Source organism: Ruegeria sp. AF1 (assembly GCF_056542125.1).
This window is the reverse complement of record NZ_JBQFZG010000017.1, coordinates 1-55,782: the sequence shown is the minus strand read 5'-3', so window position 1 is coordinate 55,782 and position 55,782 is coordinate 1. Positions and strand designations below refer to the sequence as shown.

The window sequence follows — 55,782 nt, the reverse complement described above, 5'->3', positions numbered from 1 at the left end:
AACGCCAGTGGTCCTGCAATCAACAAAGACATGAGAACTGCATAGATCGTCAGAAAAGCCGTGGTCGGCAGGCGGTTGATGATGACTTCGGTAACCGGTGCGCGCATCAGGATTGACCGGCCCAGATCGCCTTGCAGCGTATTTGTCAGAAACAGCCAGAACTGCACCAAAAGCGGCTCGTTCAGTCCCAACCGTTCGCGGATAGCAGCAAGATCTGCATCCGAAGCCCGGTCTCCTGCGATGGCGATGGCCGGGTCCCCCGGTAGGAGACGAACCAGAACAAAGATGATGATCATCACGAGGATGAATGTCGGGATCATCAACAACAAGCGTTTGAATGTGTATTGAAGGGTTGCCATCAAGGCCTCCGTCAAATGAACCGCCGGCAGTACCTGCCGGCGGCATTTAAGCGATCAGCGGCTGACGGTCGCCTGATCGAAGACGTTATTTCCCAGTGGTGTCTGAACGTATCCGTCCACGCTGGTCGATACTGCCACGGCAAAGGGCGTCTCATACATGAAAAGCAAAGGGGCTGCATCTGCATATATTTCCTGCATTTCAGCATACTGGGCCGCTCTTTTTTCAGCGTCTATTTCTGTTGCCGAAGCCTCAAACAGAGCATTGAATTTCGCGTTTTCCCAACCAGTGCCGACCGCATTGGCTGTAGGGGTATAACCTAACCAGCCGACGACCTGGCTGGGGTCGTTTACGTCGTTCACCCAGCCATAGGTGTGGATGTCAAATTCGCCCGAGCGGTTCTTGGCGCCACGTGTCGGCCCATCCACCTGTTCGACTGACAGATTGATCCCCAACGGAGCCCACATCTGCTGAAGGGCCGCAAATATGGTGCTGTCATCCGCAGAGCCAGCCAAAGTCGTAAAGGTGATTTCGGTTCCCGGCGCTACGCCTGCCTCGGCGATCAGAGCTTTGGCCTTGTCAAGGTCGTAGGCATACAACGGACCAAGATTTGCGGAAAGCTGGGTCGCCGCTGCCATCAGAGGTGAGGTCATTGGCTTGCCGGCGCCTTGCAGCACAAGCCCGATCAGTGCCTCTTTGTTGGTGGCATAGTTGAGTGCCTGCCGAACCCGAGCGTCTGACAACGGGTTAGGCGATCCGTCAGCACGGGTTTCACGCGTGTTGATCGGCGAATATATGATCCGTGTTGACGGATAGAGGTTCATGTTGATCGCTTGGTCTGCTTCAAGCTCCGGCACACGTGAAAACGGAATGAATTCAGCGGCATCCACTTCACCAGCCTGAAGCTTCAGAATCCGGGTTGCGTCATCAGGTATGATCTCAAAATGCACGCCGTCCAGGTAAGGCAGCGCTTTGCCGTCGGACCCTTTGCGCCAGTAGTTCTTATTGGCACAGAACTCCATGGAGGTTCCCTGCTCAAATCCACACAGATAGAAGGGGCCGGACCCGACACCGGGGCCTTTGGCTGCAAAGATTGCGGCGGACTTTTCCTGATCAGTGGAACCTTCGGCCGCCTCAAAGACGGCTTTGGAGACAATACCGGTTGTGAAAGTGGCAAGCATTGAGAGGATTGTCGGGTCAGCCGCTTTCAGACTGATCGAGACGACATTTCCTTCCGCGCTTACATTGTCGATGGATCCCAGAAGTCCGGCCCAGGGGCTTAGATCGGGATTGCGGGCGCGATCCAGCGAAAAGACAACGTCTTCTCCGGTCAAAGGCGTTCCATCCGAAAAGGAGACGCCGCTGCGTAAGGTAAGCGATACAGACTGTCCATCATCGGAGATACTGTATTCTTCGGCCAGTCCTGGGATGACAGAGTTTCCATCTTCACTGGGGCGCAATAGCGTGTCGAAAAGGCTGCCAACCATCCAGATGTCAGGGTTTCGATCGGCATAAATCGGGTCAATCAGGTTTGATCCGTCATATCTGGCGAAATTCAGAATGCCACCACTCTCTTGTGCGAACAAAGGTAGGGCCATTGCGGTAGCCACGACGGCAGTCGCTGCCATCAAATTACGTTTCATTGATGAGTTCCTCCCAAAGCGATTCTCGATCGCATGAAGGCGGTATACATTAATTTCAATACTGCTAAAACAATTTTTAGTTAGACGTAAATTGCATATTGCGATCACAGGAGCATTGATTGGAAACCCAGGATGCGCCACGACATTCTGGGCAGCACTTTCAAGTGCGACCCCACGATAGAACTCGGAGAACTGTCGATGAACGGTTCGGCCGACCTGATTAGTTGGAGGAATTATTGATCGGCGTTGTATTTACCCACAATTCAACTGCTTCAGTGTCTCCTAGGACAATCGAATAATGCGGCTTGGAGGTGTCGTGATGTATCGTGTCACCGCTCGACAAGATGTGGACTTCGTCACCCAGATGGTATTCCAACTGACCCGAAATCAGATAGCAAAAGCTCTCGCCTTCGTGGCACATCTTCTCGGACATGTGCCCCGCAGGACGATGAACGATGCACGGATATAAAAGCGCGCCCGAAAACCCCGGACCCAACTTTTCATAGAACCGCCCGTTGACTCCCAATGCATAGGTTTGACGTCGATCTTTGCGAACGTATTCGGTGTATTCCTCGGGAACGCTGACAAGCTGTTCAATGCTGGTCTTTAAAGATGCAGCAATTGCCATAAGCGAAGACAAGGACGGGGCACTGATGCCGCGCTCGACCTGTGATATGAACCCTGTGGTCAAACCAGCTTCATCCGCAACCTCGACAAGTGTTTTGCCAAGCGCTTTCCGGCGGCGTCGAATTGCTTTCCCCAGTTGAGACGGGTGATTTTTCTGATCCATCATTTCTTCTCTAGTGGTCGAGCTCGACGGCTCTCAGGGGCCTTGTTTCAGCAAATCCTGTACCTGCGACCGACGGGAACAGCGATTCGCTTACCTAGGCGAACTTCATAACCGGTACGGTTATCATTGGCTAAGTTTCTACTAAAAGCGTTTTTAACCCGGAAAAGCAAATTAGGTTCGTTCCTTCGTGTCGCTGCAAACTTCTGAATGAGAGGCTTAGTCTCGGCGATCACGTGGGAGGAGGGTAGCCAAAATCAGCTCTCCGCTATGACTGGCTCGGATCTGACGAAGGACCTTGTTGCTGCCGACTTACTTCACCGCGCGCACAGAAGAAAATCAGTGAATTTGACGCCTTCATCCCAGAATGGAAGAAGAAACAGCCGCGTGCCCGTTACGTTGAAGTATCTTAGGGCCAAGTGCCAGGAATTCTGCACTGAGCGTACCTTCGAATGCGCCCGTGCAAAGACCAACGGTGAAAAAACGCAACTCGATTGTTGAGGGTCGCCTGATCAACTCTCGGACTGCGTTCGGCCATGATCTCTGCTCGATTGCGACAGGAAACTGTGTGCCTCAAGTGGAATTGCGCAGTATATTGAGCCGTCGTTATTGGGATGTTGCGGCCCCTCAAAGAGCTCATTGTGAAACCTGTTCGAAACCCATTTGTCCGAACCAATCTTTCATTTCCACATGCCAGTCATTCACCAAAAGATTGCAACTTATCCATCTGCTTTATTCGGTCGCAACTGCCTGAACATGCGCTGCGAAAGTAGGATCAAACATCAGTGCCTTGCACCTGTCGAACCGACCCGTGGCATAGGCCCAGAAATCATCGGCCGGGTTATCATCGGCATGTTGGATCAAGCCCCAAAGTGTCCACAGAAGATCGCACATCGCCTTGTAGATCACCATTCGCCCGAATTGAGCCGCTGTTGGTGCCGCGCCGAAATAGGACGTCAGCATCTCGATTTCTTGCGCCTCGGTCAGCCCGGCTTCGACCGACAAATCGCCGAGGTCCCAAAGGGTATCATTCATGCCGGAATATTCGAAATCCACGATCCACATACGGTCACCGTTGTCGAGAAAGTTCTCGCAAAGCGGATCGCAATGGCTGGGAACCAGCATGCCCGGCCTGTCTTGCAGCAGCTGTTTGATCGGCGCAGCTTCCGCGACAATTTCTGTATAGCCTTCGGGCAGGGAAATATCCTTTGTTGACAGGACTTTCAGATATTCATCGATCATCGAAAAAAGTTCGAACCGAAATTCGAAAGGGCGGGGTGACTCGTGTAGTTGCCGCAGGGCATGCCCGGCACGTGCGGCCGCTCCGGAGCGCGTTGCGAAAAGCTCGGGTGTCATGGTGACGATACCGTCAATGCAGTCACTGATCATCACACCGGTATCTGCATCCGCCCAAAGCACAGCAGGACCGATACCAGCTTCGGCTGCGACCTTGGCATTGTGAATCTCAACGCCGCGATCGATATAATCCGCGGTGCCATCTCCGGGGATACGAACGATCATGGTGTGCCCGCCGGTTTCCACTCTGTAGACCAGATTGGTCAACCCACCCAGCCGTTTGATTTTGCTGTCTTGTGCTGAGATTTCCTCAAAACCTTTCAGGTTGCGAAGTTCACTCAGGACACGATCAGTGTTTCCGTCAGTCATTTTCTGCCCTCCCCCTCAGGCTTTTAGCCGCTCATTGGTCGGATCGTACAGAGGCCCATCCACCCGGTGGATCTGTTCGCGGTCTCCGAACAATTCGAGTTCGAATTCCGTCTGGTCCATCAGCGCCACCGGAAGATAGCCGTAGATGATCGTTTTCCCGACATGGTGCCCATAGCCACCGCTGCTGGCGCGCGAAACGGTTACGCCATTGTGCAGGATGGTTTCCCCCCCGGTCATCGGCAGTTTTTCCTCGGTCACGAAGGTACAGAGTTTCTGTGCTGCGCCATTGGATTTCTGGCCCTCCAGAACATCGCGCCCGAAAAAACTTCCCTTGGATTTCAGGTGGACGCGAGAGCTCAGGCCCGCTTCTACAGGTGTATAGTCCGGGGTGATATCGGTGCTCCAGTAAAGATACCCCTTTTCCAGGCGCAGCGAGTCTATGGTCCGGTAGCCAATGTCGCGGATGCCATAGGCCTGTCCTGCCTTCCAAAGTTGATCATAGACATGAAGTGCAAATTCGGTTGGGATGTGCAGTTCCCAGCCCAATTCGCCGGTATAGCCGATGCGCACCGCACGCACTTTTGCTGCTCCGACCGTAATGTCGCGCGCTGTTGCAAAGGGAAACGCAGCGTTTGAGATATCCTCTTCGGTTACCGCCTGCAGGACGTCGCGCGCTTTTGGTCCGCAGATATTGATCACCGCCCGGGATGAGGTAACCTCGATCAGATGTGCCGATCCGTCTTGCGGCAGATGGCGTCGGATCCAGTCAGAATCGTGCGCCCCGAATCCGGCGCCGGTCACGATATAGAAATGGTCGCGCCTCAGGCGGGTGATGGTGACATCCGCCTCGACTCCTCCTTTGTCGTTACAAAGCTGGGTATAGATTACGCTGCCATCCGGCTTGTCCATGTTTGAGACCGCTAGGTGTTGCAACACACCCAACGCGCCAGAGCCGATCAGTTCGAACTTGGAAAAGCTCGACTGGTCGATCAGAACGACACCTTCGCGCGCAGCGCGGTGTTCTTCGGCCGCGAAGACATGCCAACCGGGATTGAGAAAATCGAGTTGATCCACTGGGGTGACCCCAGCTGGGGCGAACCACAAGGGCCGCTCCCACCCGTTCTTTGACCCATAGACCGCCCCGTGTTCTTTCAATCGGTTGTATAGCGGAGACAGTCGCAAATTGCGTGCGGTCTCGGCCTCCTGGCCCGGATAGCGCATCTTGTAGTGATGCGCATAATGCTCGACAGCTCGGGGATACATAAAGGCCTTGGTCGCATGATGTGGGCTGAACCGCCGCACGTCCAATGGCCAAAGATCCAGGCTTGGACGCCCGTTCAGAATCCATTCCGCGATCATTTCCCCCGCGCCCCCGCCAGCCGCAATACCATAGAGGAACCCGGTCGAGAGCATCAGGTTTTTAACCTCAGGGGCCCAGCCCATGACAAAATCACCATCGGCGGAGTAGGGGATTGGTCCATTGATGATTTGCCGGATGCCGACCTGGTTCACGACAGGCGTGACGACACCGGCAAGTTCAGCCAGCGGCGCGAAACGGTCAAGATTGTCCGGTAGCAACTGGCGCACGAACTCTCCGGGAATGCCCCGTTCTCCAAATGGCAATGTGTCGTCTTCGTAACCTCCGATGACCAGACGCCCGCCAGCATCGGGCTTGTAATAGACCAGACGCTCAGGGTCGCGCAGCGTGGGCAGGCCCTTGACCAATTCCGGCTCTGGCAACGGTTCTGTTACGACATATTGGTGCTCGACAGCGCAGGCTGGCACCACGACGCCCAGTTTTGCGGCCAGTTCACGGCTCCACATGCCCGAGGCCAGCACAACGGTTTCCGCCTCATAGTCGCCGTTGGTTGTCATCACTTTGGTTATGCGGCCATTGCGGATTTCGAAATCCTTGACCTTCACCCCCTGCCTGATCTGTGCGCCGTGGCTCCGCGCACCGGCTGCAATCGCCAGACACAGGCCAGCGGGGTCAACGTGGCCATCCGATGGAATAAAGGCAGCCCCCTCTAACCCGTCGGCATCAATATAGGGAAACAGGGCTTTCGCTTCGGCTGGTGAGATGATTTCCATCTCCAGGTCAAAACTGCGTGCCATTGTCGCCAGACGTTTTGCCTCCAGCAGCCGTTCCTTGGTTGCCGCCAGCCGCAAGCTGCCGACTTTCTTCCAGTCGAACTCCATACCGGTCTCGTCGGCCAGCCGGTCATAGAGCGCGACCGATCGTTTCAGCATCCGGGTCGTATTGCGGGAAGACCGCAGTTGCCCAACCAGCCCGGCAGCGTGCCATGTTGCCCCCTCTGTCAGAGATGCCTTTTCCAGAAGGACGACATCCGTCTCACCTGCCCGGGCCAGATGATAGGCGATTGAGCATCCGATGATGCCGCCGCCAATAATAAGGTGTTTTGCAGAATGGGTTGTCATGGCCTCGCCCCTGTCGACAAATTTGATGCCAGATCATCGTATCGACCAACATAAATCAACAAAAATTAAAAAAGATTGTTGAAATATGTTGATTTAAGGAGGTATCAACAATTCATCCTGTTAGAATCCAACATCCGAGTGGCTGAATGTCGAAATACGAAAAGGACATCCTGAGCGCGGTTAACATTCATGGCCGAATCTCGGTCATGGACCTGGCGCAGAGGCTTAACGTTTCCGATCAGACAATCCGTCGAATTGTGAAGCCGTTAGTGGATGCGGGGCACATCGACAAGGTTCACGGCGCGTTGGTCAGCACCCAAAAGGTTCTGGATCCCCCTTTCATCGCGCGTATGACAACCAACCGCGCGGCGAAAGTCGCCATTGCAAAGTCCATTTTGAACCTTGTGCCTGATAACGCGTCCATTGCTATTGATACAGGATCTACGTCGGGTTTTGTGGCTCAGGCTCTCAAGGCGCGCAGAGATCTTACCGTGGTGACGAATTCAGCGTTCATTGCAACAACTCTGGCGATGGGGAACGGCAACCGGGTATTTATGGCGGGCACACAGCTTAGAAATCATGACGGCGCAGCGTTCGACCGCGCGGCCTTTGACGTTATTGCAAATATGTCGGTGGAATACTCGATCCTGTCGGCGTCGCGTGTGCATCCGAAACAGGGTTTTTTGGTGTTCGAACAATGCGAAGTCGATATTGCGGTCGCAATGAAGGCGATCAGCGAACGATGTTTCATGGCAGTGGACTCGACCAAGTTCCAGGCATCCGAACTCAAACCGGCCTTGCATCTTCCAGCTCTTTCGGCAAGTGACTTCCTGATAACCGAGCGGAAGCCTACGTCAAAATTTGAAGGCGTTATAGGTCGGGCAAAGACAGTAATCGCCGCAGATTAGTTTCAAGCTTTTGACGAATGAGCGGCTAAGAAAGGACGCGGCCCACCTGCACGCCGCGTTCAGTCATGTTCTGGACAGAGTGTACCGGGGTTATAAGTTAACAGCGTGCAAGACTGTATCCTTGGGGAAGTGACAGGGCTTCAATGTGATCAAGTTGCGAACTGTTAACGAACTGTTTTATGGGAACAAACGTCAGATCACCTATGCTCCCCAACTGTATTTCAAAGTTGGCAACATAGTCTTCGTCCGCAAATGCGCGGCGTACGTCGCTCCGCCGCGCGTGTTTTCGGGCATCTAGGTCCGGATTAGAAGATAAATTGGCCAGCTGTAGACATCCGGATCTGCTTCAGTGGCTGAGAATCTTGGAAAGGAAATCCTGAGCACGCGGGCTTCGCGGGGAACCAAAAAACTCCGCCGAGGGCGCGTCTTCGACGATTTCGCCATGGTCCATAAAGACCACGCGGTCGGCCACCTTCTTGGCAAACCCCATCTCATGCGTGACGACCATCATCGTCATTCCTTCCTTGGCCAGTTCCACCATGACGTCCAGAACCTCGTTGATCATCTCTGGGTCGAGCGCCGATGTTGGTTCGTCAAAGAGCATTGCCATCGGCTCCATCGCAAGGCCGCGGGCAATCGCCACCCGCTGCTGCTGGCCGCCGGACAACTGAGAGGGGTATTTCTGCGCATGTTCCGTCAGGCCCACGCGCTCAAGAAGTGCGAGCGCCTTTTCCTCCGCCTCTTTCGGATCGCGCCCCAGCACCTTGATCTGGCCGATCTTGATGTTCTCGGTCACGTTCATATGGGGAAACAGCTCAAAATTCTGAAAGACCATACCGATCTTGGAGCGCATCTTGTCGAGATTTGTCGATTTCGCGGTGATCGAGGTGCCCGCGACGGTGATCTCGCCATCATTGATCGGCTCAAGCCCGTTCACCGTTTTGATCAGCGTGGACTTGCCCGAACCAGAAGGGCCGCAGACCACGATCACCTCACCTTTGGCGACGCTGAGGGTACAGTTCTTCAGAACCTGAAAGGTCTTGCCGTACCATTTGTTGACATTCTTCATCTCGATCATGTGGCAAGCCTTTTTTGCAGATACCGGACGCCCATGGAGGCGAGGAAACAGAGGGTGAAGTAGACCGCAGCGACGAAGAGGAACATTTCCACCAGCTTCTGGTCACGGTTTGCAACGATCTCGGCACTGACAAGGAAATCGCGTAGGCCGACGACATAGACGAGCGATGTGTCCTGAAAGAGGATGATCGCCTGTCTCAGCAGGATCGGAGTCATCGCCCGGAAGGCCCGAGGCAGCACGATATAGCGCATCGACTGGCTGTAAGTGAGGCCGATGGCGCGCGCGGCGGCCAGTTGTCCGGGGCGGACAAAGTTGATGCCGGCCCGGATGATCTCGGAATAATAGGCGGCCTCAAACAGGATAAATGCCACGAGAACCGAGGAGAAGGCGCCGACAGGTCGCCCGACGATAAGCGGCATAAGGAAGAAGAGCCAGAAGATCACGAGGATCAGCGGCAGCGAGCGGAAGAAGTTGACATAGGCCGCAGCAAACTGCCCCAGAACCGGTACCTTTGCGATGCGCAGAAGGGCAAGGACCGTGCCAAGGACGATACCCCCTGCCACTGCGAGGCCCGTCAGTAGAAAGGTCATTTTAATGCCGTCCCACAACAGTTCGCCATTGACGGGAATGACGGAGAAATCGAGTGTCATTACGCAGCCCCTTTTGCGAAGGTGCCGGGCAGGGCGGTCATCCTGTCGACCCGCCGCATAACCGCCATCACCGTGAAGGTGACAAGGCTGTAGACCACAGTTGCTGCGGTGAAGGCTTCAAACCCCTGGAACGTATATTCCTCGATCTGTCGTGTCATCGCCGTCAGTTCGACGACACCGATGGTCAGCGCTAGCGAGGAATTCTTGAAGATCGTCAAAAACTCGCTTGTCAGCGGCGGGATGATGATGCGGTAGGCATTGGGCAGAAGAATATATCGATGAACCTGCACCTCGGTCATGCCGATGGCGCGGCCTGCCTGGCGCTGGCCACGGCCCACGGCCTCGATTCCCGAACGGACCTGTTCGTAGACACGCGAGGCGGTATAAAGGCCGATAGCGACAATGGCGGTGGTCAGTGCCTGGAAGGGCATGTCGCGCTTGACCTAACGCGACCAGTCATCCGGCAGGACTTCGGGGAAAACGAAGTACCACAGGAACAGCTGTACCAGCAGCGGAAAATTGCGGAAGATCTCTACATAGGTGGTGCCAACGGCCCTGAGGACCGGGCTGGATGAGGTGCGGAAGACACCGAGCGCTGAGCCCACCGAAAAAGCGATTGTCCTGGCCAGAAGCGAGATAACTATGGTCCAGCCGAAATAGGGCTCGCGGAACAGAATGCCCCAGTCCCAATTATAGTTCATGTCATCCCCCTGCCGCAGCTGGGGAGGGGCGGATGTACCCGCCCCTTCTTTTGTTGCTTATTCTGGCAGTGCCTGAATTTCGAACGCGGTCGCCAGTGTATCGGAAAGCGGCATGTCGATGTTTGTCGGGCCCGGCTCGAACCAATTGGCGTAAATCTCCTTGATCTCACCAGAGCGCATCAGACCGGCCATGACCGTACGTCCAAGACGTTCGAATGTGGAGTCGTTGCGCTGCACCATAAGGGCATAGGGATCGAAGGACAGGTACCGCCCGGTGACCTGATAGCCAGTCGGATCGGACGCCTTTGAGATCAGGCCATAGAGCGGAACATCGTCCGAGCCATAGGCGTCGATGCGGCCCGTTTCCAGCGCCAGCCAGCCCTGGCCGCGATCTTTGACCGGTACGATCTCGACGTTCAGGCCCTTTTCTTCGATGATGGCCTTGATCGCCTTTTCGTTGGTCGTGCCCGCAGACAGGCCAATGACCTTTCCTTCCTGATCCTCGATCTCGGTGATGCCCGACCCGGTTTTAGAGGCAATCTTGGTGCCGGTGAGGAAGGTCGTGGGCGGATATTCCACCTGCAACTGGCGGGTCAGGTTGTTGTTGGTGGTATCGCATTCAATGTCGATCGTGCCATTGGCATCAGTGAGATGCAGGTCTGGCCGGTGACCGGCACATAGTGGACCTCCAGATTGTCTACGCCAAGCTCCGCCTTGATCGCATCGACAATCTTCAGGCACAGGTCGATCGAATAACCGATCGGCTTGTTAACAGGGCCGATACAGGAGAAAGGGATCTAGGTTTCCCTTTGGCCGATACTGACCACGCCGCGTTCTTGAATGCGCTGCAATACCGGGCTCTCGCCGGCATCGGCAAAGGCCGGACCCGCAAGGGGAAGAATCGCCGTGACGGTCACTTGTGCAAGCATGTGCTTCATTTTCGTCTCCTCCCAAAAGTCTGTCTCTATTAGGCTATAGCTTTCATATGGTGCAGTTTCCGCGACCATCTTTGATCCGCCGGGGCTGCACCCTAGCCCCATTCATCACGCCGAATACCGCGCACCACCCCGACGGACTTGCATTATAATTACTCAATACATGCGCTATCTGAAATTTATATCGCTAATTGGGCAAGTTTATATGCAGAAGCTGCATGCTAATGTGTCGCCAAGGACAAAGACTCAATACTCGATCTGCTCGCGCTGATCCGCGCCGAAAGCGTTTCGCTTGCCGCGCATAGCCGCAATTCTTCGCAATCCGCCTATTCCAGGCGACTTCAGGCCCTTGAGCATCTGTTTGACACTGAACTGGTGGACCGGTCGCGACGACCTTCTGGCCCGACCTATCAGCTCAGGTCCCTACAGGTGGAGCTTGAAGCAGCACTCGTCGGCCTCAACCGGCTTTCCGACGCTTTTGCGATCACGTCCGCTGAACCATTGCCGATCGCTGCATTGCATTCGATCTCGGCCAATATCCTGCCTCGGGCGCTTGCTGCGTTCGGTGACGCGCTGGCATCTCACGACTTGCGGCTGCGGTCGGCCAATCAGGAAACCTGCTTTCAGATGCTGATGACCGAAGAGGTCATGGTCGCCTTCTCCTACGAGGCTGAAACCCGCAGGCTAAACCCGCCAAAGGATCTCGTGCATCGCGCACTTGTCGGCAAGGACGGGTTCGTTCCCGTGGCAGCCGCGGGGAAGTTGCAGGAGTTTCAGGCGCGTAGCGAGCGGGACGAGGCGTTGCCGATCATCTGCTATCCATCCAACGTCTTTATGGGTGATCTCACCCGCTCGGTGCTGTTGCCGCAAATTCCGCAAAGGGTCTCGTTAAAGATCGTTTCGGGCCTGACCCAGACGATCGCCAAGTGCATTGAGCACGGGCTGGGTGTCGGATGGCTGCCACGAAGTTCCATCGAAGACCAGTTGGCGAATGGAACGCTGGTCGAGCTTTCCGATCTCGGCTTTCCGACCGCCTTGATCGACCTGAGCATGATGCGGCTCAAGACGCGCAGCTTTTCCCAGCACGAAAAAGTGGTTGAGGCGATCTCTGCCGAAATATCGGCAATCTTGTCGCGGCAGGCCTGACGCCTGTTCGTTGCCGTCGGCGGTTTCGGCGGCCTTGTCGAAATCCGTCCGTTTCAGCAGTTCGCCCAACTGTCAGTGTAGTCAAGACGCCAGCTCCACTGATGCTGACATATATAAGTTACTGCGGCAAAACCGGTGACGCCAAGTCGACGCACCGCCTGAGTAACGTCGGGCTCAGAGGCCAGTGCAGTCACTCCACGATGCCTATCCGTTCGATCTGTTGCACTAACGTACCACAGCTGATCAGGGCCTGCCCCGTTGCCAGGATCATATGGGGCAGGATCATCCATTCTAGCGTCCAGGCAACGCCAGAACGTTCCTGCTCGTGCACCAGCGCCTGATGCATGCCCGACAGTTGGGTTGCGTTGAAACGAGCCAGTGCGACCAGCAGTTCCGCACGGACCGGGTTGCGCTTGTGAGGCATCGCCGAAGATCCGCCGCCACCTGTCAGCGAAACCTCGTCCACCCCTTGCTGGGCCATGAGCGACACGTCCTGACCAATCTTCCCCAGCGATCCGGTTATCAATGAAAGCCATGAGGCAAGTTCTGCAAGATTGTCCCGGCGGGTATGCCAGTTTGCATTGCAGCTGGCCAGGCCAAGCCTGTCGGCCATATGATCTGCGATTGCCTGTCCGGATCCGAGCATCCCAACGCGGTCGCCAACGGCGCCGCCAAGTTGCAGCACAAGCAATCTGGGCTGCAATTCGGTCAGGCGTTTCTGGTGATCGGCCAATGGCAACCGCCAGTTTCGCAGGCGCGTGGCAACCGAAATCTGCAATGCCGCCTGCATTCGGGTTCGCCCCATCATCACGTGTTCGCCATATGCCTGCTCCAGCGCCACAAGCGCATCTATCAGGTCTGAAAGACGGGCCGAAAACACCTCCAGAATGTCTTTGATTGACAGAACCAGAGCGTTGTCGACAACATCCTGCGACGTCATCCCCTTATGCAGCGCGACGTGGCAATGATCAGGCAATGCCGCTTTGAGTGACCGCACCAGCGAGGGCACCACCACGCCATCCAATGACGTCCCGTCGCGCAGCGCCTGCATGTCGGGACGGTGTTGTCGGATAAGTTTAGCCGCGGTATCCGCCACCTCTGGTGGTACCTTGCCGACCGCCGCCAAAGCCTCAGAATATGCGGCCTCGACGGACAGCATGTGTCTTAGCTGAGTCTCTGCGCCCAGCATCTCTGAGGTCTGCGGGTCCTCAAACAGTCCGCTGAGCCAGGGATGAGTGGAAAGATGTTCCATCCTATATGTGGCCTTTGAATTGAAGCGGGCGGATATCAATCGTCATGGCGCCATTCCTCCCTGTGCTCAAAGAGCCAAAATCTCGCGGGCCTGTTGCCAGGTGGCGACCGGACGTTCGTGCTTTGCGCATAACTCGGTCACGCGATTGACCAGCGCAGCATTCGAAGGCGCAAGCGTGTTGCGGTCCAGCCGGACATTGTCTTCCAAACCTGTCCGCGTGTGCCCGCCCGCAGCAACGGCCCATTCATTTACCACAATCTGGTTTGGACCGATCCCGGCGGCACACCATTCGGCACCCGGTGCGCGATCCTGCATGGATTTCACGTAAAAGTCGAACACGGCCCTGTCGACCGGCATCGCGTTTTTGACACCCATGACAAATTGAACATACAGCTTGCCATACAGCTTGCCTTCCTTGTGCAATCTGATCGCTTGCAGGATGTGGGACAGGTCAAACGCCTCGATCTCGGGCGTGACTTTGTATTTTTGCATTTCGGCTGACAGCCAGTTCACCAGGTCGGGTGGATTTTCATAAACCCGGGTGGGAAAGTTGTTCGATCCAACCGACAGCGACGCCATGTCAGGGGCAAGGGGCAGCATTCCGCCCCTTGCCTGACCTGCGCCTGACCGCCCACCGGTGGAAAACTGGATGATCATTCCGGGACAGTATTTTTGCAAACCCTCTTTCAGAAGAGCGAATTTTTCGGGGTCGCTGCTGGGCGTCTGATCATCGTTGCGAACATGGGCGTGGACGATGCTGGCCCCGGCCTCGAACGCCTCTTGCGTGCTTTCGACCTGTTCCGCAACCGAGATCGGCACCGCGGGGTTGTTGTTTTTGGTAGGCAGGGAACCGGTGATGGCCACGCAGATGATGCAAGGTTTGGTCATGGTGACTTCCTGAAATGAGTGCCGCCTTGGGAAGGCAGCACCAAGTAGTCAGATATCAAAAAAGACGGTCTCATCTTCGCCTTGTATCTTGATATCGAAGCGATAGACAACTTGACCGTCCCGATTGGTGCGTCTGGCCAGCAGCGTTGCGCGGCGGCGTTCCCATTCGATGAGATTAAGGACCGGGTCCTTGCTGTTGGCCTCTTCCTCGTCCTCGAAATAGATACGCGTATTCAGACCGACATTGATGCCCCGGGCTACAACCCAAAGGTTTATGTGAGGCGCTTGCTGGCCCACGTTTCGTCCCGGTGTCGGGCCGGGTTTGACAGTGTCGAACGCCCATTCGCCGGTTTCAAAATTGGTGATGACGCGTCCCCAGCCGCGAAAGCCGTCTTCGACATCGCCGCCGCCCTCAGGATGGGCATAGACGCCCCTGGCATTTGCCTGCCAGGCCTCGAGCAAAACATCCTTGATGGGCGATCCTGCCCCGTCCACGACCAGTCCTTCGACCCGAATACGCTCACCTTCGGCATTTGGTCCGGCTATATCCCAGCCCAGTTCCTGCCTGTAGATCTCAAATCCGGCAGCCCCAGGCGCCAGACCGATATGGACGTAAGGCCCGGCTGTTTGCGAGGGGGTTTCCTTCAGATAATTCAGCTGTTGCATCTTCAGTTCCCCTCCAGACGGTTTTCAAACAGGGTCGAGCGCCGACCGCGCAAGACCACGTCAAATTTATAGGCGATGGTATCCAGAGGGATCGTTGAATTCATATCGAGCCGCGAAATCAGGCGGCTGATCGCATCGGCATCAGGAATAGTTTTCACGATCGGACACCTGTTGATCAGCGGGTCACCTTCGAAATAGCATTGTGTGATCAGGCGCTGTGCAAAACCTGTTCCGAATATCGACATGTGGATATGGGCGGGACGCCAGCTGTTCACCCAATTGCGCCAGGGGTAGGCACCGGGTTTTACGGTGCGGAAGAAATAATACCCGTTTTCATCTGTCAGGGTGCGGCCACAACCACCGAAATTGGGATCGATCGGTGCCAGGTAGGTATCCTTCTTGTGGCGATAGCGCCCACCCGCATTCGCCTGCCAGATTTCCACCAACGTGTTTGGCACCGGACGTCCGTTTTCATCCTGCACCCTGCCGTGCAGAATAATTCGCTCGCCAATCGGGCTTTCACCGGGCTGCGCATAGTTCGAGATCAGGTCCTTATCCAGAGGATCAACATCGTTGTGGCCAAAAACCGGGCCGGTGACCTCACTGATCGAGTTTTGCAGCGAGATCAGCGAATATTGCGGTGAACGGGTCACGCTGGTCTTGTAGTCGGGCGTCAGTGCAGGTGGGTGCCACTCGCGGTCACGCTGGTAGAATTCACCTTGTTTCAACATTGTCGGATCACACTTCCTTTTTGTCTAACTGGGGTTTCTGCGCGTTTCCCATTCAGTCCTGTTCCATTTCGTCATACGTTTGTTTTGCCAGCCTGAGGGCCTGATTGGCGCGTGGTACGCCCGCGTAAATCGCGACGTGCTGAAACGCTTCAAGTACATCCTGCTTGCTGGCGCCGGTACGGGCTGTGGCGCGGATATGCATCGGGATTTCTTCGAAATTGCCCAACGCAGCCAGCAAAGCCAGCGTCAGCATGGATCTCTCACGGTCGCTGATCCCGTCCGAAGCCCAGACAGTGCCCCACGCGCCTTCGGTGATAAGCGTCTGAAATGGACCGTCCAGATCAGATTTGGCGGCTTCGGCACGATCCACATGGGCATCGCCCAGAATTCTGCGCCGCACTCGCATACCGGACGCGTATTTGTCACTCATTGCGGTTCTCCATCAGGAATGCGGACAAGTGTTCAGCATAGGTGGCGGGGGCTTCCACGCATGGCAGGTGCCCGGTGTTGGGTATTTCGGCATAGCGCGCCCCGGGGATCATAGCACAGGTCTGCCGGACCAGTTCGGGCGGGCAGGCGCGGTCATCTGATCCGGCGATGGCCAGAACTGGCAATCGCAGCGCCCAGGTCATGGATTCAAGATCAACATTTGAAATCGCGTTGCAGCATCCCAGGTACCCAGAAACAGGGGTACGCACCAGCATGTTGCGCCAAAGCAGCACGTTATCGGTTGCCCTGAAACCCGCTGCAAACCAACGGTCCAGAATTGCGTCAGCCACAGACTCGATGCCGGACGATCGGATTGCGCCCATCCGGTCACGCCACATCTGGGCCGTCCCCATTTTTGCGGCGGTGTTGGAAAGAACAAGGGCGCGGATCAGGTCTGGTCGGCGCGAAGCCAGCGCCTGACCGATCATGCCGCCAATCGACAGGCCGACAAACACCGTGTCGCGAACCCCGATATGGTCAAGCAACGCCTCGGCGTCATCTGTCAGCTCAGCCAAGCTGTAAAGCGCCTGAGGGCATTCCGACAGGCCGTGACCACGCAGATCGAACCGGATCAGGCGCAGCCCCTTGGGCAGTAAGGGCAAAACTTTGTCCCAAAGGCGCAGGTCAGTTCCCAGCGAGTTGGCAAACACCACAGGCGTGCCATCTGGATCGCCATCCTCACGCCAATGCAGGTGAATGTTATCCAGCGCCGCAATCTGCATCAGTAGGGCAGCCCGACGTAGTTTTGTGCAAACACCGATTGGGCCTCTTTGTTTTCGCGCAGGAAATCAATGTCAGCCTTCTGCATTTTCAGGTCAAAGCCGTTCTGTTCCGGAAAACGGTGCAACAGGTTGGTCGTGGACCAACTGAACCGCTCGGCTTTCCAAATTCGGGCCAACGCTTTTTCGGAATAGCGGTCGATGCCTTCGCTGTCGTGGTCTTTATAGAATTGCAGCAGGGCGTTGTGCAGATAGTGGATGTCGCTTGCCGCCGTGTTAAGCCCCTTGGCCCCGGTGGGGGGCACGATATGCGCGGCATCACCACACAGGAACAAACGGCCCCAGCGCATTGGTTCAGTCACGAAAGACCGCAGCGCCGCAATTGATTTTTCGACAGATGGCCCGGTGATCAGTTTCTCAGCATATTGCGCGGGAATCCTGCGTTTCAGCTCCTGCCAGAAGGCTTGATCAGTCCAGTCATCGGCACTGTCAGACAGCGAGCATTGAATGTAGTAACGGCTGAGGTTCTCATTGCGCATGGAACAAAGCGCAAAACCGCGTTCCGACCCGGCATAGATCAGTTCGTCATGGACCGGGGGAGTTTCGGACAAAACGCCCAGCCAGCCAAACGGATAGACCTTTTCATATTCCCGGCGCACGGTCAGCGGGATGGTTTGACGCGACACCCCATGAAACCCGTCGCACCCGGCGACAAAATCGCAATCAATCCGGTGTCCGGTCCCATCCGCTTGATACGTCACATAAGGTGCATCGCTGTCAGCCCCATGAATCTGAAGATAATCGACGTTAAAAGCAATCTTGCCGCCCATCGCATCGCGTACATCATACAGGTCGCGGGTTACTTCCGTTTGTCCGTAAACAACCACATGTTTGCCCGTCAGCTCTTTAAAGTTGATGCCGAATTCGATATCGCCATACGAGATCACTGTGCCGTCATGGACAAAACACTCCTTGTCCATCCGATCTGCTACACCGGCTTCGCGCATCAGCTCCACAAAACCGGTTTCCAGAATGCCAGCGCGAATGCGACCCAGAACATATTCCCTGGTTTTGCGCTCTAACACGATGGTGTCTATGCCGTTGCGGTGCAACAACTGGCTGAGCAAAAGACCTGAAGGTCCACCGCCGATGATCGCGACCTGAACGCGCATGTTGGCTCTCCTGATTTCGCGTGTCTAATAATTGAACGTCATTTCTCGATATGTAAAATGAGTTCTGCTTGGACTTAGTTGCTATAATTGGAAAGTTATGATAGATCGCCGCATCAAAGTTAGGCATATTCAATGTTTTATTGAGATATGTCGCGAGAAAAGCCTGAAAGTTGCGGCAGAGAAGCTGTTTCTCACGCAACCGGCGATATCCAAGACGCTTAAGGAGCTTGAGGATATTCTGGGCACTGTGCTGTTGTCCCGTAACCGGTCCGGTGTTTCTCTGACGCGGCAGGGCGAAGTGTTTCTGCATTTCGCCGAAATGTCGCTGGCCGCTTTGCAGCAGGGCTTTTCTGGTGTAGAGCAGATCGAAGCGCGCGGCAGGGCCAGTCTTCGGGTCGGGGTGCTGCCTTCGGTTGCGGCCCGTTTGATGCCAGCCGTTGCCACCGAGTTTTCCGAACTTGCGGGCAATGCCCGACTGAGCGTTTTCGACGGTCCACATGGCCATTTGATGGAGCGTCTTCGTCTGGGCGACCTGGAGCTTGTTATCGGGCGTTTGGGTCGCCCTGAAACCATGCAGGGCATTTCCTTTACCCAGCTTTACGAGGAGAAGGTCGTCTTCGTCGTGCGCGCGGATCACCCGCTGCTGAAAGCCCCCGATCTCAGGCGGATTACCGAGTGGCAAGTGCTTTATCCACCTGAAGGATCGGCAATCCGGCCCTTGGTGGATCGCCTCATGATCGCGCATGGGATTGGTGAAATCGAAGATCGTCTGGAAACTGTCTCGGGTGCTTTCGGACGGGTGTATACCCGACAGACCGATGCGATCTGGATTATCTCGGCAGGGGTGGTCGCCAATGAAATCAGCGATGGCCACCTTGTAGCGCTGCCGTTTGATACGTCGATCACACGCGGGCCCGTTGGGCTGATGCGTCGGCCTGACCAGGTTCTGTCACCTCAGGCGCAGGTTTTCGGGTTGGCTTTGGACAATGCAATTGCGAGGTTGGGCTTGTCGCCTGATGGTGCGACCTCTGATAACTAAGGCTGGTCCATTCTGCCGGGGTGGCGCGAGGACAGGAGCACAAGATGGATGACAAGGAACGCAGAATCCGTGAGGCGATTATCGAGAAATGCCTTTTTCTGAATTCCAGTGGTCTTAGCCAGGGAACATCCGGCAATATCTCGGCCCGATACGAGAACCGGATGCTGATCACACCTTCGGCGACGCCATATGACAAGCTGACCCCCGAGATGATCGTCTCAAGGCCATTTGATGGAGACTATGGGAGATGGGATGGCCCGCTCAAACCTTCGACCGAATGGCGGTTCCACTTCGACATCCTCAAGACCCGCCCCGATATGGGCGCTGTTGTCCATGCACATCCGACCTATTGCACGGCGCTGGCGATTGCACACAAAGAGATCCCGGCAGCGCATTACATGGTCGCGGCCTTCGGTGGTACTAATGTTCGCTGCGCACCCTATGCGCGCTTTGGAACGCCCGAGCTGTCGGAGCTGGCGATCGAAGCGCTGCAAGACCGAACCGCCTGTTTGCTTGGCAATCATGGGTCCATTGCCATGGGTGAGGACCTGGACAAGGCCATGTGGCGCGCGGTTGAGCTGGAAACCATTGCCCGGCAATATTACCTTTCCTTGGCCCTCGGTCCGGTAATCCTGACCGATGAACAGATTTCTGAAACGCTATCCGGTTTCGCTTCTTACGGCATTCATGACGACTACAAGGACGTCGCAGAAGGTTCTGCCGGGAAGCAAAATGAGCCTGAACAGACCTGACGACCAAGGTGGTTGCGCTGGGGGTCGATATATTGGGCTCAAGTCCAAAACGCCGCGACTTGATCAGGAGGTTTTCGGCTGTTCGGCGTTGGCGTCACGCGTCTTACCGTTCGCGCGGATACGGCAGCCTATTGATTTATTGCCGCGCGTAAAGAAAATGTAAGGTCAAAGCAAAAGAATTCCGTAAGCGGGTAGGTATGGCAAAAATAAGAAATATGGAGGAGTTTGCGGCCCTCAGCGGGATTTCTCGGCCAACGGTTTCCAAATATTTCCACGACCCGGAAAGCGTTCGTTCCTCTACGCGGGCGCGTATCGAAGAAGCTTTGGAAAAGTTCGATTACCGCCCAAACATCTATGCGGTGAACCAGAACCGAAAGCTGACCAAGAATATCGGCATCGTTGTTCCCTATCTAGCCGATCCATTTTTTGCCGAGATGGCCAGATACCTTGAGCAGAGCTGTATTGCTGCCGGGTATCGTCCATCTCTTTTCAGCTCGCATGGTGAACAGAAGCTGGAGAATGAAATTCTCGATAGTTTGCGCTCTCTGAAACCGGCGGGAGTGCTGTTTGCCCCATTAGGGCGTGCCTCAGACCGCGCTTACATCGAGAAGTTTTGCGCCGAGGTGCCTACTGTTCTGTTTGACAGCAACCTTGAAGGGTTGGGCGCCGCATTTATTGGATCGGACAATTTCAGTTTTGTGTCCCAAACCGTGGAATACATGACCCGGACGGGTGAACCTCCGTCTTTCTTTGAAATGCGCACGCCAGCAAACCCAAACGCCAACAAGCGACGCAAGGCATATATAGAGGTTATGGAACGTCTTGGGTTCGAGCCCGATGTCATTAAAATTGATGGCGAAGGCTGGGCGTTTGAAGAGATTGGGCATCAAGGTGCTTTGAGAGTGTTGGAGAAAGGCGCTCTCAGGACGAACTCGGTTTTGTGCAGCAATGACCGTCTTGCGATCGGATTTCTGGCAGCCTGTTATGAGCAGGGGATTCGGGTTGGGCGAAAGGAAGATTGCTCACTCCGCGTCGCATCAAATGACGACCACCCCTTTGCAAGATTTACTTGTCCATCGCTGACAACAGCTGCGCATGATTATGACAACGTGGCTGGGCGCAGTGTGGATGCCTTGTTTGAACTCATTGAAAGCGGGGGAAAATTTGACGATCGGACGGAAACTCTGTTTCCGGCACGGCTTGTCTTGAGGGAATCTGCATGAACTAAAAGTTAACGCGCGTAAAGTTTATATTGACGCCGCGACAATTTATAAACTAGGGTCTCTGTACAGCATCCAAGCTCAGGGAGGACAGGGATGTATTTGAAGAACGCACTTCGTGCGGCGACTGCGTTGACTTTCGTCGTTACGGCAGCAGCCCAAGCGGAAACCATCACGATCGCGACCGTCAACAATGGTGACATGATCCGGATGCAGGGCTACACAGACAACTTCACCAATGCGACAGGCATTGATGTCGAATGGGTGACGTTGGAAGAAAACGTTTTGCGTCAGCGCGTCACGACCGACATCACCACCAAAGGCGGTCAGTTCGACATCATGACCATCGGCATGTACGAAACCCCGATCTGGGGTGCGAACGGCTGGCTGGTACCGCTGGACGGTTTGTCCGATGAATATGATGTTGGTGATCTGCTGCCTGCGATGGCAGGCGGGTTGAGCCATGATGGCACGCTTTATGCTGCGCCTTTTTATGGCGAAAGCTCGATGATCATGTACCGCACCGACCTGATGGAAAAGGCCGGTCTGGAAATGCCAGAAGCACCAACATGGCAATTCATCCGTGAAGCTGCGGCTGCCATGACTGATCGCGACAACGACATCAACGGCATCTGCCTGCGCGGTAAGGCGGGCTGGGGTGAAGGTGGTGCCTTTATCACTGTAACCGGCAATTCCTTCGGTGCGCGCTGGTTTGATGAAAACTGGAAGCCCCAGTTCGATCAGCCTGAGTGGAAAGAGGCGCTGACGTTCTTCGTCGACATGATGAGTGAATCCGGCCCGGCTGGCTATGCCACTAACGGTTTCAACGAGAACCTGTCTTTGTTCCAGCAAGGAAAGTGCGGCATGTGGATTGACGCCACCGTTGCCGCGTCTTTTGTGACAAATCCGGAAGACTCAACCGTAGCTGACAAAGTTGGCTTCGCACTTGCACCAAATTCGGAAGGCGTCGACAAGCACGCCAATTGGCTTTGGGCTTGGGCGCTGGCGATCCCGGCGGGAACTCAGCGGGAAGATGCGGCCAAGCAGTTCATCGAATGGGCAACCTCGAAAGACTACATCGAGCTGGTGGCTGAAAACGAAGGGTGGGCCAATGTGCCTCCGGGCGCGCGGACCTCGCTTTATGAGAATGACAACTACAAGGCGGTCCCATTCGCAAAAATGACTCTGGAATCGATCCTGAAGGCTGACCCGCAGAATTGCTGTGTGCAGCCGACGCCCTATACCGGTGTCCAGTTCGTGGCCATTCCGGAATTTGCAGGGATTGCCACACAGGTTAGTCAGGAATTCTCGGCCGTTTATGCCGGGCAGCAAACAGTGGATGAGGCGCTTGCCAAAGCGCAGGCCTTCACAGCAGAAGAGATGGAAGCCGCAGGGTACTGAGGCAACCTTCCCAGCAGGGGGCAAATCTTCTGTCCCCTGCTCCCACTTCCACAATTCGTGTTTTTCTCGCAGGCTGTCTTACGCCTGAACAGAGAGGTCTTGCGCAATGGCAACTCAACATTCCAGATCAGTTGCACGCCTGATGATGACACCCGCAGTGGTGCTGCTGCTTGGCTGGATGCTCGTGCCACTGACGATGACCCTGTATTTTTCCTTCAAGAAGTATCTTCCCCTGCGGGGCGGTGATCTCGGATGGGTGGGTTTCGACAACTATATCCGATTTGTTTCGTCCAGTTCGTTCTGGCCCGCCGTTCAGGCAACGCTTGTCATTGTTCTCGGCGTGTTGGCGATTACGGTCATTCTGGGCATCCTGCTGGCGATGCTTTTAGATCAACCGATGTGGGGCCAGGGGGTGGTGCGCATCCTTGTCATTGCGCCATTCTTCGTTATGCCGACCGTTTCGGCTCTGGTCTGGAAAAACATGTTCATGGACCCGGTCAACGGGTTGCTGGCCCATCTGTGGCGCTTTTTTGGGGCTGAACCGGTCTCGTGGTTGTCCGAAGCTTCAATGACCTCAATTGTCATGATCGTGTCGTGGCAATGGCTGCCATTTGCGACACTGATCCTTTTGACCGCAATCCAGTCGCTGGACAGTGAGCAACTGGAAGCTGCTGAAATGGACGGCGCTCCGCCGCTCAAGCGGTTCTACCACATCATTCTGCCGCACCTTAGCCGTGCAATCACAATCGTAATCCTGATCCAGACAATCTTTCTGCTTTCGATCTTTGCCGAGATTTTCGTCACCACAGGTGGCGCGTTCGGCACCCGTACGCTCACCTACCTGATCTTCCAGCGCGTTTTGGAAAGCCAGAATATCGGTCTCGGATCAGCCGGAGGTGTCTATGCAATCATTCTCGCCAATATCGTTGCGGTCTTCCTGATGCGCATTGTCGGCAAGAACCTGGACGCGTGAGGAGATAAAACCATGGCCCGCACCGTCACAATCCAACGCAAGTCGGTGAACACAGCCCTGGCTTGGGCCGTCGGTCTGCTGATCTTTTTCCCGATCCTCTGGACGATCCTGACCAGCTTCAAAACCGAAGCGCAGGCCATTGCGAGCCCGCCACTGTTCCTGAACTTTGACTGGACGCTTGAGAACTATGCTGTCGTACAGGAACGCTCGAATTACATGCGTTTCCTTTGGAACTCGGTCATCATTGCAGGTGGGTCAACCCTGTTGGGTGTGATCATTGCCGTACCGGCAGCATGGGCAATGGCGTTTGTTCCTTCGAAACGTACAAAGGACATTCTGCTTTGGATGCTCTCTACCAAGATGTTGCCGGCAGTCGGTGTCCTTTACCCGATCTACCTGCTGTTCATCCGTCTGGGGCTGCTTGATACACGAGGTGGATTGGTCGTCGTGTTGATGCTGATCAACTTGCCGATCATCGTCTGGATGCTCTACACCTACTTCCGTGAAATTCCCGGTGAAATCCTTGAAGCCGCACGGATGGACGGGGCGACACTGAAAGAGGAAATCCTGCACATCCTGACACCCATGGCTGTTCCGGGCATCGCTTCGACTGTTTTGCTGAACTTCATTCTTGCCTGGAACGAGGCGTTCTGGACCCTCAACCTGACAGCCGTTGACGCGGCCCCGCTGACCGCATTTATCGCCAGCTATTCCAGCCCCGAGGGCCTGTTCTTTGCCAAGCTCAGCGCGGCTTCGACAATGGCGATTGCACCGATCCTGATCCTTGGCTGGTTTAGCCAGAAACAACTTGTCCGCGGCCTGACTTTTGGCGCTGTGAAATAAGGAAAACTTATCATGGGACGTATTCAACTCAGGTCCGTGACCAAAAGCTTTGGCGACGTACAGGTTATCCCGCCACTGGATCTGACCATCGAAGACGGAGAGTTCACGGTGTTCGTCGGGCCATCGGGTTGCGGCAAGTCCACTTTGCTGCGTCTGATTGCGGGGTTGGAGGACATCACGTCAGGTTCCATCGACATTGACGGGGCCGACGCGACAAACGTACCACCCGCAAAACGCGGTCTGGCGATGGTGTTCCAGTCCTATGCCTTGTATCCGCACATGTCCGTTCGCAAGAACATCGCCTTTCCCTTGCGCATGGCAAAACTGGATCAGGCCGAAATCGACAAACGTGTGAAAGGGGCCGCGCAGGTTCTGAACCTGACCGACTATCTGGATCGCCGCCCCGGCCAGCTGTCCGGTGGCCAGCGTCAGCGCGTTGCTATCGGGCGTGCCATTGTCCGTGAACCCGCAGCGTTCTTGTTCGATGAGCCGCTGTCCAACCTGGACGCTGCGCTGCGCGTTGGCATGCGGTTGGAGATCAGCGAGTTGCACGAACGGCTGGCGACCACCATGATCTATGTGACCCATGATCAGGTTGAAGCAATGACGATGGCCGACAAGATCGTCGTGCTTCAGGCTGGTGTGATCGAGCAGGTCGGAAGCCCGCTGGACCTGTATCGTACGCCACGAAACCTTTTTGTCGCCGGGTTCATCGGTTCGCCCAGGATGAACTTTATCGAAGGCGAAGAAGCTGCAAAACACGGCGCACATACAATCGGCATCCGCCCCGAACATATTGCTGTGTCCGAGAGCGACGGAACCTGGAGCGGTGTTGTAGGCGTGTCCGAGCATCTTGGATCAGATACGTTTTTCCACATACATGAAACCGGTCTGGCGGAAACAATCACGGTGCGAGCAGACGGAGAAGTTGGATTTACGCATGGCGACCGCATCTACCTGACGCCACGTGCCGACGTGCTTCATTGTTTTGACGCGCAAGGGCTGCGGATCGAATGAAGCGACTGGACGGAAAAACCGCGCTCATCACTGGGGCTGCGCGCGGAATCGGGCTGGCCTTTGCAAAAGCTTACGTCGCCGAAGGTGCGCGTGTGGCCATTGCCGACATAGATTTCGCGCGGGCGCAATCCGCAGCCACGGAAATCGGTGACGCTGCAATGGCGGTCGAAATGAATGTTGTTGATCAGGACAGCATCGACATTGCTGTTGCGCGCACAGTGGATCAGTTCGGCCAGATTGACATTCTGATCAACAATGCTGCCGTTTTCTCAGCAGCGCCAATCATCGAAATCGACCGCTCCGATTACCAGCGCGTCTTTGATATCAATGTTTCGGGCACCTTGTTTACAATGCAGACCGTTGCGCGACACATGATCGACGCCAATGTCAAAGGCCGGATCATAAATCTGGCCTCACAGGCTGGTCGGCGTGGCGAACCTTTGGTCGCCGTTTACTGCGCCAGCAAGGCTGCCGTTATATCTTTGACGCAGTCAGCGGGGCTCAATCTGATCGCTCACGGGATAAATGTGAATGCGATCTCACCCGGTGTTGTTGATGGAGAGCACTGGGACGGCGTCGACGCCTTCTTTGCGAAGTACGAAAATAAAAAACCGGGGCAGAAGAAGCGTGAAGTTGCATCAGCGGTACCGTTCGGCCGTATGGGACGGGCCGAGGATTTAACCGGGATGGCGGTGTTTCTGGCGTCTGATGAAGCGGAATACATCGTGGCCCAGACTTACAATGTCGATGGCGGAAACTGGATGAGCTGATGACCCCTTTGGCGGACATAACACCGGTAGAGCTGTGCCTCGAACGCCTCGGATCGCTTCCTGCGGATGTCAAAATACCCGGATACCGGCGTGAAGACCTGACCCCTGGAATTGTTCATATTGGGCTTGGGAATTTTCACCGTGCGCATCAGGCATGGTACATCCACAGGCTGATGCAAAAAGGGCAGGCCTTGGACTGGGCGATCATCGGGGCCGGCGTTCGGGCTTTTGACGCGGACATGCGCGAAAAGCTGATTGGGCAGGACTGTCTGACAACTTTGATCGAGCTTGACCCGTCCGGCGTTTCGGCCGAAGTCATCGGTCCGTTGATGGACTATCTGCCCATTGAACCCGAAAATGCGCCTCTGATCCGGAAAATGTCCGATCCCGCCATTCGGATCGTGTCCCTTACCGTAACGGAAGGTGGCTATTTTCTGGATGCCAAGTCAGGTGTTTTCGACGTGGATCACGATGATATTCGACACGACGTGCAAAACCCGCAACAGCCTCGCACGGTCTTTGGTGCCATTGTGGCAGCACTTGGCAATCGCCGTGCCGCCGGGCATCTGCCCTTTACGGCATTAAGTTGTGACAACCTTCAGGGCAACGGTACTATCTTGCGCAACTGTGTTGTTGAACTGGCGCGCCGGACGGACCCTGATCTTGCGGATTGGATCGATCAGAACGGGGCGTTTCCGAATTCAATGGTGGATTGCATTGTTCCCGCCACCTCTGATCAAGTTCGGTCGCAGGCTCGAGCCCTAGGAATTGAAGACTGCGTTCCGGTGTCACACGAGAATTTCCGCCAATGGGTGATTGAGGATGATTTCTGCGCCGGGCGGCCAATGTTGGAGAATGTCGGCGTTACGATCACCAAGGACGTACACGCATATGAAACACTGAAACTGCGCATTCTGAACGGCGGGCACCAGATTCTGGCGAATGTGGGCGAGGTTCTGAACATCCCCACAATCTCGGACTGCATGAACGACCGGGAAATTTCGGCATTCTTCCTGAAAGTCCAGACCGAAGAAATTCTTCCTCATGCCAGTGCGGTTCCTGGGATGACACCGGAACAGTATCTGGATCTGGTTAAACGCAGATTTTCGAATACGGCTATTCACGATACCACGCGACGCGTGGCCTTTGATGGGTCTGCGCGCCACCCCGGTTTCTTGCTTCCGTCCATTCGCGATGCTCTGGCCTCGGGTACATCTGTCACTGGGCTGGCACTGGTTGAAGCTTTCTGGTGCCGGATGTGCGCCGGTCTGCGTGAGGATGGATCAGAGATTGCGCCCAATGATCCCATCTGGAGCGATTTGCAGAGTGCGGCCCTTGCCGCCAGGGGACGGCCCGAAAAGTGGCTTGAGGTAGCAAACCTGTACGGAAGTACTGGCCGTGAAGCCCAGTTTGCAGAATCCTTCACACGCTGGTTGCCACGGATCTGGCAGCACGGATGCCGGTCGACGATCAAAAGCTATGTGAATGCGCTTTCCTGACGGTTGTGATCTCGGTTCAGGTGGTTTCCGCTATTGAACTGGTCGTGGGCTTTTAAATTCCGGTTGTCCGATCGAAAACTGCCATAGGCGTCAATCTTTCGATCTCCGCACGACATAGACGCCTGCGAGGCAGAGAACAAAGCCAAAGGCGGTGCGCCAAGTGACCGGCTCGCCCAGGATCATCCAGGCCAGTGCAATTGCCAAAGGTGTGACAAGGTAAAGCAATGTAGACACGCGGGTCGCGTCACCGCGCTGAACAAGTGCGACATAGAGGCTGATCGAGATCAGGGAGCTGGCGATGACCAGATACGCCAGAGAAAGGATCAGGTTTGGATGCCAGGTGACTTCCATCGTTTCGGTCGCCATTGCGATAGGTAGCAGCACGGCAAATCCTATCACATATTGAACAGCACCACCCAACACCGGGTCGCTGCGCCGCCCGTGATGTTTTTCCAGCAAAGTGGCGGCAGTCAGGCCGACCAGTGCACTAACCGCAAGCAGCCCGGCGGAAAGGGGTACTGCGCTGGTCTTGTCAAAGACACTGATTGCGACCCCCGCGAAACCCAGCGCCAGGCCAATCCACATCACGGGTCGTCCACGCGCTTCTCCGACCAAGGGAGAGAGAGCGGCGACAAGGGCGGGCTGCAAGGCCATCACGATGGCAGTGGTACCGGCACCCAGTCCCTGTTTCATCGCCTGATAGGCCAGACCGAAGTAAACACACTGAATTAGAAACCCATTTGCCGCCATCGCGGCCCAGTGCGCCGGATCACGCGGTAGGGCAGGGCAGAACACCGCCAGCAGCGGCAGAAGACACAGAACAGCCAGACCATAACGGATCGCAAGCATGGTCATCGGTTCCACATAGGGCAGCGCCATCTTGGCAAAACTGTAGCCACCCGCCCAGAACAGCACGAACAGAACCGGTGCACCCAACCAGAATATCGATACCGCGCGGACCGAGGTCATCATCTACTCCAGCTTCGAAGATAACCGCCGAAGCATATCAAGGCACTGGGCCATCTGTTCGACCGAGACGTATTCATCCGGTTTATGCGCCTGATCGATTGATCCGGGACCGCAGACAACGACGTTCATCCCCAACTGCTGGAATATCCCGGCCTCGGTACCGAAGGGTACAACGTCGGCTCCGTTTGCCCCTGTCAGTTCCATCACAAGGTCACGCGCCTCGTTGTCGTCCATTGGTTCTAGCCCGTCGACCTCACCGATAATTTCGGTCTTGATACCAGCATCGGGGTGAATAGCCTGCATTGCCGGGATCAGGGTTTGCGCGCAAAACCGGTGCAGTTCGTCTTTGACGTAATCCGCATCCGCCTTTTGCACTGGTCGCATCTCCCAATCGACCCGCGCCTTACCGGGGATCACATTATGGGCCACCCCGCCCACCAACGTACCGGTATTTATTGTCGTCCATGGTGGGTCGAACGGGCTGTTTGCCGGTGCTCTCCCTTGCAAATCAGCCTTCAGCGTCAACAGTTTCGAGACGTATTGCACCGCGTATTCGACGGCGTTTACACCGCGCTCGGGGGCCGAGCCATGGCCTTCGAACCCGGTAAAATGCGCTGTATATTCATAGCAGCCCTTATGGCCCTCGATGATGCGCATCGAGGTGGGCTCGCCAATGATGACCACAGCGGGTTTGATCGCTTTCTTCCGCAGGGTCTTGGCCAAAGCCTGCGCGCCAAAACAGCCGATTTCTTCATCATATGTAAAGGCGAAATGCAATGGGCGCTGAAGATCCAGCTTTGCGTAATACGGGGCCATGACGACTGCCGCCGCGATAAACCCTTTCATATCGCAGGTGCCGCGACCAAACCACTTGCCGTCCCGCTCCTCCATCACGAATGGGTCCGAGGACCAGTCCTGATCCGTAACAGGCACCACATCGGAATGGCCTGATAGGACGATACCACCGTCGCGCTTGGGGCCCAATGAGGCAAAAAGATTGGCTTTGGTGCCGGTTTCGTCATGCCATATTTCCACCTCTGCACCGCAATCGCTCAACCGGTCCGCGAGGTGCTTGATCATCTCCAGGTTACTGTCTGACGAAACCGTGGGGAAGCTGATCAGTTCGCCCAGCAGGGTCTTGGCGTCTTCGAGGGTGCTCAAGGCTTAGTCTTTCACAAAGAGCTTTCGCTCGATATTGCATAGGGCTTCGGCGGGGCCGTTTTCAGTGATAAGAATGGTTTCCGTGGTCTCAAGGCCCCAGCTGTCCATCCACAACGCAGGCATGAAATGGAAAACCATGCCCGGTTGCAGAATGGTCTCGTCTTCGGCGCGGATCGACGCTGTCCGTTCGCCCCAATCTGGCGGATAGCTCAAACCGATAGGGTATCCCATGCGCCCCTCCCGTTCGATTCCGTGACGGGCAAGAACCTTAAGAAAAGCGTTTGCAATGTCGCTGGTCCGATTGCCAGCCCGGGCAGCCTCTAGACCCGCAGCTATCCCTTCGATCTGTGCGTGTTCCGCGTCCCGCATTTCCGGCGGCGGAGTGCCAAGATAAACCGTGCGGCAAAGCGGAGCGTGGTAGCGCCGATAGCAGCCTGACAGTTCGAAAAATGTTGCTTCACCCTTCTTCATCGGTGCGCCATTCCATGTCAGGTGCGCGGCTGTGGCATCCAGCCCTGAGGGTGTCAAAGGGACAATGGCTGGGTAATCCCCCCAATCATCCTCAACCCCGGTAATCCCGGCATGAAAGATATCTGCGACAAGGTCGTTCTTGCGCACTCCCACTGCAGCGCGATCAATGGCCGTTTGGATTACTTTTTCCGAAATCCGGGCCGCCTTGCGAATAAAGACAATTTCTTCTTCCGACTTGATTAGACGCTGCCAGTTTACCAGTGCCGTCGCATCCACCAGCGTCGCTTCGGGCAATTCCGTGCCCAAAACCTCGTGTGCCTTTGCGGAATAGTAATAGTTCTCCATCTCAACGCCGATGCGGGTTGTACCCAGCCCGAGCGCGCGAATGTGGCCCGCCAGATCCTGCATGGGATGGCGTATGGTTGATTGGACGTAGTGGTCTGCATAGCCGCGAATGTTGTCCTTGGACATCCAGCAAGTGCGCAACCCACCCAATGCATCCATCTGGCGTCCCCACCAAATCGGCTCACCTTCCATGCCGAGCAATACGCCCTGATGCACATAAAAGGACCAACCATCATAGCCAGTCAGCCAAGCCTGGTTCGAAGGGTCGGTGACAAACAGTAGCTCTAGCCCCGCTTTTTCCATAGCGCTTCGGGTCTTGGCGATCCTGCGGTCATATTCCGCTTGGCTGAAAGGGGCGTGTTCAATTGGCATGGCATCCTCGGAGGCTGAATCTGACATGTACTTGAGCGCAATCTTACCAATTTGTACACAAATGAACTTGTGAGCGATACCTGAACCGCGACTCCTTTTAGAAACCAATGGATTATCTGATGGGGCGATCCCGGTATGGGAACAAAGTAGCCGCACTCAGCATCGAAGGACGCCGTAGAATGGAGCGCTGGATGCACGCGAAGGTCCCAGTTCAGCGGATAGCGCGCATCCGGAACCGCGCCAAAAGCCATGAGTCACCGAGGGTCACGAATAGCTCTTCAGGCCTCATCTGATCGCGGTATTCACGGGTCTCTCGGCTATGTGTGCGGTTTTATGCTGCGCCAGAGCGAGGATCGGCATTTCTCCGCTGGATATGATTGCAAGATGGCAACGGTGGCGCCTGATTTCGTGGGTGGCATGGTGCGGGAGGTAGTTGTCCTGAGGCACAGTGAAGGCTCGCTGCCAAACCCCAGATGTCCAAGGACTCAACCAATGTTACACACTGCGCCCACCTGTCGAGAGGCGGCCCCTTGTTTCGATGCATGTCGATCCAGCGCGCTCGACACCAACGGCACTCTCAATTCAACGCGTGCCGCGCCCCCCGTGGTGAACGAGGCAGAGTGTCAGAGCCTGCGCAACTCGACCGGTCAGGGGAATGCGCGCAATCTTTGGGGAATGGGTGCGTGGGGTGTGTTGGTGATAGTCCAAATCGCCGCATACGCCGCCATGTTCTATGGCGTGTTGGTTATGCATATCTCGCTGCTTCCTTACGTATTTCTGGTCACACTGACAGTCTTATTCTGGCTGGGTTACGATTGCATTCGCGATATGCGCAAGGATACTTCCTCAGCTACCGGTCAGAGATAGCTATCCATTCTTACCAAAATGACTTTGGGTCAACGAGAGTCGATATCTGTGGCCAAACTGCCGGAACCTGTGAAATGTTAGTGTCGCCCTTCGCGATTTCCTAGGGGCAGGGCGCTTTCAGGTTCATGACACACCCTGTCAACGGGGCATCATTCACGAAAGTCAGTGACAGAGCCGGTTGACAACAGGTTTTGTATTTTGGATACATTTGTCAGGGATATCGCAACGACCTGTATTGTCACTGAACGCTCTGACGACAAAGAGCCATGCGATTGTCTTGCCAAGTCCATTTCTGGGAGAAAATCATGAAACTCAATCTTCTGGCCGCAACCACGGCAATAGCCCTGTCGGGTGCCGTGGCACAGGCAAATACCCTGGTGTATTGTTCCGAAGGTTCACCCGAGGGGTTTGACCCTGCACTGTTTACCGCAGGAACAACCTTTGATGCCTCGTCGCATCCTATTTATAACCGGTTGCTGGAATTCGAAACCGGTACAACCAACGTGATCCCCGGCCTGGCTGAAAGTGTCGAGGCCAGTGATGATGGCCTGGAATACACCTTCAAGCTGCGCCAGGGTGTCAAATTCCATTCGAATGATGAATTCACCCCGACCCGCGATTTCAACGCCGATGACGTAATCTTCTCGTTCATGCGCCAAAAGGACGAGAACCACCCCTATAACCAAGTGTCTGGCGGCACGTGGGAATACTTCCAGGGTATGGGGATGCCGGATCTGGTCTCTTCTATCGAAAAGATTGATGACTACACGGTGAAGTTCACCCTGTCCAAGCCAGAGGCACCTTTTGTTGCGAATATGGCGATGGATTTTGCATCGATCATGTCAGCCGAATATGGCGATGCCATGATGGCTGCCGGCACGCCTGAGAAACTGAATACCGCACCCATCGGGACCGGGCCTTTCTCGTTCGTGGCCTACCAGAAAGACGCGGTGATCCGCTATGCCGCCAATGGCGATTATTGGAAGGAACCGGCGCAGGTCGAAAACCTGATCTTTGCCATTACGCCGGACGCGTCTGTTCGCTACCAGAAGCTGAAAGCTGGCGAGTGCCATGTGATGCCTTACCCGAACCCGGCTGACATTCAGGCGATGAAGGATGATGCAGACATCAACATGATGGAGCAGGAAGGGCTGAACGTCGGGTATCTTGCCTACAACACCACGATGGCGCCGTTCGACAACCCCAAGGTTCGCAAGGCGTTGAACATGGCGATCGACAAGCAGGCGATCATCGACGTGGTTTTCCAGGGCTCGGGCCAGGCTGCCAAGAACCCGATCCCGCCAACCATGTGGGGCTATAACGACGCCATCGCGGACGATCCATATGATCCCGAAGCGGCCAAGGCCATGCTTGAGGCCGAAGGCGTCTCGGACCTGTCGATGAAGGTCTGGGCGATGCCGGTTCAGCGCCCCTATAACCCTAATGCCCGCCGCATGGCCGAGCTGATTCAGGCCGATTTTGCCAAGGTTGGTGTGGGCGTCGAAATCGTCTCGTACGAATGGGGCGAATACCTGTCACGCTCGAAAGAACTGAACCGCGACGGTGCTGTTCTGCTGGGCTGGACCGGGGATAACGGCGATCCGGACAACTTCCTGGCCGTTCTGCTGGGCTGTGACGGTGTCGAAGCATCGAACCGCGCGCAATGGTGCCACCAGCCGTTCGAGGATCTGATCCTGAAAGCCAAGCAAAGCACCGATCAGGCCGAGCGGACCAAACTGTATGAAGAAGCTCAGGTCGTGTTTAAAGAGCAGGCCCCATGGGCAACCATTGCTCACTCGGTTGTATTCATGCCGATGAGCAACAAGGTGCAAGGTTACAAAGTGCACCCGCTGGGCGGCCACATCTTCTATGGTGTGAGCGTCGAGTAAGCCACCACTCACTCACCGGAGCCGCCTGTTTGGCGGCTCCGGCTTTCTTATTGAGGAGGTCGGCCTGAATGCCGGATCTGTCCGAATATCGTCAACTGGCACGGGACATGTCAGTCGACGCTGTTGCTCTTGTACCTGGCCCGAATTTCACCCGCGCTTTGGGAAAAGCTTTCATGAGCCACGAACGGCCCTTCGTGGTTGTTGTCCCGCCTGAGGGACAGGCCGCAGCGATTGTGCCCAATCTGGAACTGGCCTCATGGGATCTTGTCGGATTCGAGGGCGCTGTTTTCGATTGGCGCGATCAGACCGGTTATGACGATGCGTTTACCGCATTGGCCGCACAAATGCCGATCCGCTCGCTTGCGGTGGAAGGTCAGGTGATGCGGGTTTTCGTCTCTGCGGCGTTCACCCGTGCTTTGCCGGGCTTACGGATCGTCGACGGTGAACGCGAAATCTCGGGCCTGCGCATAATCAAGACCGATGAAGACATTGCTGCGATGCAGGCGGCCATCGATATCTCGGAACGTGCTCTGGGTCGTGTGATTGCAGATGTGCGTGTCGGCCAGACCGAAAAACAGATCGAGCAAGCCCTGATACAGGCGCTGTTTGCAGAAGGGGCCGAGTCACTGGCGTTTTCACCCATCGTAGCGGCTGGCGACAATTCGGCACGGCCGCATGGGAAAGCGCGCAACGACTACCAGATCAGGGCAGGCGACGCGTTACTGTTCGATTTCGGTGCCCGCAAAGATGGTTTCGCCGCCGACATTACGCGAACCTTCTTTGTTCAGGACGTGTCGGACGAGGGCAGGGACGTCTACGACACCGTTCTGCGCGCCAACAAAGCCGGGTTCGAAGCCTGCCGCCCTGGTGTAGCGGCCCATGACATAGACGATGCGGTCATAAGCGTGCTCGAGGCCTCGCCATTTGCGGATCGTATTCGCACCAAAACGGGTCACGGGTTGGGTCGGGATGTGCATGAGGCACCTTATATCATGCGTGGGAATCATCAGAAAATCCTGCCGGGTATGGTCTGGACGAATGAACCAGGTCTGTATGCGCTCGAAAGTTTTGGCGTTCGCATCGAAGATGATGTGCTTGTCACTGAGGATGGCTGCCGGTCGCTGACCCATTTCCCCAAAGAGCTTACAATCATAGGTCGCTGATGTTTGGTTACTTACTCACCCGCATTGGCCTGTTCGTCCCGACCTTTCTGGGCGTGACGTTGATTTCATTCATGTTTATCCGGGTGCTACCGGGTGATCCGATCATCGTTATGGCCGGCGAGCGCGGCATGACTGAAGAACGCTACCAGGAAATGGTAGAAAAGCTGGGTTTCGACAAACCGGTGTTGCAGCAATACTGGGAATACCTTTCCGGAGTTTTGCAGGGCGATCTCGGCGAAAGCTTTGTCACCAAAAAACCGGTCTGGGAGGAGTTCTTTTCGCTGTTCCCCGCGACAATGGAACTTTCGCTCTGCGCCATGATCTTCGCCATCGCTTTGGGTCTGCCTGCCGGCGTGATTGCGGCGGTGAACCGGGGGAAGTTTTTTGACAGGGCACTGATGTCTTCGGCATTGGTCGGATATTCGATGCCCATCTTCTGGTGGGCGCTGCTGCTGATCATCGTGTTTTCGGGCAATCTTGGCTGGACACCGGTGTCCGGCCGGATCGACCTGCTTTATTACTTCCCAAGTGTCACTGGCTTTATGCTGATCGACAGTCTTTTGTCCGGACAGGAAGGCGCATTCGGGTCGGCCGTTCGTCATCTGATCCTTCCGACGATTGTGCTGGGTACTATTCCGCTGGCCGTGATCGCGCGTCAGACCCGGTCGGCGATGCTGGAGGTTCTGGGCGAGGATTACATCCGCACCGCGCGTGCCAAAGGGTTGTCGCCGACCCGGGTAAACGGGCTGCATGCGCTACGTAACGCGCTGATACCGGTTGTCACGGTGATCGGGTTGTCGGTTGGTACGTTGCTGGCGGGGGCAATTCTTACTGAAACCATCTTCAGCTGGCCGGGCATCGGCAAGTGGATGGTCGACAGTATTTTCCGCAGGGATTACCCGGTGGTGCAAGGGGGTTTGCTGATGATCGCGGTGATCGTGATGCTGGTGAACCTGCTGGTCGATGTTTTGTACGGCATCATCAACCCCAAAATCCGGAGACGATGATGACCGAGCTTTCGTCGAACCAACCAATGGCCGAAAATCGTCCCAGCGCACTGCGAGAGTTCTGGTACTATTTCAGCGAAAACCGCGGTGCCGTGATCGGGTTGTGGGTTTTTGCCGCCTTTGTGTTCTGTGCGGCCTTTGCCCCTTTGTTGGCCCCCTATGATCCGACCGAACAGTTCCGGGACCATATCCTGCAACCCCCTGCCTGGCAGGAAGGCGGAAGCTGGGCCTTCCCGTTGGGCACCGATCCATTGGGCAGGGATATGCTGTCGCGGCTGATCATGGGTTCACGCTATTCCTTCTTTGTGGGGATCGTTGTGGTCTGTGTTGCCGTAACGGGCGGCGTAATGGTCGGCCTTCTGTCGGGTTTTGCGCCCAAATGGGTTGATACGTTGATTATGCGGGTGATGGACATCGTCCTGGCTTTCCCGTCTCTGCTGCTCGCCCTTGTTCTGGTCGCCATTCTGGGCCCATCACTGACCAATGCGATGATTGCTATCGCCATCGTGTTTCAACCGCATTACGTGCGCCTGACCCGCGCGTCGGTTCTGGCGGAACGGCAGAAAGACTATGTGACCTCGGCTCGTGTGGCCGGTGCTGGCAAGTCGCGGCTGATGTTCATCACGGTATTGCCCAACTGTCTGGCGCCAATCATCGTTCAGGCGGCCCTGTCTTTTTCGACTGCCATTCTGGACGCGGCGGCCCTTGGGTTTCTGGGCATGGGCGCGCAGCCCCCCACACCAGAATGGGGCACCATGCTGGCTGAAGCGCGCGAGTTCATCCTGCGCGCATGGTGGGTTGTAACCTTCCCCGGTCTCGCGATTCTGGTCACCGTGCTTGCCATCAATCTGATGGGTGACGGGTTGCGGGATGCGCTGGACCCGAAACTGAAACGGAGCTGATCGCATGAGCCTTTTGCAGATCCGTAATCTGACTGTCGAGTTCGCCACATCTTCGGGTAGTTTCCGCGCCGTGGACGGTGTTGACCTGTCGGTCGACAAAGGCGAATTGCTGGCCATCGTCGGCGAAAGCGGTTCGGGCAAGTCCGTGTCGATGCTGGCACTGATGGGCTTGCTGCCCTGGACCGCCACGATCACCGCCGATGAGATGAGCTTTGAGGGCCGTGACCTGTCCGGTATCTCGGCCCGCGAACGGCGCAAGATCATTGGTAAGGACATGGCGATGATCTTTCAGGAACCGATGTCCTCGCTGAACCCCTGTTTTACTGTCGGGTTTCAGATCAAAGAGGCATTGCGCATCCACCTTGGCCTGAACCGAAAAGAGCGTCACGAGCGTGCGGTCGAATTGTTCGATCAGGTTGGCATTCCCGCGCCTGAAAGCCGCCTGAATTCCTTTCCGCATCAAATGTCAGGGGGCATGAACCAACGGGTTGTGATCGCGATGGCCATTGCCTGCAACCCCAAGCTGCTGATCGCGGATGAACCGACCACGGCGCTGGACGTGACCATTCAGGCGCAGATTCTGGATCTGTTGATCCGGTTGCGTAATGAGCATGGCATGGGTCTGGTTCTGATCACCCATGACATGGGTGTCGTGGCGGAAACCGCCGAGCGGGTTCAGGTGCAATATGCCGGGCAAAAGGTTGAAGAACAGCCTGTCAGGGATTTGTTTCGAACGCCGCGTCATCCCTATACCACGGCCCTGCTAAGTGCTTTGCCGGAGCGGGCAACGTCCAAGATTCTGCCGACGATTCCAGGTGTTGTACCTGGGCAATTCGACCGGCCAAAAGGATGCCTTTTCAGCCCACGGTGCCGCTTTGCCGATGCGACCTGCGCTCAGACCCCGCCGACCCCTCATGCCGAGGCATTTGGCAAGGCGCGCTGTCACCATGTTGAAAAGATTGCCGCCGGAGAGCTGGTATGACCACACCTATCGTTCAGGCCAACGCCCTGGCCCGGTTTTACACGGTCAAAGGCGGGTTGCTGTCCAAACCCGCAACCGTAAAGGCGCTGTCGGGGGTGGATTTCGACCTGCAACCGGGAAAAACATTGGCCATTGTCGGAGAGTCAGGCTGTGGCAAGTCTACGCTGGCCAGACTGATCACAATGATCGAAGAACCAACCTCGGGCAGCCTGACGATAAACGGGGTCGAAATTACCCCTTCGCAATGGAGCAAGATGCGAGAGACGGTGCAGATCGTCTTTCAGGATCCCTATAGCTCGTTGAATCCGCGTCAGCGCATCGGCCAGATCCTGCAGGAACCGCTGATCATCAACCGGCCTCAGATGACGGCCGCCGACCGTGAAATGCAGGCACGCAAGATGATCGAGATGGTGGGCCTGCGCCCGGAACATTATGACCGCTATCCGCATATGTTCTCGGGTGGGCAGCGCCAGCGGATCGCCATTGCGCGGGCGCTTATGCTGGACCCAAAGGTGCTGGTTCTGGATGAACCTGTCTCGGCACTGGATGTGTCGATTCAATCGCAGATCCTGAACTTGCTGGTCGATCTTCAGGAACGGCTGAACTTGGCCTACCTGTTCATTTCACATGACTTGTCGGTTGTCCGGCATTTCGCCGACGACGTGATTGTCATGTATCTGGGGCGCGCGGTCGAAAAAGGTCCGAAAGAGAAGCTGTTCGCTGCTCCCCGACATCCGTACTCCAAGGCGTTGCTCTCCACGACGCCCCGTGCCGACCCGGATGCCCGGAAAGAGCGGATCAAGCTGGAAGGCGAGTTGCCGTCACCCATGAACATCCCGAAAGGGTGCGCTTTTGCGCAACGATGCTGGCTCGCGACTGAACAGTGCAGGCAAACATTGCCTGAACTGGATGATGAAATTCATCAGGTCGCGTGTCTGCATCCTCTTTTCTGAAAAACCAGATGGCCAGCGAAAACGCCCGGGCCATAGGACCGGGCGTTAGAAAATCCGCACGTCCTTGAAGGCGTCAGAGCCCCCATTTCTCGCGGTTTGCTTCAAAGAAGCCTTCCGCTTTTTTCACTTCGATCCAGTTGTTTACATAATTTATCCAGATCTGGTCGCCTTGTGGCAGGATCATTGCAATCGGCGAAGGTGACCGGGGGCCGGCGTTTTTCACGCGCTCTACTGGAAACTTCTCCTCTAGTGTCGATCCTTCGATGTTCGACGTGATGAACACATCAGCACGACCGGCGATAACTTCCTGAAAACCGCGGGCTGGGGCCTCGACCACCTTGATCTCGGCGTTAGGGAACCACTCGCGGACCCGTTTTTCAAACGTGGTGCCCAAAGTCGTCGCGACCTTAACTCCGGGTTGATTGATCGAGTCATATCCGTCGAATTTTTCGACCTTGTCCTTGGTGGTGTAGGGGAAGAGTTCCACCGAGATATAGCTGTCGGAAAAACCCGCAACTTTCATGCGCGGTGGTGAAATCGATGCCGACCCGGTCAGGTGGTACTTGCCCGCGACCACACCATTCACCAGTGTTTTCCAGTCGGTGGGGACAAATTCGACCTCAACGCCAAGATCGGCGGCCAGTGCATTCATAATGTCGATGTCGTACCCTTTGTAGCTGTTGGTTGCTGGGTCGCGCAGTGTCATAGGGTTCCAGTCACCTGTGGTACCAACCTTGAGCACGCCGGAATCCAGCACCTCGTTCAGCGCAGATTGCGCTTGTGCGGAACCTGACAATACAAGCCCCAACACGGCAGCCGCCGCGGCTTTCCAAAAAACGCTCATAGGTATCTCCCGTTGGTGGCGTTACGATTTTGTGATCGTATTCTTCATTGATTTAAGTCTAAAGGGAAAGATAACCTCAAGAAAATTTTATACTGAGGCTAAAATAGGGGCAATTCAGCTTATGCCAGACGCCGCAATCGAACTTGTGGATGTGAACAAGTGGTTTGATACCTTTCACGTTCTCAAGGACATCAATCTGACAGTTAACAGCGGCGAAAAGGTGGTAATTTGCGGACCTTCCGGGTCAGGAAAATCGACCGTTGTGAGATGTATCAACCAGTTGGAAAAGCACCAGAAAGGTACCATTCGTGTAGACGGGGTTGAGCTGACGGATGATGCAAAATCTGCGGCAACCATTCGGTCAGAAGTCGGGATGGTTTTCCAGCAATTCAATCTGTTTCCGCATTTGACCGTTTTGGAGAACCTAACTCTGGGCCCGATCAAAGCGCGCGGCCTGAGCCGGAAGGACGCGGAAGAAAAAGCGCGCCATTATCTGGATCGGGTACATATTCCCGATCAGGCGGACAAAAAGCCCATGCAGTTGTCCGGTGGTCAGCAACAGCGCGTGGCCATCGCGCGGTCCCTGTGCATGGAGCCACGCGTGCTGTTGTTTGATGAACCCACGTCGGCGCTGGACCCCGAGATGATCTCGGAAGTGTTGGAAGTTATGGTGGAACTGGCGAATGAGGGCATGACCATGGTGGTCGTGACCCACGAGATGGGGTTTGCCCGCAAAGTGGCTGACAAGATGATCTTCATGGATGCTGGTGAGATCGTCGAAGAAGGCAAGCCGGAACATTTCTTCACCAACCCTCAGTCTGATCGGTGTCGCAAATTCCTGTCTCAGATACTACAGCACTAAGAGGGGCAGATGAAAAAACTCTTTATGATAATGCCCCTGCTGATGCTCACAGGCTGTTCGTCGTCCCAGACCTGGGGTTGGTATGTGATCAACCCGACCACAGCATCGGGTTGGATCAATGTAAAATTCCTGATCTCAGGGATGGGGGCAACGATCCAGATTTCACTGATCGCGGCCGTGTTGTCGATCGTACTGGGGCTGATGGTGGCCCTGCCGGGATTGTCCGAGAAACGCGGCTGGCGGCTGGTCAACCGTGTTTACGTTGAATTCATTCGCGCCATTCCCCTGCTGCCGATGCTGTTCTGGGTCTTTTACGGATTGCCCATTGTGTTCAAGTCGATGGGCATGAATGTCCCCATCGATCCCTTTTGGGGTGCGATCATCACATTGGCGATTTCTGACAGCGCCTTCACTGCCGAGATTTACCGCGCAGGAATTCAATCCATTGCGCGTGGTCAGAGCGAAGCGGCGCAGACCATCGGGCTGAACTATATGCAGACCATGCGCTATGTGATCCTGCCGCAGGCAATCCGGCGCATTCTGCCGCCCTTGGCAAACCAGTTCATCTACATCGTCAAGATGAGCGCATTCGCCAGCGTCATCGGGATGCAGGAACTGACCCGGCGCGCGAATGAGCTGGTGGTCACGGAATACCGCCCGTTGGAAATCTATACCCTGTTGATCTTTGAATACCTGATCCTGGTTCTGATCATCAGTGCCGGTGTGCGCTGGCTGGAGCGTCGCATGGGCGCGGACGAGCGCGGTTAAGGAGAATGGATATGGACTGGAAAGCTTTCATGGCCGAGACCGAGGCCAATATCGGAACTTTTTCGAAGGAGGTGCCCGAAACCGTGCGCGGCTTTGGCATCATGGGCAAGGCCGCCAAGACCGATGGCGCGCTGAGTGAGAAAACCAAGGAATTCATGGCCCTTGGCATCGCCATTGCGACCCGCTGCGACAGCTGCATCGGATTTCACGTGCGTTCCCTTGTCCGGCTGGGTGCCACCCGAGACGAGATGTGCGAGGCATTGGCGATGGCGACCTATATGGGTGGCGGGCCGTCTTATGCCTACAGCGCCAAAGCGTTGAAGGCTTATGATGTGTTTTCTGGGTAATTGCCACGCAAATCACTAAAGCGGTTAGTGATCATCCGTTTGGTTCCGGTTTCATTTGCCCCATGCCTCCAGCGTTTTCTTCGGCGGTTTTGCGAATAATTGCGCCAATTTTCAGGAGGTTTTCGCCCAGCGGGTTGGTCTTTCGCCAGATCAGGCCGATGGTCCGGGTTGGTGGAGTATCCTGAAAGCGGGCGATGGACACGTCGGCAGACCGGGTTTCCAGCCCCACGGCCATTTCCGGTATCAGCGTCACACCGATGCCCGCCCCGACCATCTGCACCAATGTGGACAGAGAGCTGCCCTCCATAATGTGTTGCGGTTCGATATTGCGGATCGAACAGAATGAAAGCGCCTGATCCCTGAAACAATGCCCTTCTTCCAGCAACAGCAGCCGCATGGTTCTGAGCTGTGACGAACTTGGCATTGGCAACCCGGCGTCCCGCGCCGGGCGAACCAGCAGAAAGTCTTCGTTAAACAACGAAAATTCCCGAAGGCTAGGTTCCGAGACCGGCAAAGCGACAACGGCAAAATCCAGTCTGGAGTCCAAAATTTCGCCGATCAGGGTTTGGGTGATGGTCTCTTTGGGTTCGATCGTCAGCTGCGGGAATCGTTGCGACAGTGCCTTAATGATTGATGGCAGCAAATAAGGCGCGACCGTGGGGATGACCCCGATTCTGATGCGACCCGACAAGGGACCAGCGGAAGATTGCACAAGATTCCCCAAATCTTCGACCCGCGTCAGGATTTCGCGGCCATGTTTTAGGACATCTTCGCCAAGCGCGGTCAGGCGGGTTTCGCGTGCTGCGCGTTCGACCAAGGGGCCACCCATTATGGCCTCCAGCTCCTTGATTTGTATGGAAAGCGCGGGTTGCGATATCGCGCTGGCTGCCGCCGCCTTGCCAAAGTGGCCGTGGGTGGCAAGCGCTTCGAAGTAGCGCAGGTGTTTAAGTGTGAGTGACTTCATAGGAAAAATTAATCGCAATGATAGTAATTACAAATTTCCAATTATCGAAACCGTAAGGTACGAGTCAAGACATCTGAACCCCTCGGTAAATACTCAGGAGATTTACAATGGACGGTAATCCCCACAATCACCAATCCGGCGGCTGCCCAGTCTTGCATGGCGGGAACACGGGCACGGGCAACTCTGTCACCAAATGGTGGCCGGATGCGCTGAACCTGGACATTCTGAGCCAGCACGACACCCGCACCAACCCGATGGACGCGGATTACAACCACCGCGAGGCAGTCAAAGGGCTGGATTTCAACGCTGTTTGTGCTGACGTCGAAGCGTTGCTGACCGACAGTCAGGACTGGTGGCCGGCCGATTGGGGCCACTATGGCGGCCTGATGATCCGACTGGCGTGGCACTCTGCCGGGTCGTACCGTCTGGGGGATGGTCGTGGTGGCGCATGCTCGGGCAACATCCGTTTTGCACCGCTGAACTCATGGCCGGATAATGCCAGCCTTGATAAAGCGCGCCGTCTGCTCTGGCCGGTGAAAAAGAAATACGGCAATGCGCTGTCCTGGGCAGACCTGATTGTTCTGTCGGGAACGGTTGCCTACGAAGCCATGGGTCTGAAGACCTTTGGCTTTGGCTTTGGCCGCGAAGATATCTGGGGCCCGGAAAAAGACGTCTACTGGGGTTCGGAAAACCAGTGGCTGGCTCCGTCCGAGAACCGCTATGGCGATCTGGAAACCCCCGGCACGCTGGAAAACCCGCTGGGCGCGGTGCACATGGGCCTGATCTATGTGAACCCCGAAGGTGTGAACGGTAATCCGGACCCGGCGAAAACAGCGCTGCACATCCGCGAAACCTTTGCCCGCATGGCGATGAATGACGAAGAGACGGCGGCGCTGACCTGCGGTGGTCACACAGTCGGCAAAGCCCATGGTGCGATGGCAGGCGATCATATCGGTGCCGAGCCCGAAGCCTGCCCGGTCTCCGGTCAGGGCCTGGGTTGGAACAACCCCGATCAGAACGGCAAGGCAACCAACGCATTCACCTCTGGTATCGAGGGTGCGTGGACAAAAAACCCGACCAAATTCGACATGGGCTTTTTCGATTACCTGTTCGGATATGAGTGGGAATTGGGTAAATCGCCCGCGGGTGCACAACAGTGGCAGCCTATCGACATGCCGGAAGATGAAAAGCCGGTCGACCCGACCGACCCTTCGGTTCGGCGTATGCCGGTCATGACCGATGCGGACATGGCAATGAAGATCGATCCGATTTACAACGCGATCTGTCAGAAGTTCATGGCCGACCCGGATTACTTTGCTGACACCTTTGCCCGCGCTTGGTTCAAGCTGACCCACCGCGACATGGGGCCACGCGTCAATTACTATGGCCCAAACGTCCCGTCAGAAGAGCTGATCTGGCAGGACCCGATCCCTGCGGGTTCGACCGCGTATGACGTCGATGCCGTCAAGGCAAAAATCGCCGACAGCGGTCTGACCGCGGTCGAGATGATCACCACCGCATGGGACAGCGCCCGTACCTTCCGAGGCTCGGACAAACGCGGCGGCGCAAACGGTGCGCGTATCCGTCTGGCACCACAGAAAGACTGGGCAGGGAACGAGCCCGAGCGTCTGGCAAAAGTGCTGGGCGTGCTGGAGCCTATTGCCGCGGAAACCGGGGCCTCGATTGCCGACGTGATCGTTCTGGCGGGCAACGTTGGTCTAGAACAGTCGATCAAAGCCGCAGGCTTTGACGTGGCGGTTCCGTTTTCGGCCGGTCGCGGCGATGCGACGGATGAGCAGACCGATGCCGACAGCTTCTCGGTGCTGGAGCCGCTGGCGGACGGGTTCAGAAACTGGCAGCTGAAGGAATACGCTGTATCACTTGAGGCGATGATGCTGGATCGCGCGCAACTGCTGGGTCTGACCGCAGCCGAGATGACGGTTCTGGTTGGTGGCCTGCGTGTGCTGGGTGCCAATCACGGTGGATCAGAGCATGGGGTCTTCACGGATCGCGTGGGTCAGTTGACCACCGACTTCTTCGTCAATCTGACGGATATGTCGCTTAGCTGGCATCCGGTAGATGGCGGCACCTATGAGCTGCGTGATCGTGCCTCGGGTGAGGTCAGGTTCACCGCAACCAGCGCGGATCTGGTCTTCGGCTCGAACTCGATCCTGCGTGGCTACGCCGAGGTCTATGCCCAGGACGATAATGCCGAGAAGTTCGTGCGCGACTTCGTAGCGGCCTGGACTAAGATCATGAACAACGACCGGTTCGATCTGGTAGCCTAAGTCAAAAAATATCAGGCGAGGGAAACCTCGCCTGACATCGTGTTCGGGCTGACATCTGGTAGTGCCCGATTATCCCGCGATCACATTCTGTTTTTGAACACCCAGGCCTTCGATGCCCAGTTCCATCGTGTCGCCGGGTTTCAGATAGACTTGCGGGTTTTGCCCCATGCCCACACCCGGCGGAGTTCCGGTCGAGATCACATCGCCCGGCTGCAAAGACATGAATTGCGACAGGTGTGAGATCACAGTTGCCACCCCGAAATGCATCGTCCGGGTCGAGCCGTCCTGATAACGGTGGCCGTTGACCTCAAGATACATCGGCAGGTTCTGTGGGTCTGCAACCTCGTCCCGCGTCACCAGCCAGGGACCGATGGGGCCGAATGTATCTGCCGACTTGCCCTTGACCCACTGCCCCGAGCGGTGAAGCTGAAAATCACGTTCCGACAGGTCATTGACCACGCAATAGCCAGCGACGTGATCCATCGCTTCGGCCTCGGAGATGTATTTTGTTTCCTTGCCGATCACCACGCCCAACTCGACCTCCCAGTCGGTCTTGACGGACCCGCGCGGGATTTCCACCGTGTCGTTCGGCCCGATAATGGCCGATGTCGCCTTGAAAAAGATCACAGGTTCCTGCGGCAATTCCATACCGCTTTCTGCCGCGTGGTCGGCATAGTTCAGGCCGATGCAAATGAACTTGCCCACATGGCCGACACATGCCCCTAAACGGTTGTTGCCTTCAACCATCGGTAAATCTCGTGGATCCAGCGCGCGCAGTCGCGTCAACCCTTCGTCGCTGAGAACGTCGCCCGAAATATCGTCGATGACGCCTGACAGGTCGCGAATTGTGCCATCGTCGTGCAGCAGCCCGGGCTTTTCAGCACCCAAGGCGCCAAACCGCAGTAGTTTCATATTGTGATCCCTTTCAGCTTAAATCGCCCATCCGCCATCAATGGCAAAGGGCTGACCAGTGGTAAATGCACTGCTGTCGCTCGCAAGGTAGAGCGCCAGATCGGCAATCTCGTCCGCGGTTCCAATGCGCCCCATCGGCTGGCGGGCGATGAAATCCGTCATCGCCTTTTCGTAGTCGCCTGTCGCCCGCAAACGCTCGTGCAGGCTGGGGCTGTCGACAGTGCCGGGGCAGATTGCATTGCACCGGATGCCCTGCGTGACAAAATCGGCGGCGATCGACTTGGTCAGGCCAATTACGGCAGCCTTTGATGCGCAATATACAAACCGGTTTGGAACGCCCTTCATCGACGAGGCGACCGAGGACATATTGATGATCGACCCCCCGCCGTTTTTCAACATCGCGGGCAGGGTCAGACGGATCAGGCGATACATGGCCTTCACATTAAGATCGAAACTGAAATCCCAGTCGTCCTCTTCGCACTCAAGAATGGTGCCGTTTGCCACGTATCCAGCGCAATTGAACAGGATATCCAACGGTGGCAATTCAGCCACGGCACGTTTCACGGCATGCGCATCTGTCACGTCGAGATGGATCGGAGAGATCCCGTCGATCTCCGAAAGCCCGGCCAAGTTGGTTTCGTTGATGTCGCTGGCAAAGACATGCGCGCCTTCGGCTGCGAACAGTTCGGCCGTGGCACGTCCGATGCCCTGTCCAGCGGCGCTGATGAATGCGGTTTTGCCTCTTAGTCGGTCAGAAGGCTGATGCGATGTCATTCTGGTCCTCATGATTTTCCCGAAACCGGGTGGTGTGGTGGGGATAACTGCCCTTCTGTTCGCGCCTCAGGGAAAACACTGGGCAGGATAAGCGGGCGCAAAACAGTGCGTCGCGTGTTTGGAGTCCGGTGCAGCACCGTCAAATCCTGATGTGATAGGCCTTTGCCGCATTCCCTCCGAGGATGGTTTCGCAGTCATCGGAGGAAAGTGCGCTTAGCAGTTCAGCGGTTGCATCGATCCAGCGTTCATAGCTGCTGGCCAGTGTGCAGACCGGCCAGTCGCTGCCCCAGATCAACCGCGATGGTCCGAACGTGTTCAGTAGGTGATCTACATAGGGGTACAGGTCCCGAACCGTCCAGTCAGGCGCAGCTTCGGTGACAAGACCGGACAGTTTGCAGAACGCGTTGGTGTCCCGCGCGATGGCGGCCATGTCTTCGGCCCACCCGTCAAGTACACCCTCCCGGATCAGAGGTTTTGAGCCATGGTCAATCACAACCCGCATGTTTGGGTGCCGCGCCACAAGTTGACGTAACGGGCCTAGGTGTCGGGGTAGGGTGAGGGCATCAAAAGTCAGATCGTTTGACTGGATGGCCTCAAAGGCAGGCGTCAGTGCCGCGCCGAGCATCCAGTTCGGATCAGCGATGTCCTGAATCATCGGCCGCAATCCAACCAAAGCGGGATGAGCGGCAAGTCTGGTGATTTGTGCACGCGCATCAGGGGCGTCAAAATCGACCCAGCCAACCACACCTTTGATAAAAGGTGTCTTGTCGGCCAGTGACAACAGGTACTCCGTCTCGGCGACGGTCGGCGCCGCCTGAACCAGAATTGTCCCGTCGATGCCCTGTGCTTGCAACAATGGCGCAAGGTCATCTGGCCCGAAGTCCCGGTAAATCTGGCCCAGGTTGGGTGTCAGCCACCCATAGTCACCACGCGACAGCGCCCAAAAATGCTGATGGGCGTCGATCTTCATGCGATCACGCCCTTCTTCAGGATGATGTTGCCGTAGAGCCTGCGCTCGCCGGTCTGAATGATGGCAAATGCGGATGCCGCGCGTTGGTAGAAGGCGAACCGGTCCAGACCCTGAATTTGCGCGGGGTTGTCAGCCCGCGCGTTGATGATCTTCTGGAAATCCGCGACGGCCTCGGGCACGGCTTCGGGATCACCGACAACCTGCATGGTCAGTGCGGGGTCGGGCACGAATGTATCCAGCGGCATGACAGACAACACGGCGCCAAGCAGGTCGCTTGCCGTTGAACCGTCTGCACGGATGCAGTCGGGCCCAAGGCTTGAGCCCGGGAAATTGGCATCTGCAATAACGATGTCATCGCCATGGCCCATGGCGCGCAGGGCGTACAGCAATTCAGGAGACAGCAGCGGGTCGAGATTACGCAGCATTGACAGGTTCCTTGGGCAAGGGGGCATCTGACCGGATCAGGCCTTCGGTATGCAGGTCTGACCAAAGCTGGGCGGGGATGGAGCGTTCCAGCAGGGCGACATTGGCTTGAACCTCGGCCGCGTTAACAGCGCCCGGAACAACCGTTTTCACGGCGGGGTGTCCCAGAACAAATTGCAGCGCGGCTGCGATCAGTGGTGTGTCATGGGCCGCACAGACGGTCTCGATCCTGCGCACCCGTTCAAGAATATCCTCAGGCGCATCGGAATAGTTATACTTGGCCCCTGGCACCGCTCCGGTGGCGAGGATGCCCGAATTATACGGCCCGCCCAGAATGATGCCCACATCGCGTTTCTCGCAAAGCGGCAGAAAACTGTTCAAGGCTTCCTGCTCCAAAAGCGTATACCGACCCGCCAGAAGAAACCCGTCGAAATCGCCAAGACCCAGCAGTTTCTCGCAAACCTGCCATTCGTTCACGCCCGCGCCAATCGCGGCGATCTCGCCTGCGTCTCGCAGTTCAACCAGCGCCTTGTAACCGCCGTCATCGAACAACTCGCGCACTTTGGCGTCTGACATTTCCTGACTGCCCTGACTGAAAGCGCAGACGTCATGCACCAGAAGAATGTCTGCATTGGCAACACCGATCCGTTCCCGGCTTGCCTCATATGACCGCATGACGCCGTCATAGGTATAGTCGAACACAATGCGTTTCTGCGGAACGTCCACAAACGCTTCGGGCGTCACCTCATGTGGTTCGCAATCCAGCAGCAGACGACCAATTTTGGTCGATAGCTGGATGTTCTCACGTCCAAACCGCCTGATCGCTTCGCCAAAGCGATACTCGGACCGGCCCAACCCGTATTGCGGCGCGGTGTCGAAAAACCGGATGCCTGCGTCAAATGCGGATTGGAGCGCAGCTTGCGCATCAGCATCCGAGACCTTGCGATAAAGATTGCCCAAAGGTGCGCCGCCAAACCCCATGCGGGTCAGCGGCACGGGCCGGGACGTTTTGTTGTTCAGAAGAGCGGTTTGCGAAACGGTCATCCTGCCTCTCGGGTGGTTTGGGGCGTTAAGTTAAAAAGCTGCGGTCTTTCCTGTTGCAGCCGTTCGATCCGAGGCATCAGTTGCCCAAGGTGATGGCGCATGGCGTCTTGTGCCGCACGTTCGTCATGGGCACTGATGGCATCGAATATCGCCCGGTGTTCGGACAGTGTTTCCGCAATGCGGCCGGGTGTCGGCAACAGCAACATCCGTGCGCGGCTGACCTGTAGCGACACGGTCTGTGCCACATCCGGCAGGCGAAGCATCCCGGTGAACGCCATCAACAGGGCGTGGAATTCCTCATCTGCGTGGTAAAACCCGGCAATGTCTTCATCTTCGATCAACAGCTCTTGCAGGCGCACATTGCGGCTCAGCTTTTTGCGCTGATCTTCGGTCAGGTCACGCGCAACCTTGGCCACTGTTGCCAGCTCCAGGGCCTCTCGCAGAAAGGCGCCTTCGCGAATTTCCTCCATCGAGAAATAGGACACACGTGTACCCGATTGCGGCACCACATCCACCAGCCCTTCGGCGGAAAGCCTGGTGATGGCGTCCGCGACAGGTGCGCGGGACACACCCAATTGCGCGCAGATCGGCGCCTTCCGAAGGTTAGCGCCGGGGGGGAAATCCAATGCCAGGATCGCCTGTTTGATGGATTGGTAAACGCGCTGCGCGAGCGACCCCTCAAATGTTGAAATGTCGGGCAGGCGGGTGGCGTCAATGTCGTATGGGTGGTTCATAAATCTGAACTATCATACTAACATGTTAGTTGACAAGAGAGGATTATCCCCGTAGCTCTGTGGCGAACAAGCGGGGAATCCATGCACCCAGTTTCAGAGATCAAAGCCCAGGGCGGCCCCGCCCGTGACACAATCCGGCTGAACCCGGATGACAACGTGATCATCGCGTTGCGCGACCTGAAAGCCGGCGCGCAACCGGATGGGTTATCGGTGCAGCTTCCCACGGAAATCGCACGCGGGCACAAGATCGCCACCGCCCCGATTGCGGCAGGTGAGAATGTGATCCGCTATGGACAGATCATAGGTCAGGCCAAAGCGGATATCGCCGCAGGCGAGCATGTTCATGTCCATAATCTGGGTATGGGGACGCATCAGCAGGACTACGCATATGCAAGCGCGAACACGCCGCTGCCCGAGATTTCAGGCTCCCGTATCTTCCAGGGCTTCCACCGCGCCGATGGCAAGGTCGGCACGCGCAACTACATCGGCATTTTGACAACGGTGAATTGCTCTGGCTCCGTGGCGAGGTTCATAGCCGAAGCCACCGAGAAACGGGGCTTGTTGGACGCGTACCCGAATGTGGACGGTATCGTCCCGATCGTTCATGGCACCGGATGCGGGATGTCGGGAAACGATGAAGGCTATGCCACACTGTTCCGGACATTGGCTGGATATGCCCAGCACCCGAATTTCGCCGGTATCCTTCTGATCGGTTTGGGGTGCGAGGTGATGCAGGTAGCCGATCTGGTTGGGGGTCGTCCGATCCGTCCTGATGGCGTGCTGCGTTACATGACCATTCAGAGTGAGGGCGGTACGCGCCGTACCATTGAACGTGGATTGAACGAACTGCGCGGGATTGCCGAACTCGCGAACAAGGCCGAACGCGAACCTGCGCCGATCAGTGCGATAACGGTTGGAATGCAATGCGGCGGGTCGGATGGCTATTCCGGGATCACCGCCAATCCCGCTTTGGGTTATGCCTCGGATTTGCTGGTGCGGCATGGCGGTACGACGATCTTGTCCGAAACCTCGGAAATCTACGGTGCAGAACACCTTTTGACCCGGCGGGCCGAGACCGTTGAAGTCGGGGAAAAGCTGATAGAACGCATTCGCTGGTGGGAGGGGTATACTCACCGCAACGGTGGTGAGATGAACAACAACCCTAGCCCCGGCAACAAGCGCGGCGGGTTGACGACCATTCTTGAGAAATCGCTGGGCGCTGTCGCCAAAGGCGGAACCGCGCCCTTGCGCGGTGTTTACAAGTTTGGCGAGAAAATCGACAGGACCGGGTTTGTTTTCATGGACAGCCCCGGTTTCGACCCATGCTCGGTCACGGGGCAGGTGGCATCAGGCGCCAACCTGATCGTGTTTACCACAGGGCGAGGCTCGGTTTCGGGTTATCAACCAACGCCCTGCATCAAGCTGGCAACCAATTCCGAAATGTATGCCCGGATGTCAGAAGACATGGATCTGAACTGTGGGGACATCGTCACAGACGGCGTGAGCATCCAGGCAAAAGGCGAAGAGCTGTTCGAAATGCTGATCCGCGTTGCATCGGGTGAACAAACAAAAAGCGAAGAACTTGGCTTTGGTGGGGTCGAATTTGTCCCCTGGCAAATCGGCGCGGTGATGTAGGCCGCACCACCCCTTGGGGAGAGGGGTGTTTGGGAGGGTAAATGACAAAACTGGTCGACATGTCGGGGATCGAGAAACACTTTCCCGGAGTCCATGCGCTGAAATCAGTGCAGTTCGATCTGGTGCCCGGTGAAGTCCATGCGCTGATGGGCGAGAACGGTGCAGGCAAAAGCACGCTGATGAAAATCCTCTCGGGGATCTATCAGCGCGACGGCGGCACACTGCAAATCGAAGGGCGTAATGCAAACCCAACCACGCCACGCGAGGCGCAGGCTTTGGGTATCGGTATCATCCATCAGGAACTGAGCCTGATGAATGATCTGACGGTGGCACAGAATATTTTTATTGGCCGCGAACCTCGCAAACGGTTTGGCCGACTGAACGATGCCGAGTTGAATGCACAGACAGCCGAGATTTTTGCGTCCATGAACCTAAACCTCGACCCCAGGGCGCAGGTCGGCAGTCTGACCATCGCCAAACAACAGATGGTCGAGATCGCCAAGGCCCTGTCTTTCCGGTCCAGGGTTCTGATCATGGATGAACCGACCGCGGCCCTAAACGATGCTGAAATTGCCGAGCTGTTCGTCATCATCCGCCGTCTGAAGGCCGAAGGCGTGGGCATTGTCTATATCAGCCACAAAATGGATGAGCTGAAGCAGATCGCTGACCGGGTCACGGTGATGCGCGACGGAGAATACGTTGGCACAGTTGACGCGGCAGCAACGCCGATCAGCCAGATTATCGCGATGATGGTGGGTCGCGAAGTCAAGGAAGAGCCGCTGGTTCCCCCCGATCTGAGCGATGCCGAAGTTTCGCTGGAAGTGACCGGGCTGTGTCGGGGTCACGAAATCCACGATGTCAGCTTCTCGGTTCTGAAGGGTGAAATCCTGGGCTTTGCCGGGCTGATGGGGGCCGGACGTACCGAAGTTGCGCGGGCAATCTTCGGGGCAGATCCCAAGGATAGCGGAGAAATCCGGGTGCATGGGCAGGTGGTCTCGATCCGCACGCCATCCGATGCCGTCAAGGCGGGCATTGGCTATCTTTCCGAGGATCGCAAGCATTTCGGCCTCGCCACTGGGATGAGCGTTCGTGACAATGTTGCCTTGGCGTCGATGGATATGTTCACCGGACGTGTCGGTGTTCTGAACGACAGTGAAATCAGCACGACGGCCAAGAGTTACATAATGCAGCTGGGTATTCGCACGCCTTCGGACACGCAGGAGGTGCGTCTTCTGTCCGGGGGCAATCAGCAGAAAGTTGTCATTGCCAAATGGCTGCTGCGGAATTGCGATATCCTGATTTTCGATGAACCCACGCGTGGCATCGACGTGGGCGCAAAATCTGAAATCTACAAGCTGCTGGAAGAACTTGCCGGGCAGGGCAAGACGATCATCGTGATTTCGTCGGAACTGCCCGAGATCATGCGCCTAAGCCATCGCATCGCTGTGATGTGTGAAGGCCGGCTGACCGGCATTCTGCCGGGCGGCAAAGACACCACTCAGGAAGATATCATGCATCTGGCGACCCAGCGGGTGGCAGCGATGCAGGTAACAGGAACAGCGTAATGACCTCAGCAACGGATATCGAAAAGAAAAGCCCGCTGGCGGGTCTCTCCGAAAGTGGCGCCTATCAAAAGCTGCTGGCCTTCGCCAGCTTGATTGCCTTGCTGATCGGGTTTTCAATCGCGTCGCCGAATTTCATGCAAACCTCAAACATGATCGCCATTTTGCAGGCGACATCGGTCAATGGGGTGCTGGCGGTTGCTGCAACACTGGTCATCATAACTGGCGGGATCGATCTGTCCGTGGGAACTCTGATGACGTTCTGCGCCGTCATTGCCGGTGTCGCGCTGACCTATCTCGGAATGCCGCTGTTGCTGGGGGTTGTGGCAGCGATTGCGGCGGGTGCGTTCTGCGGGCTGTGTTCGGGCACCTTTGTCGCCAAGATGAAAATCCCGCCCTTCATTGCCACGCTAGGTATGATGCTGATCCTAAAAGGGTTGTCGCTGGTGATCTCGGGCACGCGGCCCATCTACTTCAACGACACGCCGGGTTTTGACCAGATTTCGCGCGGGTCGCTGATCGGAGAGGTTTTCCCTGCTTTGCCGATCCCAAATGGCGTGCTGATCCTTTTCCTTGTTGCCATTGCAGCTTCGTACATTCTGGGGCGCACGGTTCTGGGCAGATACACCTTTGCGCTGGGATCGAACGAAGAAGCGGTGCGCCTTTCGGGGGTGAATACCGATCTTTGGAAGATGCGCATTTACGCTTTGGCAGGTGCGATCTGCGGCATCGGTGGAATCCTGATCGCGTCGCGTCTGAATTCGGCGCAGCCCGCGCTGGGGCTTGGCTACGAGCTGGAAGCTATTGCTGCCGTCGTGATCGGGGGCACGTCCCTGTCCGGTGGGCGCGGTACGATCCTTGGCACCCTGATCGGTGCCCTGATCATGGCAGTTCTGACCAATGGTTTGCGGGTGCTGTCCGTCGCGCAGGAATGGCAGACCGTTGTCACCGGCGCGATCATCATTCTGGCCGTTTACGCCGATATGGCGCGGCGCAGGAAGACAGGTTGAACATTCACAAAAATTAGAAACGAAGACCAACTGGAGGAGAAGACATGCTAACACGTCGTTTCATTTTGGGGGCCCTGAGTGCGGCCAGCCTTTCGATACCTGCATCAATGTCATCAGCGGAAGACATATATATTCCGCTGGTGTCCAAAGGGTTTCAGCACCAGTTCTGGCAGGCGGTAAAGTCGGGTGCGGAACAAGCCGCCGAGGAATACGGTGTCACGATCACCTTTGAAGGCCCGGACAACGAAACCATGGTGGATCGTCAGATCGACATGCTGGCGGCGGCCTTGGCCAATAACCCCAAGGCCATCGGTTTTGCCGCTCTGGACAGCCAGGCCGCCATTCCACTGTTGAAGCAAGCTGATGAAAAAGGCATTCCGATCATCGCCTTTGACAGTGGCGTTGACAGCGACATTCCGGTTTCTACAGCAACCACAGACAATCAGGCCGCGGCTGCGCTGGCTGCGGACAAGATGGCCGAGATGATTGGCGGCAAAGGCAAAGTGGCCGTTGTTGCGCATGACCAGACCAGCCGCACAGGCATTGATCGGCGTGACGGCTTCGTCAATCGTATTGCTGAAAAATACCCGGACATCGAAGTTGTCACGGTTCAATACGGTCAGGGTGACCACCTGAAATCGACCGAGGTGACCAAAGCAATCCTGACGGCGAACCCCGATCTGAATGGCATCTTCGGCACCAACGAGGGCTCGGCCATCGGTGTGGTGAACGGGGTGCAAGAACTGGGGACCGAGGGGCTGGTCATCATCGGGTATGACAGCGGTAAGGCCCAGAAAGATGCGATCAAAAGCGGGTTGATGGCGGGTGCAATCACTCAGAATCCCGTGGGCATCGGGTATGAAACCGTCAAGGCTGCTGTAGCTGCGATGAAGGGCGAAGAAGTTCCTGCCCTGATTGATACCGGGTTCTACTACTACGACGCATCCAACATCGACGATCCGAAGATCGCGGCAGTGCTGTACGACTGATTTTCATTGTCATACTTGTTCCTGGCTCTTGGTTCTCCAAGGGCCAGAAGCTTGTCAGAATCCCTGCATCAGCATGTCGATGCCGGCGGTGATCTGCGCAAAGTGATCATCAAGGTTGTCGACTGGCGATTTTAGAATGCCCACCGGAACGGCAGCCATGAATTGGGTCGCCATTACAAACGGTTTGCCCTGGATATCAAAGACGGGATTGAGCCGGGTGGCTGGGATCGGCGCCGTCGCTTCGGGAAGCAGGGGCACGACGACGCGTGTGTTCAACCCGCTCAGCAGATCGCTCTGGATGTCCAGAAGATACCCGTCACCTGACGGGTTGGGGAACACGTCGTATTTTGGCATCAGAACTGTCGGTAGGTATCCAGCGGTAAGCCATTATGCTCGACATACGCGTTGGAACTCTCAAGTGCGGCCTTGTTTTCGGCTTTCCAGCGTTCAGCTTTTGCGCTGGCGACTGCGGCCCGAATGCCGTCTTCGGCTGCCCGGGACAGGTTGATCTTCAGATCCCGCGCCTCGGACAGTATATCGCCATCCAGTGATAGATTTGTCGGTCTACGAGATGGAGCATTCATTTGGTTACCCTCAAGACTGCGCCATTTTACCACTACGCCATATGCGCGTCAAACATGCGCATATTGCTCGACGCGCGGAAAATCTCTGTTCAACGGCACGTGGCAATCAGGAAGTTATTGGCCTGAAAAGAGCATTGCGCTCTGATTTTCAGCTCCCCCTATTACTGTGCGACTTTTTGTTTGTGTTTGTTGAACTGTTGGTCGAAGAGGTTTTTGAAGGGGCCGTTTTTCTGCATGAGTTGGTCGAGGTT

At 56.2% G+C, this 55,782-nt stretch carries 58 protein-coding genes (1 of these 58 only partly in view); 27 read left to right on the top strand and 31 right to left on the bottom strand.

Annotation, left to right across the window (positions count from 1 at the left end; all coding sequences use genetic code 11):
* The 5 genes from ACR0BK_RS17570 to ACR0BK_RS17550 form a co-directional block, all read right to left on the bottom strand.
* Positions 1-359, bottom strand: the 5' end (the start) of a protein-coding gene (locus tag ACR0BK_RS17570) for an ABC transporter permease (protein WP_480555709.1). 583 nt of this gene lie to the left of the window's left edge; only the first 359 of its 942 coding nucleotides appear in the window; its start codon is at positions 357-359; the stop codon falls past the left edge of the window.
* A 54-nt stretch (positions 360-413) separates the two neighbouring features.
* Positions 414-2,000 (bottom strand): ABC transporter substrate-binding protein, encoded by a 1,587-nt coding sequence (locus tag ACR0BK_RS17565; RefSeq protein WP_480555707.1) that lies wholly within the window; start codon positions 1,998-2,000, stop codon positions 414-416.
* Between the two features lie 220 nt (positions 2,001-2,220).
* Positions 2,221-2,790 carry a helix-turn-helix domain-containing protein gene (locus tag ACR0BK_RS17560; protein ID WP_480555705.1) on the bottom strand — a complete coding sequence of 190 codons (570 nt, stop codon included), beginning with the start codon at positions 2,788-2,790 and terminating at the stop codon, positions 2,221-2,223.
* 729 nt (positions 2,791-3,519) lie between these two features.
* The gene (locus tag ACR0BK_RS17555; RefSeq protein ID WP_480555703.1) at positions 3,520-4,452 is read right to left on the bottom strand and encodes a phosphotransferase; all 933 of its coding nucleotides are present in this window, start codon (positions 4,450-4,452) and stop codon (positions 3,520-3,522) included.
* 15 nt (positions 4,453-4,467) lie between these two features.
* On the bottom strand, positions 4,468-6,891 hold the full coding sequence (locus ACR0BK_RS17550) for a GcvT family protein (RefSeq protein WP_480555701.1): 2,424 nt from the start codon (positions 6,889-6,891) through the stop codon (positions 4,468-4,470).
* A gap of 146 nt (positions 6,892-7,037) precedes the next feature.
* On the opposite strand from ACR0BK_RS17550, the gene ACR0BK_RS17545 reads away from it, so the two are divergent.
* A complete protein-coding gene (locus ACR0BK_RS17545) occupies positions 7,038-7,799 on the top strand; it encodes a DeoR/GlpR family DNA-binding transcription regulator (protein ID WP_480555699.1) in 762 nt (253 codons plus the stop codon).
* 346 nt (positions 7,800-8,145) lie between these two features.
* On the opposite strand, the gene ACR0BK_RS17540 is transcribed toward ACR0BK_RS17545, so the two are convergent.
* The 6 genes from ACR0BK_RS17540 to ACR0BK_RS17515 form a co-directional block, all read right to left on the bottom strand.
* Positions 8,146-8,877 carry an amino acid ABC transporter ATP-binding protein gene (locus tag ACR0BK_RS17540; protein ID WP_480555697.1) on the bottom strand — a complete coding sequence of 244 codons (732 nt, stop codon included), beginning with the start codon at positions 8,875-8,877 and terminating at the stop codon, positions 8,146-8,148.
* A complete protein-coding gene (locus tag ACR0BK_RS17535) occupies positions 8,874-9,527 on the bottom strand; it encodes an amino acid ABC transporter permease (RefSeq protein WP_480555695.1) in 654 nt (217 codons plus the stop codon). The genes ACR0BK_RS17540 and ACR0BK_RS17535 overlap by 4 nt, the downstream gene beginning before the upstream one ends.
* Positions 9,527-9,958 (bottom strand): amino acid ABC transporter permease, encoded by a 432-nt coding sequence (locus tag ACR0BK_RS17530; RefSeq protein ID WP_480555693.1) that lies wholly within the window; start codon positions 9,956-9,958, stop codon positions 9,527-9,529. Before ACR0BK_RS17530 ends, ACR0BK_RS17535 begins: the two co-directional genes overlap by 1 nt.
* A 12-nt stretch (positions 9,959-9,970) precedes the next feature.
* Positions 9,971-10,228, bottom strand: coding sequence for an ABC transporter permease subunit (locus tag ACR0BK_RS17525; RefSeq protein WP_480555691.1), 258 nt, complete (start codon positions 10,226-10,228; stop codon positions 9,971-9,973).
* A 57-nt stretch (positions 10,229-10,285) separates the two neighbouring features.
* Positions 10,286-10,807 carry an ABC transporter substrate-binding protein gene (locus ACR0BK_RS17520; RefSeq protein WP_480555689.1) on the bottom strand — a complete coding sequence of 174 codons (522 nt, stop codon included), beginning with the start codon at positions 10,805-10,807 and terminating at the stop codon, positions 10,286-10,288.
* Between the two features lie 218 nt (positions 10,808-11,025).
* A complete protein-coding gene (locus ACR0BK_RS17515) occupies positions 11,026-11,166 on the bottom strand; it encodes a hypothetical protein (RefSeq protein ID WP_480555687.1) in 141 nt (46 codons plus the stop codon).
* 246 nt (positions 11,167-11,412) lie between these two features.
* Here ACR0BK_RS17515 and ACR0BK_RS17510 point away from each other — a divergent pair, with 246 nt between their 5' ends.
* Entirely contained in the window at positions 11,413-12,309 is an 897-nt protein-coding gene (locus ACR0BK_RS17510) for a LysR family transcriptional regulator (protein ID WP_480555732.1), read from the top strand.
* Between the two features lie 190 nt (positions 12,310-12,499).
* On the opposite strand, the gene ACR0BK_RS17505 is transcribed toward ACR0BK_RS17510, so the two are convergent.
* The 7 genes from ACR0BK_RS17505 to pobA all read right to left on the bottom strand — a co-directional run bounded on the left by ACR0BK_RS17505 (position 12,500) and on the right by pobA (position 18,226).
* The gene (locus ACR0BK_RS17505) at positions 12,500-13,561 is read right to left on the bottom strand and encodes a 3-carboxy-cis,cis-muconate cycloisomerase (RefSeq protein ID WP_480555685.1); all 1,062 of its coding nucleotides are present in this window, start codon (positions 13,559-13,561) and stop codon (positions 12,500-12,502) included.
* A gap of 66 nt (positions 13,562-13,627) precedes the next feature.
* On the bottom strand, positions 13,628-14,449 hold the full coding sequence (locus ACR0BK_RS17500) for a 3-oxoadipate:acetyl-CoA acetyltransferase (RefSeq protein WP_480555683.1): 822 nt from the start codon (positions 14,447-14,449) through the stop codon (positions 13,628-13,630).
* 48 nt (positions 14,450-14,497) lie between these two features.
* Positions 14,498-15,115 (bottom strand): protocatechuate 3,4-dioxygenase subunit alpha, encoded by a 618-nt coding sequence (gene pcaG / locus ACR0BK_RS17495; RefSeq protein ID WP_480484629.1) that lies wholly within the window; start codon positions 15,113-15,115, stop codon positions 14,498-14,500.
* A 2-nt stretch (positions 15,116-15,117) separates the two neighbouring features.
* Entirely contained in the window at positions 15,118-15,846 is a 729-nt protein-coding gene (gene pcaH, locus ACR0BK_RS17490) for a protocatechuate 3,4-dioxygenase subunit beta (RefSeq protein WP_480555681.1), read from the bottom strand.
* A 52-nt stretch (positions 15,847-15,898) separates the two neighbouring features.
* Entirely contained in the window at positions 15,899-16,276 is a 378-nt protein-coding gene (gene pcaC / locus ACR0BK_RS17485; protein WP_480477645.1) for a 4-carboxymuconolactone decarboxylase, read from the bottom strand.
* A complete protein-coding gene (gene pcaD, locus ACR0BK_RS17480) occupies positions 16,269-17,057 on the bottom strand; it encodes a 3-oxoadipate enol-lactonase (protein ID WP_480555679.1) in 789 nt (262 codons plus the stop codon). The genes pcaC and pcaD overlap by 8 nt, the downstream gene beginning before the upstream one ends.
* Positions 17,057-18,226, bottom strand: a complete 1,170-nt coding sequence (gene pobA, locus ACR0BK_RS17475) for a 4-hydroxybenzoate 3-monooxygenase (protein ID WP_480555677.1) — start codon at positions 18,224-18,226, stop codon at positions 17,057-17,059. Before pobA ends, pcaD begins: the two co-directional genes overlap by 1 nt.
* A 97-nt stretch (positions 18,227-18,323) precedes the next feature.
* Between pobA and pcaQ the strand changes: the two genes are divergently transcribed.
* The 9 genes from pcaQ to ACR0BK_RS17430 all read left to right on the top strand — a co-directional run bounded on the left by pcaQ (position 18,324) and on the right by ACR0BK_RS17430 (position 27,740).
* Complete coding sequence (gene pcaQ / locus ACR0BK_RS17470; protein ID WP_480488809.1) at positions 18,324-19,265, top strand: pca operon transcription factor PcaQ; 942 nt, start codon at positions 18,324-18,326, stop codon at positions 19,263-19,265.
* Between the two features lie 44 nt (positions 19,266-19,309).
* Positions 19,310-20,017 carry a class II aldolase/adducin family protein gene (locus ACR0BK_RS17465; protein WP_480555675.1) on the top strand — a complete coding sequence of 236 codons (708 nt, stop codon included), beginning with the start codon at positions 19,310-19,312 and terminating at the stop codon, positions 20,015-20,017.
* 197 nt (positions 20,018-20,214) lie between these two features.
* Positions 20,215-21,240, top strand: a complete 1,026-nt coding sequence (locus tag ACR0BK_RS17460; protein ID WP_480555673.1) for a LacI family DNA-binding transcriptional regulator — start codon at positions 20,215-20,217, stop codon at positions 21,238-21,240.
* A gap of 93 nt (positions 21,241-21,333) precedes the next feature.
* Positions 21,334-22,638 carry an ABC transporter substrate-binding protein gene (locus ACR0BK_RS17455; RefSeq protein ID WP_480477635.1) on the top strand — a complete coding sequence of 435 codons (1,305 nt, stop codon included), beginning with the start codon at positions 21,334-21,336 and terminating at the stop codon, positions 22,636-22,638.
* Positions 22,639-22,744: 106 nt separating this feature from the next.
* The gene (locus ACR0BK_RS17450) at positions 22,745-23,611 is read left to right on the top strand and encodes a carbohydrate ABC transporter permease (RefSeq protein ID WP_480555671.1); all 867 of its coding nucleotides are present in this window, start codon (positions 22,745-22,747) and stop codon (positions 23,609-23,611) included.
* Between the two features lie 12 nt (positions 23,612-23,623).
* Positions 23,624-24,454: a carbohydrate ABC transporter permease gene (locus tag ACR0BK_RS17445; protein WP_480520854.1), complete on the top strand. Its 831-nt coding sequence runs from the start codon at positions 23,624-23,626 to the stop codon at positions 24,452-24,454.
* Positions 24,455-24,466: 12 nt separating this feature from the next.
* A complete protein-coding gene (locus ACR0BK_RS17440) occupies positions 24,467-25,471 on the top strand; it encodes an ABC transporter ATP-binding protein (RefSeq protein ID WP_480477629.1) in 1,005 nt (334 codons plus the stop codon).
* On the top strand, positions 25,468-26,241 hold the full coding sequence (locus ACR0BK_RS17435; RefSeq protein WP_480555669.1) for an L-iditol 2-dehydrogenase: 774 nt from the start codon (positions 25,468-25,470) through the stop codon (positions 26,239-26,241). The genes ACR0BK_RS17440 and ACR0BK_RS17435 overlap by 4 nt, the downstream gene beginning before the upstream one ends.
* Positions 26,241-27,740 (top strand): mannitol dehydrogenase family protein, encoded by a 1,500-nt coding sequence (locus ACR0BK_RS17430; protein WP_480477625.1) that lies wholly within the window; start codon positions 26,241-26,243, stop codon positions 27,738-27,740. Before ACR0BK_RS17435 ends, ACR0BK_RS17430 begins: the two co-directional genes overlap by 1 nt.
* A gap of 90 nt (positions 27,741-27,830) precedes the next feature.
* Here the strand turns inward: ACR0BK_RS17430 and ACR0BK_RS17425 are convergent, their stop codons facing one another.
* The 3 genes from ACR0BK_RS17425 to ACR0BK_RS17415 are packed head-to-tail and all read right to left on the bottom strand — an operon-like array spanning position 27,831 to position 31,085.
* Positions 27,831-28,709, bottom strand: coding sequence for a DMT family transporter (locus ACR0BK_RS17425; RefSeq protein ID WP_480555667.1), 879 nt, complete (start codon positions 28,707-28,709; stop codon positions 27,831-27,833).
* Positions 28,710-28,712: 3 nt separating this feature from the next.
* Entirely contained in the window at positions 28,713-29,870 is a 1,158-nt protein-coding gene (gene argE, locus ACR0BK_RS17420; RefSeq protein ID WP_480555665.1) for an acetylornithine deacetylase, read from the bottom strand.
* Between the two features lie 3 nt (positions 29,871-29,873).
* Entirely contained in the window at positions 29,874-31,085 is a 1,212-nt protein-coding gene (locus ACR0BK_RS17415) for a M24 family metallopeptidase (protein WP_480520844.1), read from the bottom strand.
* Positions 31,086-31,550: 465 nt separating this feature from the next.
* Between ACR0BK_RS17415 and ACR0BK_RS17410 the strand changes: the two genes are divergently transcribed.
* The 7 genes from ACR0BK_RS17410 to ACR0BK_RS17380 all read left to right on the top strand — a co-directional run bounded on the left by ACR0BK_RS17410 (position 31,551) and on the right by ACR0BK_RS17380 (position 38,821).
* On the top strand, positions 31,551-31,925 hold the full coding sequence (locus ACR0BK_RS17410; RefSeq protein ID WP_480555663.1) for a hypothetical protein: 375 nt from the start codon (positions 31,551-31,553) through the stop codon (positions 31,923-31,925).
* Between the two features lie 305 nt (positions 31,926-32,230).
* The gene (locus ACR0BK_RS17405) at positions 32,231-33,814 is read left to right on the top strand and encodes an ABC transporter substrate-binding protein (protein ID WP_480495867.1); all 1,584 of its coding nucleotides are present in this window, start codon (positions 32,231-32,233) and stop codon (positions 33,812-33,814) included.
* 68 nt (positions 33,815-33,882) lie between these two features.
* Complete coding sequence (locus ACR0BK_RS17400; protein ID WP_480555660.1) at positions 33,883-34,977, top strand: M24 family metallopeptidase; 1,095 nt, start codon at positions 33,883-33,885, stop codon at positions 34,975-34,977.
* Positions 34,977-35,984 carry an ABC transporter permease subunit gene (locus tag ACR0BK_RS17395; protein ID WP_480555658.1) on the top strand — a complete coding sequence of 336 codons (1,008 nt, stop codon included), beginning with the start codon at positions 34,977-34,979 and terminating at the stop codon, positions 35,982-35,984. Before ACR0BK_RS17400 ends, ACR0BK_RS17395 begins: the two co-directional genes overlap by 1 nt.
* The gene (locus tag ACR0BK_RS17390; protein WP_480488831.1) at positions 35,984-36,886 is read left to right on the top strand and encodes an ABC transporter permease subunit; all 903 of its coding nucleotides are present in this window, start codon (positions 35,984-35,986) and stop codon (positions 36,884-36,886) included. The genes ACR0BK_RS17395 and ACR0BK_RS17390 overlap by 1 nt, the downstream gene beginning before the upstream one ends.
* A gap of 4 nt (positions 36,887-36,890) precedes the next feature.
* Positions 36,891-37,868, top strand: coding sequence for an ABC transporter ATP-binding protein (locus ACR0BK_RS17385; RefSeq protein ID WP_480555657.1), 978 nt, complete (start codon positions 36,891-36,893; stop codon positions 37,866-37,868).
* Positions 37,865-38,821 (top strand): dipeptide ABC transporter ATP-binding protein, encoded by a 957-nt coding sequence (locus ACR0BK_RS17380; protein ID WP_480555655.1) that lies wholly within the window; start codon positions 37,865-37,867, stop codon positions 38,819-38,821. The genes ACR0BK_RS17385 and ACR0BK_RS17380 overlap by 4 nt, the downstream gene beginning before the upstream one ends.
* Positions 38,822-38,894: 73 nt before the next feature.
* Here ACR0BK_RS17380 and ACR0BK_RS17375 read toward each other — a convergent pair whose 3' ends face one another.
* Entirely contained in the window at positions 38,895-39,665 is a 771-nt protein-coding gene (locus ACR0BK_RS17375; RefSeq protein WP_480477605.1) for a transporter substrate-binding domain-containing protein, read from the bottom strand.
* A gap of 121 nt (positions 39,666-39,786) precedes the next feature.
* On the opposite strand from ACR0BK_RS17375, the gene ACR0BK_RS17370 reads away from it, so the two are divergent.
* Genes ACR0BK_RS17370 through ACR0BK_RS17360 form a run of 3 tightly spaced genes read left to right on the top strand, consistent with a single transcriptional unit; the run spans position 39,787 to position 41,642 of the window.
* Positions 39,787-40,527, top strand: coding sequence for an amino acid ABC transporter ATP-binding protein (locus tag ACR0BK_RS17370; RefSeq protein ID WP_480495873.1), 741 nt, complete (start codon positions 39,787-39,789; stop codon positions 40,525-40,527).
* 9 nt (positions 40,528-40,536) lie between these two features.
* On the top strand, positions 40,537-41,295 hold the full coding sequence (locus tag ACR0BK_RS17365; RefSeq protein ID WP_480477601.1) for an amino acid ABC transporter permease: 759 nt from the start codon (positions 40,537-40,539) through the stop codon (positions 41,293-41,295).
* Positions 41,296-41,306: 11 nt separating this feature from the next.
* Positions 41,307-41,642, top strand: coding sequence for a carboxymuconolactone decarboxylase family protein (locus ACR0BK_RS17360; protein ID WP_480477599.1), 336 nt, complete (start codon positions 41,307-41,309; stop codon positions 41,640-41,642).
* Between the two features lie 31 nt (positions 41,643-41,673).
* Here ACR0BK_RS17360 and ACR0BK_RS17355 read toward each other — a convergent pair whose 3' ends face one another.
* Positions 41,674-42,606 carry a hydrogen peroxide-inducible genes activator gene (locus ACR0BK_RS17355; RefSeq protein ID WP_480520830.1) on the bottom strand — a complete coding sequence of 311 codons (933 nt, stop codon included), beginning with the start codon at positions 42,604-42,606 and terminating at the stop codon, positions 41,674-41,676.
* 107 nt (positions 42,607-42,713) lie between these two features.
* Here ACR0BK_RS17355 and katG point away from each other — a divergent pair, with 107 nt between their 5' ends.
* Positions 42,714-44,894, top strand: coding sequence for a catalase/peroxidase HPI (gene katG / locus ACR0BK_RS17350; protein ID WP_480555653.1), 2,181 nt, complete (start codon positions 42,714-42,716; stop codon positions 44,892-44,894).
* 69 nt (positions 44,895-44,963) lie between these two features.
* On the opposite strand, the gene ACR0BK_RS17345 is transcribed toward katG, so the two are convergent.
* The 6 genes from ACR0BK_RS17345 to ACR0BK_RS17320 all read right to left on the bottom strand — a co-directional run bounded on the left by ACR0BK_RS17345 (position 44,964) and on the right by ACR0BK_RS17320 (position 49,751).
* Positions 44,964-45,806, bottom strand: coding sequence for a fumarylacetoacetate hydrolase family protein (locus tag ACR0BK_RS17345; protein ID WP_480555651.1), 843 nt, complete (start codon positions 45,804-45,806; stop codon positions 44,964-44,966).
* 18 nt (positions 45,807-45,824) lie between these two features.
* Positions 45,825-46,580, bottom strand: a complete 756-nt coding sequence (locus ACR0BK_RS17340) for an SDR family oxidoreductase (RefSeq protein ID WP_480555649.1) — start codon at positions 46,578-46,580, stop codon at positions 45,825-45,827.
* Between the two features lie 139 nt (positions 46,581-46,719).
* Positions 46,720-47,550 (bottom strand): amidohydrolase family protein, encoded by an 831-nt coding sequence (locus ACR0BK_RS17335; RefSeq protein ID WP_480555647.1) that lies wholly within the window; start codon positions 47,548-47,550, stop codon positions 46,720-46,722.
* The gene (locus ACR0BK_RS17330; RefSeq protein ID WP_480555645.1) at positions 47,547-47,975 is read right to left on the bottom strand and encodes an RbsD/FucU family protein; all 429 of its coding nucleotides are present in this window, start codon (positions 47,973-47,975) and stop codon (positions 47,547-47,549) included. Before ACR0BK_RS17330 ends, ACR0BK_RS17335 begins: the two co-directional genes overlap by 4 nt.
* Positions 47,965-49,017 (bottom strand): aldo/keto reductase, encoded by a 1,053-nt coding sequence (locus tag ACR0BK_RS17325; protein WP_480555643.1) that lies wholly within the window; start codon positions 49,015-49,017, stop codon positions 47,965-47,967. The genes ACR0BK_RS17330 and ACR0BK_RS17325 overlap by 11 nt, the downstream gene beginning before the upstream one ends.
* The gene (locus ACR0BK_RS17320) at positions 49,014-49,751 is read right to left on the bottom strand and encodes a GntR family transcriptional regulator (RefSeq protein WP_480520815.1); all 738 of its coding nucleotides are present in this window, start codon (positions 49,749-49,751) and stop codon (positions 49,014-49,016) included. The genes ACR0BK_RS17325 and ACR0BK_RS17320 overlap by 4 nt, the downstream gene beginning before the upstream one ends.
* 81 nt (positions 49,752-49,832) lie before the next feature.
* Between ACR0BK_RS17320 and ACR0BK_RS17315 the strand changes: the two genes are divergently transcribed.
* From ACR0BK_RS17315 to ACR0BK_RS17300, 4 genes are read left to right on the top strand one after another with little or no spacing between them, the layout of a single operon-like run.
* Complete coding sequence (locus tag ACR0BK_RS17315) at positions 49,833-51,386, top strand: UxaA family hydrolase (protein ID WP_480555641.1); 1,554 nt, start codon at positions 49,833-49,835, stop codon at positions 51,384-51,386.
* Positions 51,387-51,427: 41 nt separating this feature from the next.
* On the top strand, positions 51,428-52,951 hold the full coding sequence (locus ACR0BK_RS17310) for a sugar ABC transporter ATP-binding protein (RefSeq protein WP_480495890.1): 1,524 nt from the start codon (positions 51,428-51,430) through the stop codon (positions 52,949-52,951).
* Positions 52,951-53,958: an ABC transporter permease gene (locus ACR0BK_RS17305; RefSeq protein ID WP_480495892.1), complete on the top strand. Its 1,008-nt coding sequence runs from the start codon at positions 52,951-52,953 to the stop codon at positions 53,956-53,958. Before ACR0BK_RS17310 ends, ACR0BK_RS17305 begins: the two co-directional genes overlap by 1 nt.
* Before the next feature lie 44 nt (positions 53,959-54,002).
* On the top strand, positions 54,003-54,947 hold the full coding sequence (locus tag ACR0BK_RS17300) for a substrate-binding domain-containing protein (protein ID WP_480495894.1): 945 nt from the start codon (positions 54,003-54,005) through the stop codon (positions 54,945-54,947).
* A 54-nt stretch (positions 54,948-55,001) separates the two neighbouring features.
* On the opposite strand, the gene ACR0BK_RS17295 is transcribed toward ACR0BK_RS17300, so the two are convergent.
* The gene (locus tag ACR0BK_RS17295) at positions 55,002-55,301 is read right to left on the bottom strand and encodes a CcdB family protein (RefSeq protein ID WP_209599024.1); all 300 of its coding nucleotides are present in this window, start codon (positions 55,299-55,301) and stop codon (positions 55,002-55,004) included.
* Complete coding sequence (locus ACR0BK_RS17290; RefSeq protein ID WP_480520806.1) at positions 55,301-55,531, bottom strand: type II toxin-antitoxin system CcdA family antitoxin; 231 nt, start codon at positions 55,529-55,531, stop codon at positions 55,301-55,303. Before ACR0BK_RS17290 ends, ACR0BK_RS17295 begins: the two co-directional genes overlap by 1 nt.
* Between ACR0BK_RS17290 and ACR0BK_RS17285 the strand changes: the two genes are divergently transcribed.
* A partial coding sequence (locus ACR0BK_RS17285; protein WP_480555639.1) for a hypothetical protein occupies positions 55,519-55,782 on the top strand: 264 nt, incomplete at its 3' end. The two genes, ACR0BK_RS17290 and ACR0BK_RS17285, sit on opposite strands and share 13 nt — an antisense overlap.

Excerpts from the sequence above, each read along its gene's own strand:
- ACR0BK_RS17515 (WP_480555687.1), bottom strand. The coding sequence starts at position 11,166 with ATGAAGCACATGCTTGCACAAGTGACCGTCACGGCGATTCTTCCCCTT.
- ACR0BK_RS17315 (WP_480555641.1), top strand. The coding sequence starts at position 49,833 with ATGCACCCAGTTTCAGAGATCAAAGCCCAGGGCGGCCCCGCCCGTGAC.
- ACR0BK_RS17465 (WP_480555675.1), top strand. The coding sequence starts at position 19,310 with ATGGATGACAAGGAACGCAGAATCCGTGAGGCGATTATCGAGAAATGC.
- ACR0BK_RS17360 (WP_480477599.1), top strand. The coding sequence starts at position 41,307 with ATGGACTGGAAAGCTTTCATGGCCGAGACCGAGGCCAATATCGGAACT.
- ACR0BK_RS17450 (WP_480555671.1), top strand. The coding sequence starts at position 22,745 with ATGGCAACTCAACATTCCAGATCAGTTGCACGCCTGATGATGACACCC.
- ACR0BK_RS17320 (WP_480520815.1), bottom strand. The coding sequence starts at position 49,751 with ATGAACCACCCATACGACATTGACGCCACCCGCCTGCCCGACATTTCA.
- ACR0BK_RS17460 (WP_480555673.1), top strand. The coding sequence starts at position 20,215 with ATGGCAAAAATAAGAAATATGGAGGAGTTTGCGGCCCTCAGCGGGATT.
- katG (WP_480555653.1), top strand. The coding sequence starts at position 42,714 with ATGGACGGTAATCCCCACAATCACCAATCCGGCGGCTGCCCAGTCTTG.
- ACR0BK_RS17310 (WP_480495890.1), top strand. The coding sequence starts at position 51,428 with ATGACAAAACTGGTCGACATGTCGGGGATCGAGAAACACTTTCCCGGA.
- ACR0BK_RS17355 (WP_480520830.1), bottom strand. The coding sequence starts at position 42,606 with ATGAAGTCACTCACACTTAAACACCTGCGCTACTTCGAAGCGCTTGCC.
- ACR0BK_RS17395 (WP_480555658.1), top strand. The coding sequence starts at position 34,977 with ATGTTTGGTTACTTACTCACCCGCATTGGCCTGTTCGTCCCGACCTTT.
- ACR0BK_RS17565 (WP_480555707.1), bottom strand. The coding sequence starts at position 2,000 with ATGAAACGTAATTTGATGGCAGCGACTGCCGTCGTGGCTACCGCAATG.
- ACR0BK_RS17430 (WP_480477625.1), top strand. The coding sequence starts at position 26,241 with ATGACCCCTTTGGCGGACATAACACCGGTAGAGCTGTGCCTCGAACGC.
- pcaQ (WP_480488809.1), top strand. The coding sequence starts at position 18,324 with ATGATAGATCGCCGCATCAAAGTTAGGCATATTCAATGTTTTATTGAG.
- pobA (WP_480555677.1), bottom strand. The coding sequence starts at position 18,226 with ATGCGCGTTCAGGTCGCGATCATCGGCGGTGGACCTTCAGGTCTTTTG.
- ACR0BK_RS17295 (WP_209599024.1), bottom strand. The coding sequence starts at position 55,301 with ATGCCAAAATACGACGTGTTCCCCAACCCGTCAGGTGACGGGTATCTT.
- ACR0BK_RS17385 (WP_480555657.1), top strand. The coding sequence starts at position 36,891 with ATGAGCCTTTTGCAGATCCGTAATCTGACTGTCGAGTTCGCCACATCT.
- ACR0BK_RS17370 (WP_480495873.1), top strand. The coding sequence starts at position 39,787 with ATGCCAGACGCCGCAATCGAACTTGTGGATGTGAACAAGTGGTTTGAT.
- ACR0BK_RS17505 (WP_480555685.1), bottom strand. The coding sequence starts at position 13,561 with ATGGAACATCTTTCCACTCATCCCTGGCTCAGCGGACTGTTTGAGGAC.
- pcaG (WP_480484629.1), bottom strand. The coding sequence starts at position 15,115 with ATGCAACAGCTGAATTATCTGAAGGAAACCCCCTCGCAAACAGCCGGG.
- ACR0BK_RS17400 (WP_480555660.1), top strand. The coding sequence starts at position 33,883 with ATGCCGGATCTGTCCGAATATCGTCAACTGGCACGGGACATGTCAGTC.
- ACR0BK_RS17365 (WP_480477601.1), top strand. The coding sequence starts at position 40,537 with ATGAAAAAACTCTTTATGATAATGCCCCTGCTGATGCTCACAGGCTGT.
- ACR0BK_RS17340 (WP_480555649.1), bottom strand. The coding sequence starts at position 46,580 with ATGACATCGCATCAGCCTTCTGACCGACTAAGAGGCAAAACCGCATTC.
- ACR0BK_RS17425 (WP_480555667.1), bottom strand. The coding sequence starts at position 28,709 with ATGACCTCGGTCCGCGCGGTATCGATATTCTGGTTGGGTGCACCGGTT.
- ACR0BK_RS17300 (WP_480495894.1), top strand. The coding sequence starts at position 54,003 with ATGCTAACACGTCGTTTCATTTTGGGGGCCCTGAGTGCGGCCAGCCTT.
- ACR0BK_RS17375 (WP_480477605.1), bottom strand. The coding sequence starts at position 39,665 with ATGAGCGTTTTTTGGAAAGCCGCGGCGGCTGCCGTGTTGGGGCTTGTA.
- ACR0BK_RS17560 (WP_480555705.1), bottom strand. The coding sequence starts at position 2,790 with ATGGATCAGAAAAATCACCCGTCTCAACTGGGGAAAGCAATTCGACGC.
- ACR0BK_RS17330 (WP_480555645.1), bottom strand. The coding sequence starts at position 47,975 with ATGCTGCGTAATCTCGACCCGCTGCTGTCTCCTGAATTGCTGTACGCC.
- ACR0BK_RS17345 (WP_480555651.1), bottom strand. The coding sequence starts at position 45,806 with ATGAAACTACTGCGGTTTGGCGCCTTGGGTGCTGAAAAGCCCGGGCTG.
- ACR0BK_RS17535 (WP_480555695.1), bottom strand. The coding sequence starts at position 9,527 with ATGACACTCGATTTCTCCGTCATTCCCGTCAATGGCGAACTGTTGTGG.
- ACR0BK_RS17530 (WP_480555693.1), bottom strand. The coding sequence starts at position 9,958 with ATGCCCTTCCAGGCACTGACCACCGCCATTGTCGCTATCGGCCTTTAT.
- ACR0BK_RS17440 (WP_480477629.1), top strand. The coding sequence starts at position 24,467 with ATGGGACGTATTCAACTCAGGTCCGTGACCAAAAGCTTTGGCGACGTA.
- pcaH (WP_480555681.1), bottom strand. The coding sequence starts at position 15,846 with ATGTTGAAACAAGGTGAATTCTACCAGCGTGACCGCGAGTGGCACCCA.
- ACR0BK_RS17415 (WP_480520844.1), bottom strand. The coding sequence starts at position 31,085 with ATGTCAGATTCAGCCTCCGAGGATGCCATGCCAATTGAACACGCCCCT.
- ACR0BK_RS17550 (WP_480555701.1), bottom strand. The coding sequence starts at position 6,891 with ATGACAACCCATTCTGCAAAACACCTTATTATTGGCGGCGGCATCATC.
- ACR0BK_RS17290 (WP_480520806.1), bottom strand. The coding sequence starts at position 55,531 with ATGAATGCTCCATCTCGTAGACCGACAAATCTATCACTGGATGGCGAT.
- ACR0BK_RS17325 (WP_480555643.1), bottom strand. The coding sequence starts at position 49,017 with ATGACCGTTTCGCAAACCGCTCTTCTGAACAACAAAACGTCCCGGCCC.
- ACR0BK_RS17525 (WP_480555691.1), bottom strand. The coding sequence starts at position 10,228 with ATGAACTATAATTGGGACTGGGGCATTCTGTTCCGCGAGCCCTATTTC.
- ACR0BK_RS17435 (WP_480555669.1), top strand. The coding sequence starts at position 25,468 with ATGAAGCGACTGGACGGAAAAACCGCGCTCATCACTGGGGCTGCGCGC.
- ACR0BK_RS17305 (WP_480495892.1), top strand. The coding sequence starts at position 52,951 with ATGACCTCAGCAACGGATATCGAAAAGAAAAGCCCGCTGGCGGGTCTC.
- pcaC (WP_480477645.1), bottom strand. The coding sequence starts at position 16,276 with ATGAGTGACAAATACGCGTCCGGTATGCGAGTGCGGCGCAGAATTCTG.
- ACR0BK_RS17540 (WP_480555697.1), bottom strand. The coding sequence starts at position 8,877 with ATGATCGAGATGAAGAATGTCAACAAATGGTACGGCAAGACCTTTCAG.
- ACR0BK_RS17545 (WP_480555699.1), top strand. The coding sequence starts at position 7,038 with ATGTCGAAATACGAAAAGGACATCCTGAGCGCGGTTAACATTCATGGC.
- ACR0BK_RS17445 (WP_480520854.1), top strand. The coding sequence starts at position 23,624 with ATGGCCCGCACCGTCACAATCCAACGCAAGTCGGTGAACACAGCCCTG.
- ACR0BK_RS17380 (WP_480555655.1), top strand. The coding sequence starts at position 37,865 with ATGACCACACCTATCGTTCAGGCCAACGCCCTGGCCCGGTTTTACACG.
- pcaD (WP_480555679.1), bottom strand. The coding sequence starts at position 17,057 with ATGCAGATTGCGGCGCTGGATAACATTCACCTGCATTGGCGTGAGGAT.
- ACR0BK_RS17500 (WP_480555683.1), bottom strand. The coding sequence starts at position 14,449 with ATGACCAAACCTTGCATCATCTGCGTGGCCATCACCGGTTCCCTGCCT.
- ACR0BK_RS17390 (WP_480488831.1), top strand. The coding sequence starts at position 35,984 with ATGACCGAGCTTTCGTCGAACCAACCAATGGCCGAAAATCGTCCCAGC.
- ACR0BK_RS17335 (WP_480555647.1), bottom strand. The coding sequence starts at position 47,550 with ATGAAGATCGACGCCCATCAGCATTTTTGGGCGCTGTCGCGTGGTGAC.
- ACR0BK_RS17405 (WP_480495867.1), top strand. The coding sequence starts at position 32,231 with ATGAAACTCAATCTTCTGGCCGCAACCACGGCAATAGCCCTGTCGGGT.
- ACR0BK_RS17555 (WP_480555703.1), bottom strand. The coding sequence starts at position 4,452 with ATGACTGACGGAAACACTGATCGTGTCCTGAGTGAACTTCGCAACCTG.
- ACR0BK_RS17455 (WP_480477635.1), top strand. The coding sequence starts at position 21,334 with ATGTATTTGAAGAACGCACTTCGTGCGGCGACTGCGTTGACTTTCGTC.
- ACR0BK_RS17410 (WP_480555663.1), top strand. The coding sequence starts at position 31,551 with ATGTTACACACTGCGCCCACCTGTCGAGAGGCGGCCCCTTGTTTCGAT.